Origin of the sequence: Mesoflavibacter zeaxanthinifaciens subsp. sabulilitoris (assembly GCF_014191595.1) — a bacterium.
In the GTDB taxonomy this organism is placed as follows: Bacteria; Bacteroidota; Bacteroidia; order Flavobacteriales; family Flavobacteriaceae; genus Mesoflavibacter; species Mesoflavibacter zeaxanthinifaciens.
In genome coordinates, this window is the sequence record NZ_JACHWV010000011.1 from 1 (window position 1) to 44,818 (window position 44,818).

The window sequence follows — 44,818 nt, forward strand, 5'->3', positions numbered from 1 at the left end:
GAATTTCCTACGGAAATTCATTGCAATTTTCTATCTTTCAGCTTCAACGGAAAATCGTGCCGATTTTCCGCAACTGAAATTTATACGCTAACGTTAGGCAACATTTGAAAATGACCGAAAACCAAAAGAAATCTGACAGACAATACGCTGCTTATATGGCTCGAAAATTTTTCAGTGGAGCAATTTCAAAGCATCAGGTTTTGGACAGTTTTCCCGACTTTGGAAATGATTATAAGATAAAGCGACTTTATAATCGGATTACGAATAAGCCGAAAAAAAGTTGGTTGTTTGGAATCTCTGAAAAGAAATACCAAACTTTTATGAATGAAACTTATGAACTAATTGACGAGCTCGAAACTGGACGATTGAGATTGGAAATTATGAAAAGATTATTTAAGGAATTATGGTTGCATTCGGATAATTGTGCAGAACCTATTGAACATATTTGGTTTTCAATAAGTGAAGTTGCTAAATCAACAAATGAATCGAGAGAAGAAATTAGAACGCGATATCTGAATTTTCTAGTGGAAAAGGGAATTGTGGAATTAGTATCGTGGGAACCATTGAAGCATAGATTTACGGAACTTGGAAAAGAGATAAAAACCGAATCTGATATAGAAATTTTAATAAAAAACGTTGCCTAACAACGGCTATAGTTCATTACGGCTGAAATTCCTAATCGGGATTTCAAGCCTTTTTGCTAAATTTATGGTTACGGCGGAATGATACTCGCGTACCATTCCGTAACGAAACCATAGCCAAAACCGTTGTGCATAATTTAACCAAACCGAAAAATGTCATTTACATTAGACGAAAAGTATATAAAAGAAACTGAATCAGAATTGAACGTAAAATTCCCTACTGAATTTAAAAACCGTATGATTAAATCAAATGGTGGCGTATTGGTTACGGACGAATTTGAATTTGAGCTTTTTCCTTTTTTTGATAAATTTGACCGAAAAAGAATAAGTCGCACTTGTAATCACATCGGACTTGAAACAAAAAATGCTCGTGAATGGATTGGATTTCCAGAAAACGGAATTGCAATTGGTTCTGACGGATTTGGAAATTTAATAATCTTGACTCACAATGGAGACCGAATTTTAACTGACGAAATTTACTTTTGGAATCACGAAATTGGAGAAATGGAAAAAATAGCGAAATCTATAATCGAATTGGATGAATAAATAGGAATTATGGCAAACAAATGGGGAATTCCGATTGAAGTTGAAAATTTAGTATTATCAAGAGATAAATCCTGTGTTTATTGCGGAGTGATTTTTAATCAAAATGACAATTCAAGAAAAACAAAACAATCTTGGGAGCATATAGTAAATGACATTAGAATAAATGGAGCTGACAATATTGCTCTTTGTTGTATGTCTTGCAATGCGAGCAAAGGTGCTAAATTATTAGAAATATGGCTCGAAAGTAAGTATTGCAAAGACAAAGGAATTACAAAAGATACAGTTGCTTTAGTTGTTAAAGAAGCGATTGAAAATAAACCTAAACTCAAATAAAAAAACTATGCACAACAATGTATAACCGCAATTACGGCGGATTCGACTACGTCCGAATCCACTCGGAATTGCTAAAGTCAGTGCTAAACCGAAAATTAAAGCATATTAACCCGTAACTGACGGTTATACGAGACCGTTGGCAATAATTTGAACGAAAAATGGAAAGAACATTAAATTTTCACATATTTAGATATCATTTAAATCCTCTATCTAATGATTCTCAACAAATCGAACTCTTTCCTAACGAAAAGAAAACACCTGAAGAATTAAAAGAAAGGAAAAATGAATTCTTTAGCGAAACATTACACGATTTAGACTTTTATAAAGACGAAAGAAATCCATTAAAATTAGAACATTCAGAAAATGAATATTTTCTAATAAAATTAGCACAAAGAAAGACTACACGAATAGTGCAAGATTTCGAGGACTTTGAAATTACTAACGAACCATTTGTTTACATAATAATAAATAACAATCCAGAAGTTCAAAAAATAGCAATTAGTGAAAACACAGAAGCGTTTACCGAACCAAAAGTAGTTAAGAATATTCTTGAAAAACTTTTTAACAAAGGGTTGAAAAAATACGGTCTTGGTGTGTCAGTTGAAGAATTATTTAAGAAAGAATCTTTTTGGAAATTTGTACAAGCTCATAGACAAGAAATAAAACTGATTGATTTTAAATACATTAGACCAAATATGGCTAATATTTCAAAATCACTTCCAGAAGATTTTAGAAATTTTACAGATAATGTAAATAGCAAAGAAAGTCATATTGTTTTAAAAGCACCGGAAAATGGTATTTTAGAAAACATTGACAAAAAAAATGAGGCTATAAACGGATTGGTTGAATACACATCCGAAGGAGCTGGTGATATAAAACTTAAAATTAAAGGTGTTAAAAAAAGATATTCTACTAAAGAAAATCCTGTAACAATAAAAATTAGCGAAGCGCAAATTGAAGGACCTGCTGAACAAGTAATAAAAGTTTATCAATCAATCGTATCTGAATGAGATTAGCAAAAAACATATCGTTTTATATAATCATTGCTTTTTTAATTTGTTTAGTTTCAAGTTATTTAAAATCTGATTTTCTTTTCAAATACTTGACTGAAAATATAATAGGATTGCTTTTAACTTTACTTGCAATTAATACTGCCACGTTAGGTCTTATAGCTTCGAAAATTCAAGATATGCTTGAAAAGCACCCTAAAATGTCGTTTAAGAACACAACTCGGGAAATGAAATTTTCCTTAACAGAACAAGTCATATTAATTATTGTAAGTGTTATAGCTTTAATTGTTTTAAATAGTTCTGTCGTACAATTTCAATATAAAGAATTAGCTTTAAACACAATTCTTGTTGGAGTTTTAATATATTCAGTCAATATTCTTTGGGACACTGGAAAAGCTGTTTTTGTGATTATTGACTTAATTGAAAATATGAATAATAAAAAAGAATAAAAACTATTGCCAACAATGGCTATAAGTAATTGCTTGTTCTCGCCTACTTCTGAAAATCCTCGCGGATTTTCAGTTTGGTGTGTACTTGCAAAGTTAATTGCTAAACCACGCAACTACTCATAGCCTAAACCGTTGTGCGTCAGCTTGAAAAAATACTCTAATGAAAAAATATATCATAGTAGAAAACAACTCATTCAAAGTAATCGAATCTGAAAATCAACCATTGAGTTTTGTATTGGTTGAACCGAATAAAACTTACAACAATAATTCATATGTTTTAGTCAATAATGGTGTTCATATTTCCTGGCTAGATGAATATAAATGGAACGGAAAATACAGATGTCTGACAGTTACATTCAAAAAAACCAAATTATTTGAATTAAATGCTATTAAAAATATTCAGATTGTTGTCGACGTTTTAAATGAATACAAAAACATGAGCGATATTGAACTAAATGAAAAATATCAAAAAGCTCTTGTTACAGAAAAATCAGAACTAGAAGCCGAAGTAGAACAGTTAAGAATTGAAAGAAATAATTCTAAAAAAGCGACAGAAAAATACACCGAATTAATTGAGCTAATGAAAAGAATTGTTCAAAATATAAAAGAACTTGAAGAAGATAAAAATTGAAAGCCGAACGCACAACAATGTATAACCGCAATTACGGCGGATTCGACTACGTCCGAATCCACTCGGAATTGCTAACGCCAGTTCTTAACCGAAAATCATTAACTTTAAATCCGTAACTGACGGTTATACGAGACCGTTACCACACATTTGAAAAAACGATGACCGATAAAGAAATTGGAGAATTAATTAATGAATTACGCAGTAAGAAAAATTACAATGAAGCGTATATAGGATTTTTTCAATATGGTGGCGGACCAGATGAGAGTTATATAAAAGCGAATCGACAAGGACTTGAACTACACGCTGCCGAATTATTAGCTGCCGCACTCGAAACTGAAACTGAATTTGAAACTGGAAAGGAAAAAACTTTCGGACTTGACGAAGGAATATCTGATGAAGAAAGTGATTTTCAATTAAATTATGTTGAGCTGATAAAGGAAAAACGGAATGACATAAAACCATATACCGAATATAAAGAAACGTGGAAAGACAAAGCGTTCAAAGTTGGTTGCGTTTCAATCGGAATTTTATTGATTGTTTTAATAATTATCGGATTTATAACAACATTAACTTGGCTAGGATAAAAAAACGTGTGGTAACAATGTATAACCGCAATTACGGCGGATTCGACTGCGTCCGAATCCACTCGGAATTGCTAACGCCAGTTCTTAACCGAAAATCATTAACTTTAATCCCGTAACTGACGGTTATACGAGACCGTTGTAAGTAATTCCCGAATGAAAAAATTTATATTCCTTATAATTATATTAACAATCACTATTTCTTGTAAAAAAAATATTGAGATTGACAAAGATGGAATATTTATAAAAGAAGGTATTAAAAGTGAACTAGTAATAGCCAAATTGGAAGACAACCGAATAGAAAAAAACAACAAAACATTTCCTCATTTATATTCTATAATTGAAAAAGTTCGTTTAAAAATCAATGGAGAAGGTATATCATCAACTTTTAACTATGGTGAGGAAAAACATTTCTTAAATGACAAACCATTTGAATATAAAAATGAGATAAATTTTAACTCAAAAAATGACTATTATAAATGGACTTTAGAAAAGCCTAGGGATAATAAAACTTACGATAAATTACCTATTGAATTCGAAAAAAATCATTGGTACACTATACGTGATATTCGATTTAGAGGTTCTGACTGTTATTTTGAATTTTATATCAATGAAAATGGAGAATTTGAATATGAAGATTTAAAATACATTATGGTGAGTCCGATTTAAAATAAAAACTACTTACAACAATGTATAACCGCAATTACGGCGGATTCGACTGCGTCCGAATCCACTCGGAATTGCTAAAGCCTGTGTCAAACCGAAAATAATCGCTAATTTAGCCCGTAACTGACGGTTATACGAATCCGTTAGCACCAATTAGAGAAAAATGAAGAACAGTTTCATAATCTTATTAATTATTCTGATTTCAGGCTGCAACAATCCGAAAAAAAAGGAAGTTGAAATTATACCTGAAAAAGAAAAAACCGAATCTAATAAAACTAAAATTCCATCAACATCTTCAAATGAATCAAACTCTGAATTTCCTAATTGGATAAATAAAATCAACTCAGAAATTAATGACGAGTTAGGACAATATCTGAATAATGATATTGAGGAATTTAATAAACTCAATGATTCTCTTTCTACTTGTATATTTGTGCTTAATGATGGAGTTTGCTCAAAGTATTCTTTAGCAACTTATTTGAACCAAAAGGAAATTGAGAATGTTGAAATTGGAGTTGGATGTGACCACGATATGTCAATCCCAAAATACGAATGGCAGGAATTTGAATTCTTATCAGCGACGACTTTCCGAACAATAGCGTACTCGGAATACGTGCAAGATTCTTTAGTTGATGCTAATGGTAATATGAAAAAAGAATACGATTTTATGGAATCTAAAACAAAAATTGACTCAATAATTAAGATTTTCGAAATAAAGAAAACCGGAAAAATAATTGAGCGGAATAAATAACTGGTGCTAACAATGTATAACCGCAATTACGGCGGATTCGACTGCGTCCGAATCCACTCGGAATTGCTAACGTCAGTGCTAAACCGAAAAACATTAACTTTAATCCCGTAACTGACGGTTATACGAGACCGTTGTGTGTAATTTGAGAAATGAGACAAACGATAACCAAAAGTGATAAAAACTTAAGAATTCTGAACAAATTAATTGTGAACGGATTCTATAATGGATATATCGGAACTGAAAAGTTTGAATTAATGCGGAATCGTTTCCCGAACAATCACAGACTAATCGGAATTGTGAATGAAACAGATAATTACGATTTGAAATTTGACTTTAAGTCACCGATGAATATTTTAGCGAAAATTTTACTCGGACTCGGAATTCTGATTTCAATAATTTCGCTGATTAAGGGAATTTGGATTTTGCCGATTGTGTTTGTTGTTTTCGGACTGATTATGTTTGCGGATTTTAAACTAAAAGAGAAAAAAGAAATAAATATTTTAACGGATAAACTATTGGAATTCCACAAAACGGAATATGACTGAAATAAAAAAACTACACACAACAACGTGTATAGTTCATTGCTTCTGAATTTCCTATCGGAAATTCCTCGCAAATTTATTATCTTGGTTTCTTAATCGGAAAATCCTCGCGGATTTTCACGCAACGAAACCATACACAAACACGTTGCCAACAAGCTGACCAAAACACTCTGAATTGAAAACCAAACAACCATATCTGAAAGGAAAATCTGTTTTTATAGTTTCATTACTTGTAATCGGAATTACAATTCTGACCGTCTATCTAACTGGAATAAACTACAATCGGAGTTTGACTTCAAATCTCTATTTGTCACTCGGAATTATTGCAACAGCATTATTTCTATTTATGGCTTATGGACTTTACACTGGAATTGGACTGATTGACAATTTTCCAAAATTTCGAAACTTTAAACGTGGAGATATAATGGGAAATGCTTCACCGACTTTCGACACGCCTTCAATTGAAGTTGGGGACGGAATTGGTGGACTGATTTTATCCATACTCTTGTGGATTGGAATGACAATCTTGATTATTGTTTTGCTGATTGTATTGGAAGCTGTTTTTTGGTTTTCGCTATTTATAATTTTAGCAATGCTTTACTGGATTTTCTTTAGAGCATTGAAATTTGTTTTTAATAAATCAAAAGATACAAAAGGAGATATTGGAATTTCAGCTGTTTACTCGCTGACATACACTCTACTCTATGTTGGTTGGATATTCGGAATAGTATATCTGACTGAAATAATAAAATAAAGCCAGTTGGCAACAATGTATAAAATTAATTGCTTGGTACTAGCCTACTTACGAAAATCCTCGCGGATTTTCTATTCGGCTTTTATTTGCTAAATTAGTTGCTTAAACCACGCAACTAATCTTATACGAGACCGTTGTACCCAATTTGAGAAAAAATCGTGACTGAAACCAAAAGATTAAACAATACAAAATCTAAAGAATGGTTATATTTAATAACTGAATTCTTATCAAACGGTAATTCTAAATCGACAAGAGCTATTTCTGATTTTTTAGGTTCTGAAAACAAAAAATACAAGAAAAATGAGCGCGGCTCGAAATTCTTAATTCCAAAAAATACCAATCTGAATTACATTGCTGTTAATCCAGACTTAGAGGAAACTGAAACCGACAAGCCTGTTACATATTTAGCATTTAGCGGAGAAAAACTGAATCTGAAACTGAATTACCTGACTGAGTTATTTCCTAATGTTGAATTAATTGAAAACACTTACGATGGCGGAATTCAATTGTTTTTTAATCCTGTGGATAATCGATTTGATTTTACAGCAGTAGCTTGTCAAATTTTCACTGATTATAAAAGCTTAGACGAGCTTACCGATTTGAGTATTAATGGAATTTCTTTTATGTTTAAACCTAATAAAATAAAAACAAGAGCTGGATATATAATGACTGAATAAAAACTGGGTACAACAATGTATAACCGCAATTACGGCGGATTCGACTACGTCCGAATCCACTCGGAATTGCTAACGTCTGTGCTTAACCGAAAAACATTAACTTTAAATCCGTAACTGACGTTTATACGAGACCGTTACCCAACATTTGAACTAGTAAAATCCTAAAAAATAGAATTTATGAAATACTTAATTGTTATATTATTAATTTCAAACCTTTCTTTTAGTCAAGAATGGTCTAAAACTCGATTAAATAATTTAGCATCAATTGAATTTCCTAATACACCTGATAAAACCAATAAAAATGGAGGTGTGTACTATTCAACCTCAGATGATATAGGAGTGTATGTAGTAGTAATAAAAAATATAGGAAAACCCGAAATGACAGAATCTGGTTTACCTGAATTTTATGAAGGTGTTACATCTGGAACTTTGGCTGCAACAGAAGGCGACTTATTAGAAAAAAGTGAATTTCAATTGGATGGAATTAAAGGTGTGGAAATATCCTATTTAGCAAACTACAATCCCCAACTTCCAAATTTAAGATACAGACGAATGCTTGTTGTAAATAATAATTTGATAAGTTTTGAATTTTGGACTTTCGAGGAAAATGAAGAATTAGCTTCAAAAAATAAAGATAAGTTTTTTAATTCAATAGATGTTTCTAATGCAAAAATTGCTGAACTAAAGAATCCTGAAAATGAGGAAGAGAATTCTGCATATGAAAGTGGGTTTTTGATTGGAAAAGTGGTGTTTTATTTATTTATTATTGGCTTAATAATTGGCGGAATTTTATTAATCCGAAAACTAACAAACAAAGCAAAAACGTCGGGTAACAATGTATAAATTCAATTGCGGCTGAATTTCCTACGGAAATTTATTCCAATTATTTATCTTTCAGCTCAATCGGAAAATCGTACCGATTTTCCGCAACTAAAATTTATACGCTAACGTTACCAGTAATTTGAGGAATGAAAAGACAAATCACATACTTATTTCTACTATTATTAATTTTCATTCATTCTTGTAAAAAGACCAATCAACCGAATTATGATGAAAGTTCAAGAAATCTAGCAGAGGAAATTTTAGTTGATTATATGAAATTACCCAAAATGAATTCTAATATATCAGTCAACGGACTTGGTTCTCCTGAATTTAAAAGCTTAATGCATAAAATTGACTCTTTAAAAAAAACAAACTATGGAAAAAATAGAGCGGAAATTATTAAAATAGCGGAATTTAAAATATTGTATTTATTTAATGAAAAAGATAAAGCTTTTAATAAAATAACGGAATTTAAAAACCCTAAATCTGATATTCTAAAAAATCTATACACTGGAATTTATTTAGAGTTAGAGAACAAAGAACAACAAGCGAATCTAAATTTCAAAAAAGTGTTTAATGAATTGAAAAGTCAACGCATTGACGAATCTAATTGTTTGAATTATAATATTAGTATCATTTTAGCTGAAATGAGTGATTTTGATTTCAAGGATTGTCATATTGAGTTTCTACCTAAAAACTATTTTCGGGAATTAAGAAATAAAGATAAGAAGGAATTTATCAAAGACCATTTTTTTAGCTCATTTGAGATATAAAACTACTGGTAACAATGTATAAATTCAATTGCGGCGGAATTTCCTACGGAAATTCATTGCAATTTTCTATCTTTCTGTCTCAAACGGAAAATCGTTGCCGATTTTCCGCAACTGAAACTTATACAAACACGTTGGCAATAATTAAAAAAAACGAAATGAAAAGACTATTATTTATAGCAATTTTAACTCTAATAATTAGCTGTTCAAAAAGTGACGATAATAATGAAGAAATGTCTCTATGTCAGGAAAAAGAATTCCTTGAAACTTTTATTGTTGAACCTAATGATTGTTTCATTTTTGATGACCCGCTAATGACTTTTACATTTGTTAGCTTTGATAACTACACTAAAACTGATTTAGATGAGACACCATATACCAGAATTATAGCAAGCATATTAATAGACGATTTGACTTGGGAATTTCCTCATAGAATTTATGAGGATACTGAATCAGATGACACTTCATTTTCGGGATTTGTTAACGCTGGAATAAATGACAACATTTACACAATTCACTTTGATGAAATTGAATTTACTGAAACAGAAACACAATTTATTTTTCATCGTGCAACAATACGATTGGAAAAATATGAGGATTAAGTTTAATAATAACTATTGCCAACAATGTATAACCGCAATTACGGCGGATTCGACTACGTCCGAATCCACTCGGAATTGCTAACGTCAGTGCTTAACCGAAAAACATTAACTTTAATCCCGTAACTGACGGTTATACGAGACCGTTACCCAACATTTGAGCAAAACCGAGAAACATATTGAATTGAATAGAAAAACAAGTGACTTATTTGCAGGAATACTATGTTCTGGATTTTCCATAGTCGGAATCACTATTATGGATAAATCGGAATTGATAACTTGGGTTACGATTGTGTTTTTCGGAATTGGAGCAATTCTCTTACTATTAAGATATTTCAATCCAAATAGTGGATTTCTTCCAAAACAGAAAGAATATTACAAAAAATTGACTGACGAAGAGTTTATGGAATTGTACAACTCAAACGGAATTTTCACCTATCACAAAAATGGGTTTGAATTGCAGATTGAGGATAAACCGACTAAAATTGAATGGAACGAAATTAAAAAACTGACTGCTTACAAAGTTGACCTATTCGCAACCGACGAAATTCGTCTATTTTTAGAAGCGGAAAACGGAAAACAATTTGAGATTTCAGAAAGTACAGAAGGTTGGTTTCAATTTAACGAAAGGCTAAAAGAACAGTTTTCTGAAATAAATAAAAATTGGGAAATTGATATTGCAGTTCCAGCATTTGAACGAAAAGAAACTGAAATATATAACCGAATTAAAAACGTTGGGTAACAACGTGTATAGCTCATTGCGGCTGAATTCCTAATCGGAATTCATTGCAATTTGCTATCTTTCGGTTACGGCGGAAAATCATAGCTGATTTTCCGCAACGAGCCATACACAAATACGTTGTGCTTAATTTGAAAAACGAAAAACTAAATGCAAATAAACGAACTACTAAGATTAACTGAATGGTTTGATGAAAATATCATTGAAAACCAAATACCACAGAAATACTCTGCTCTTCATTCTAAAATGAATCAAAATATTAGAAGAAACGGTCAAGCATTAGTTCCGTTTGAACAAGAGAAAATTAATTTATTCGAAGTTATAAAAGATATAAATTTTCAGAATCTAAGCTTAGAACAAATGAAATTTCTTGAAAGTTTAGAAATAATCGACCTTTTAGGAAAAAACGGAGTTGAACAAATTGAAAAAATATTAATTGAAAACAACTTAGATATTGCCACAGCTACCAGTAAAATTAAAGAGTTTTCTAATACAATTTCGAGAGCTCAAGCAACTATTACAAAACTACAAACAACTTTATTAGAATCTTTTGAAATAGAAGAATCTGACGAAATTCAGAATAACCAAGTTTTGATGAGAGTTTATTTTCAAAATGACGTAGCAATTGAAAACTTAACTGACTTTAAAAAACTAAGTGCTACTTGGTACGATATTGGACGTGGAATTGCTATGGCACAAGATAAAAGTCCTGAAGATTTCAACATTATTGGTGCGAAAAAAGGTTCTATAATAATTGAAATGGCTGTGGTTGTTGGATTAGCAACAAGTGTAAGCAAAATTTTACTTGAATCTTTAAAAGTTGCAGACAGATTTATTAATGTTTTAAAACAAGTTGAGGAGTTAAAAGCCTTGAAATTAGGAAATAAAAAACTCGTTTCGGATTTGAAAAAAGAGGCAGAAAAAGAAAGAGACGAGGGAACACAAATTATTTTAAATTCTGCAATTGAAGATTTACAATTGAATGCAGAACAAAACGGAGATAAAATTACCGCTTTAGACAAATCAATAAAAAAACTTATAGGATTTACTCAAAATGGTGGAGTTGTTGATTTTGTTCAGCCAAATGAATCTGAGGAAGAAGATGAAAATAATGAAATAAGAGAAGAGATTCAAAAATTGAAAACTAACATAAGTGAAATCCGACTTATAGAAAATAAAATCAAATTATTAGAGAATAAAATTACGAAAGATAAAAACTAAGCACAACACCGTATATAATTTATTGCTGGCTTCTCGCCTACTTACGAAAGTCCTCGCGGACTTTCTTGGTCGGTAATTATTTACTAAATTAGTTGCTTAATCACGCAACAAACCATATACAAACACGTTGTGTGCAATTAGAAAACTCATATGAATAAACTTTTTTTAATTTTAGTTTTTGGCTTTACTTTAGTTTGTAAGAGTGATTTTAATAAAGTCTCAGAATTTAATATTGTTGGAAAATGGGAATGGGAATCTTATTCTTCTTCTGGTAACTTTGTTTTTTACAGTAACGGAATAGCTGAAATGGAATCTGAGAATGAAAAAATCGGTGGAAATGACTTTATGAGAAACGGAAAAAAATTCAGTCTTGAATATAAAATTGACTATAACAAAACACCAAAAACTTTGGACTTAATATTCACAGAATTGGAGAGTAAAAAACAATTAAAAATTCCAGGGATAATTGATATTGTGGAAAAAGATATTCTATTGTATGCGCGAGGCAAAAATGGAATAAAACCGAAAAGTATTGCCGAATCTGATGACAAAATTACACTTTATAGAATTAAATAAAAACTGCACACAACAACGGCTATAATCCATTGCTACTGAAATTCCTATCGGAATTTCATTGCAATTTACTATCTTTCGGCTATGACGGAAAGAATCCTGCGGATTTTTTCCGCAACATATCATAGCCAAACACGTTGCCAGCAATTTGAAAAACACCCGATTCAACAATGATTAATACCGTACTTCGTTTAGAATTTGAGCACGTTTTTCCTGACGAAGAAGAACAAGATATTTTATTCTATTTAAAGAAAATATCATCTTTTACACTTTTAAATATTATAGGATTTTCCAATACTAACCCACAACCAAATTTTGACAATTTTGCTTCAAATCTAGAAGTCAGAGAAGACATTATACAACGTGTGATTAGATTTTCAAGGGAAAATGACATTAGGGAAAAACCTAGATTAGTTTCAAGAGAAGCTAGCTTAAGGTTAGCAGAAATAATTCTATCTAATCGAGATGAGCTTATTGAAAAAAATAGTAATGACGATAGAGATTCCGATGAAATAAATCTATTTAAAGCATTCTTAATAATCAACAAACAAGTTAACTCTAAACAGAACCTTACTGCTTCCGAGGATAATTTGGAAAAACTTGTTGATATGTCAATAGCAATGATGTTTTCTACCTCTGATATCGGAATTTATGAAAATAATGATTTAGAGTTCGGAAAACTAATCTATGCAACAATTACTCGATTTGAATATCTAATTGAGTTTCTTCAATCTAATGAGGAATACGAATATTTAGTGACAGATTTGTACTCATATTTCGCACAAGAAAATCTTGAAGAGGTTTCAAAGCAAATGAAATATCTTTTTGGAAAATTACTAGAACTTAAAGTAAAAAATGGTTTCAAGTTCCAAGTTGACGATGAAGATTCATTATCATTTCTAAATTCTTTGGCTTCAAATGAAATAATAGAAGATGAGGATTTTACCAATTTAAGAAACTATCCGATTTATAAACTTGATGATAAAACTTATTCGATTATCGATTTTTTCTTTGTTATAGATAAATTTTATAAAAGTGTAAAGTTCATTCTAAAAGAATCATTTCATAAGCATCATAATTTACCTGCAAAAGACAGAACCTTTTTTGAGTTTTTCAACACTCAATTTTCTGAAGAATTTTTAATGAAAAGAGTTCTTGACGAAATATTTAATAAACCTTATTTTATTAAAAAGGCTGTTATCGATAATCAAGATAATGAACCTGATTATTATGTGCGCCATAATAATAGAATATTCTTAATTGAAAATAAGGATATATTAATAGCAAAAAACATAAAAAGCTCTGGCGATATTGAAAAAATTAATGCCGTTTTAAAATCAAAATTTTTAGAAGTCAATAATAAACCTATTGGTGCTGGTCAATTAATAACTTCAATAAATCAAATTGTAGAAAATGACTTTAAATTTGATGAATATGTAAATACCAAAAAGAATTTGACTGTCTATCCAATTTTGTTGATAAGCGATAGAATCTTTGAAATCTTGGGAATAAATTATAGACTTAATCAATGGTACCTAGAAAAAGTAATCGAAAAATTGGGAGATAAATACAACCCAAACTTTATAAAATCTTTGACTATAATTGATATTGATACTCTAATTTATTGGACACCTCATTTGAAAAAGAAGGACACTAATTTGAGAGAAATAATTGACGACCACTTAAAGCAAATGAATACTCGCAAAAAGATTAATCACCCTGATTTAGAGGAAGGCAAAATAATTGCAAACAAAAATTTGACAAAACAGATTGCACCAATAAGTAGTAGATTTTCGGAATATAAATTTCCAATGGAATTGTTGGTTGAGAAGTTTAAAGATGTGATAACTGAATAAAAACTGCTGGCAACAATGGCTATAAACAATTGGGGTAAAAGTGATAAAACGAAATTATAAACATAAAACAAAGGTCAATTCTAAACTGAACAGTTAGGGCGTAAAATCCCCAACTGTTCATAGCCGAGACCGTTGCCATTAATACGATGAACATAAACTACCAACTTACAAATTCGGATTTTTTAGAGTATCAGCTTTATACTTCTTCAAAATCTGAATTGCATAAAAAAAGACGATTTCGTTCTCGGATAATTGTCCCAATAATTTATCTACTTATCGGACTTTATTTTGCGAATAAAAACGAAAACGGCGGAATTGGAATTATAATGGGTGGAATCGGAATTGGATGGTTTGCATTTTATCCAATGTATTCTAAATGGAGATACAAAAGACATTTTAAAAAGCACGTTGAGGAAAATTATAAAAATCGGATTAACAAACCAGTGGAAATTGACTTCGACGAAAATTCCGTGAATGCCAAAGATTTTACGTCTGAAAGTAAAATAAACGGAACTGAACTAAAAGAACTGATTGAAACGAAAGACCATTTCTTTATTAAGCTGACAACTGATTTATCTCTGATTGTACCAAAACATTCGATTGAGAATCAAACGGAATTTAAAAAGCGTGTGACTGAATTTGGAGCCGAATATGTTGACGAACTGAATTGGAAATGGAAATAAGTACTAATGGCAACATTGTATAAAAATAATGCGTAAGTTTATTCCTAAATCAAAAGTTAGTGCTTGTTTGCTTGCATCCGATTTTCCTTCGGAAAATCCTCGCACTCAAACTACGCACTATTCTTATACGTAACCGTTACCAGTAATTTGAGTAATGAAAAGACAAATCACATACTTATTTCTAATATTATTAATTTTCATTCATTCTTGCAAACAGACCAATCAACCGAATTATGCTGAAAGTTCAAGAAATCTAGCAGAGGAAATTTTAGTTGATTATATGAAATTACCCAAAATGAGTTCCAATCTATCAGTCAACGGACTTGGTTCGCCTGAATTTAAAAGCTTAATGGCTAAAATTGACTCTTTAAAAAAAACAAATTATGGAAAAGATAGAGCGGAAATTATTAATATAGCGGAATTTAAAATATTGTATTTATTTAATGAAAAAGATAAAGCTTTTAATAAAATAACGGAATTTAAAAACCCTGAATCTGATATTCTAAAAAATCTATACACTGGAATTTATTTAGAGTTAGAGAACAAAGAACAACAAGCAATTCTAAATTTCAAAAAAGTGTTTAATGAATTGAAAAATGAACGCATTGACGAATCTAATTGTTTGAATTATAATATAAGTATCATTTTAGCGGAAATGAGTGAATTTGATTTCAAGGATTGTCATATTGAGTTTCTACCTAAAAACTATTTTCAGGAATTAAGAAATAAAGATAAAAAGGAATTTATCAAAGACCATTTTTTCAGCTCATTTGAGATATAAAACTACTGGTAACAATGTATAAATTCAATTGCGGCTGAATTTCCTGCGGAAATTCATTGCAATTTTCTATCTTTCAGTTTCAATCGGAAAATCGTACCGATTTTCCGCAACTGAAATTTATACGCTAACGTTAGGTGCAATTTGAAAAAAATGAGTAAATCAATATTTAAAGCAACTGAAATTGACAATCTTATTTCGAATTTAAGAGGAGAAGTTGGAGAAATTATTCAAACCTGGACTTTAATGAGAGATTTCTACATTTTAAGTAGCGAATTACAAACAGACGACTTTCAAAAAGATATTAAAAATCAAGAGTTGAATAGAATAAACCTGATAAAGAAAAAATTTCAGGACGAAATAATATCAAGATTATCTGAATTAGGACATAAAAGTTACGGAAAGGTAAATTTCTATTTTGCTACGAATAAATTAAAATCCTTAGAAAACGAATTTAAAGATTTTGAAAAATTTATAAAGGATAATAATTTAAAAGCAAAACGTGACGAATTTATTAGCCACAAGAAATTACCACCAACTTGGAACGAGCATAAAGCTGAACACAGAATAAGTTATTTGACAACACTAAAAGGAATTGCCAAAGCACTTATTCTAATGAAAAAAATTGATAGTATTCATCTTGGTGAAAATTCAAATCAACAATGGAATAAAATGAGAAAGAAAAGATATGACTTTTCTGTTCCTGCCAAAGCAGGTTATCTTTTACTTCCATATTTAAGAGAATAATAGACTGAATTATGGCAACCCAAATCTGTCCGAACTGTAAAGTAGATGATTTCACTTGGAAAGTGGACGAAGAAGAATCACCTCTGACAATTTGGGATTGTGGAAACTGCCAATATCGAGCATTCGAGAATGAATCTGACGAGCGGAATTGCTCAAATTGTGGAAAGAGAACGGAATCGAAATTAAAAGACAGTAAAAAAGAATATTGGTGGTGTTCGAATTGTAACACGACTGAAATAATAAAAACTGCACCTAACAATGTATAACCGCAATTACGGCGGATTCGACTGCGTCCGAATCCACTCGGAATTGCTAACGTCTGTGCTTAACCGAAAAACAGTAACTTTAATCCCGTAACTGACGGTTATACGAGACCGTTGTAACGCATTTGAAAAACAAACTAAATGGCAATACCGAAACACGATGAAATTAGAGTTCCAGTAATGGAATTATTAACAAAAAACGGAACGATGAAACTTCGTGATTTCATTGAACCATTATCTGAACATTTTGGACTAACTGATGAAGAGGTTAACGAAATGTATCCTTCTGGAAATGGACATATATTTTATGATAGAATTTCTTGGGCATTAAGCTATTTAAATATGGCTGGACTTTTGGATAAACCAAAACGTGGAATGTACAAAATCAACGAATCTGGAATTGAATTATTAAAAACTCCAAAAAAGGTTGACAAATACATTGAGCAACAGCTTGAAAAAAGAGAACCAACAAGACAAAAGAAAAAAACAACAGAAGAACAACTAACTATTGACGATTCATCATCTGAATTAACTCCTCAAGAAAAATTGTATTCTTCGTTTTCAAATATCAGAAAATCTGTTTACACAGAAATTTTAAATACCATTTTAACGAAAACACCAACTGCATTTGAGAAATTAGTTGTTTTATTACTTCAAAAAATGGGTTATGGCGGAGAAATTGAAAACTCTGGTCTTGTAACAAAAGTATCGAATGATGGCGGAATTGATGGCATTATCAAAGAAGACGTTCTTGGACTTGGACGTATTCATATTCAGGCTAAAAGATATAAAATAGACAGTTCAATTGGACGTGAAGAAATACAAAAATTTGTCGGAGCTTTAGCAGTTGCACAATCGAATAAAGGAGTATTTATCACAACATCTTATTATTCAAAAGGAGCTATCGAATATGCAAATAACTTAAATGGCTCGACAACTTTAGTTCTAATAGACGGAAAACAACTTGCAGAATATATCTATGATTATGGACTCGGAATGCAAGTTGAGCAAACAATAGAAATCAAAAAATTAGATGCCGATTTTTGGGATTCAATGAAAGATGATGAATAAAAAACGCGTTACAACAATGTATAACCGCAATTACGGCGGATTCGACTGCGTCCGAATCCACTCGGAATTGCTAACGTCTGTGCTTAACCGAAAAACATTAACTTTAAATCCGTAACTGACGTTTATACGAGACCGTTACCCAACATTTGAACTAGTAAAATCCTAAAAAATAGAATTTATGAAATACTTAATTGTTATATTATTAATTTCAAACCTTTCTTTTAGTCAAGAATGGTCTAAAACTCGATTAAATAATTTAGCATCAATTGAATTTCCTAATACACCTGATAAAACCAATAAAAATGGAGGTGTGTACTATTCAACCTCAGATGATATAGGAGTGTATGTAGTAGTAATAAAAAATATAGGAAAACCCGAAATGACAGAATCTGGTTTACCTGAATTTTATGAAGGTGTTACATCTGGAACTTTGGCTGCAACAGAAGGCGACTTATTAGAAAAAAGTGAATTTCAATTGGATGGAATTAAAGGTGTGGAAATATCCTATTTAGCAAACTACAATCCCCAACTTCCAAATTTAAGATACAGACGAATGCTTGTTGTAAATAATAATTTGATAAGTTTTGAATTTTGGACTTTCGAGGAAAATGAAGAATTAGCTTCAAAAAATAAAGATAAGTTTTTTAATTCAATAGATGTTTCTAATGCAAAAATTGCTGAACTAAAGAATCCTGAAAATGAGGAAGAGAATTCTGCATATGAAAGTGGGTTTTTGATTGGAAAAGTGGTGTTTTATTTATTTATTATTGGCTTAATAATTGGCGGAATTTTATTAATCCGAAAACTAACAAACAAAGCAAAAACGTCGGGTAACAATGTATAAATTCAATTGCGGCTGAATTTCCTACGGAAATTTATTCCAATTATTTATCTTTCAGCTCAATCGGAAAATCGTACCGATTTTCCGCAACTAAAATTTATACGCTAACGTTGTGCATAATTTAACCAAACTAACGAATGGCAGAATTAAAATTTCAAGAAAGACAATATTTGGAAAAACTTATGGGAATGGGAAGCGGATATGTTCTTGACTTTTCGAATCGAACATTTAGAGAGTTTGTTCACGATACTGCCAAAATTGACATTGATGAAGAAAGATTTTATGCAAATGGAGATTCGAAAGCAAAACGATTTAGGACTTTTATTGAAATAGAGTCTGATTACAATGTTGGTGTTGTGATTAAAGGACTTTGCGATTATTGGTTGATGAAAGTAAATATGGGAGAATTTAACCATACACAAGCAGATGAGAATTTGCACAAAGAATGTTTAAAAACTGCCGACAGATTGAAATCTGGAGCTATCATAGAAAATCTTGACGCTATTGACCCGAACACTGATGATTCTGATTTTCAAAAACTTTCGGAATCAATAAAAGAATGTATTGAAAAAAACCAACCAGAAACAGGATTAGACCGCTTACACACTTTTTTGACAAGATATATTCGAGAATTGTGCAAAAAACACGGAATTGAAATCAAAAAGGATTTACCACTTCACAGCATATTTGGAATGTATATTAAGTTTTTAGTTTCTAATAAACTGATTGAATCGGAAATGACTGTAAGAATCTTAAAATCTTCGATTTCGGTTATGGAGGCATTTAATACAGTTAGAAACGAAAAGAGTTTTGCTCACGACAATCCAATTTTGAATTATAATGAAAGTGTTCTGATTTTTAATGCAGTAAGTAACACATTAAAATTTATCCAATCTATTGAACACGAAATTGATAAAAATGACGAGCCTGATATTGTTGATTGGGAAAATTGGGCAGTATAAAAAACTATGCACAACAATGTATAACCGCAATTACGGCGGATTCGACTACGTCCGAATCCACTCGGAATTGCTAACATCTGTGCTTAACCGAAAATCATTAACTTTAATCCCGTAACTGACGGTTATACGAGACCGTTGTGCATAATATGAAAAAATCATTTTCGTCAATATTGATATTTTTGTTTTTACTGATTTTGAGTTCTTGTAAAACGAATTACTCAACGTCTGAATTGAAATCAAATTTTACGAATGACCAAATTTCTGACTTAAATAAAATTGTTGAGTTCTTTAAAGAAAATGTTTGTACTGATAAAAACGCTGATTTAAAAACTTGTTATAAACAAGCGAATCACGATTCCCTGCAAGCAAACGGAACTGGAATTTGGACGAAAATAGATTTTAAAGACCAAAGAAAGTTCTACGAACAAATATCGCAATCGACTTTTAATGAAATTTGGATGTATTGTGAATCGACTTATTATCCGAGTGAGATAAAATCAAAAAATATTTGTGCTGTTGCTACGGGTAAATACCAAAAATATTTATCGGATTTGGGAAAAACAAATCCAAGAATTGCCAAATATGCGGATAGAATTGAAGCTTCTGGAGATTTTAATGGGTTTGATATTCAATATCACGAAATCTTAAAAACGAATAGTGATTTTGACTTAAATGACCCTAATATACAATTGATTTTAGCTGTACATTGCTTATCTATGAATGACCTAGAAAAAAGGAATTCTCATTTAATTGAGCGAAAAGAACCAAAATTTGAATAAAATACTATGCACAACATTGTATAAATTCAATTGCGGCTGAATTTCCTACGGAAATTCATTGCAATTTTCTATCTTTCAGTTTCAATCGAAAAATCGTACCGATTTTCCGCAACTGAAATTTATACGCTAACGTTAGCATACATTTATGAAAAACGCAATTACAATTCTACTTTTGACATTACATTTAGTAAGTTGTGGACAATCAAAAACTGAAAAAGAAACTGAATCTAAAAAAGATTCTACTAATATCGGCTTTGGAAGTATCTTGAAAAATATGGATAATGAAAAAGCGGAAAAAGAATATAAAGAATTTCTAAAAAGACGTGAACTGAAAATTAAGTTTGACCAAAAAGAATGGTTAAAACATAGCGATGATGGAAATCATAAAAATCCGAGATGGAATATGCTTTCGGATTTAAGAGAAAATTATCTGAATAAAGAACTGAATAAAACCCAAGTTATAAATCTACTCGGAAAACCATTTGAATTGGAAAAGCGGTACGTGGAATCAGAAAATAACACTCTGAATTTAATGCTTTATCCTGTTGGAGCGTATAGTGGATTTGGAATTGACTTTGACTTTTTAGTAATTTCTCTTGACAAAAATGACAAGAAAATTAAAGTTTGGGTCGAACAACATTAAAAAAAAACGTATGCTAACACCGTATATAAAAAATTGCTATTTTTAGCTAAATCAAAAGGTCGTTGCACGTTTTTTACGTCTGATTTTCCTTCGGAAAATCCTCGCACACAAACACGCAACTTTCCATATACAAACACGTTGTGTGCAATTAAAACCGAGATTGAATGATAACCCCAAATGACATAGACTATAAGGAAACTAAAGCGGTCATTAATGGACAGAAAAAGACGTCTCGAACAATTGAAGAACTTAAAGAATGGATACAAAATCAGTACGGAATTAAAGTCTTACATATTGTTCAGGACCATTTAGATACTTTGAACAAACCAAGACTAAATATTGTCTTGGAAAACTATGAGGATGTGGACGAATTCAGAGATAGAAACACAAACTACGATAGTTTAAAACAGAGTTCGATTTCAGAGAAATTTGAGGAACTAAATGGTGAGGTATCAAAAAACAATTCATTCTTAAAAAACTTATTCAAAAAACCTAAAGACAAATACTTTGTATGTTTTTCTGCTTTCAATCCGATTGCCAAATCCGAAATAATTGATAAAATTCCAGACGACATACTTTCTGATTTTAAAAAACGGAATACAACAAATAAAATTTGGGAAATTCACGATAGTTCTTTTGGAGTAATTGTATTTCTCTATAAAGAAAGTGACATTGCGGAATATAAAAATAGTCGTGAAATGGAAAACCTAAAAGACGATTTTTATAAAACGATAAAACCTTTTGATAAAAAAGGATATTTTAAACTTGATAAGTTGCATATCGGAATTGATTCAAAAGAAAATTTTGACAATAATTATGAAAGCAATTGGTATTATTATTATAAATAACTGCACACAACAATGTATAACCGCAATTACGGCGGATTCGACTGCGTCCGAATCCACTCGGAATTGCTAACGCCAGTTCTTAACCGAAAATCATTATCTTTAATCCCGTAACTGACGGTTATACGAGACCGTTGGTTGCAATAGCCGAATTAAAAACTAAGCGTGAAAATTGTGCAAATTCTGAACTTTGAAAACAGCGGAACTTTGCGCAAAAAAACATAACGGAAACCGAATTTAATACTCGAAACCGAAACGTGACGCTGAATTGAAAAATGTAAAACGGAACTGTGCGCAGAAATCAACTTGAGCGGAATTTAAAAAACGTGAATTGATCACTGCTACTCTATCGAATTCCAAAATTGCGGAATCAAAACGTGGAATTGAATAGCAAAACGCAAAACAAAACGCTGAGTAAATCTCTAAAAACTGAAATATAACTGCAACCAACAATGTATAAATTCAATTGCGACTGAATTTCCTGCGGAAATTCATTGCAATTTTCTATCTTTCAGCTCAATCGGAAAATCGTACCGATTTTCCGCAACTGAAATTTATACGCTAACGTTAGGTGTCATTTGAATGAAACATTTTACAAACATCATATTACTACTTCTGATTTTAACTTCTTGCCAAAACAAAAAGGAGAATAACGGAATTGCTAAAACTGAAATAAAAGAACAAATCAGCGAACCATATTCGAATTTAATTCTGTATGATAATTTTGATAATGAATTAATTTTAGACACTATTTCGAAAAGAAGAGAATCTCAATTTTCGCCAGTTTATATCGGACAATTAACTGATTCAATTGAATTATGCTATAAAACTTCAAAAATCGGACATAGAATTGAGGATATAGATTGGGGGAAATATAGAAATCCAAAGGCAACTGACTTAAACATATTTATTGATACAACAAAAACAATCGGATTTCCAATGTGGATTTGGGAATATTATAAAGCACCTGAACATCGTGTAAATAAAAAGTCATATCCTATTTTTATTAAAAATCAAAGTTCTGACACTTTGAGTATCGGATTTGGAGATATATTGCCTATGCTAACGGAAGCACAAGACTCGATTGGTAATTGGAAACAAATTGAGAGACAATTCATCTATGATTGCGGAACAGGATTAACTGAATTCTATCTTCCACCAAATGAAATTGCAATTACTGCTTTAAGACAAAATTATGGAATAAATAAAACAAAATTTAGAGTGAGATTTCGACTTGGAGACAATGAAATTTACTCGAACGAAATAAACGGAAAGATTAATAACTGAATATAAAAAACGCCACCTAACAATGGCTATAAACAATTGCTATTACTGGCTTATCCTGAAAATTCCTACTGAATTTTCAGCTTGTCGTGTACTTGCAAAAGTCCGTACTAAACCACGCAACTGTTCATAGCCGAGACCGTTAACTACAATTGCTCCAAAACTCACTCAAACTGGTGATGATTATGAAAATAATCGGTTCCAAATGAAACTCAAAATCGATAAAATAAATCCAAATTTTATAGAAAACTAATTCGAAATTAAAAAAGAAAAATGGACACTCAAAAAGCGAAAATCGATTAATTATAAATCAATTTTTTAAAGCTTCATTTTTATCCAAACACAAAATTTCTGACAAAAACTAAATAAGAAAATTTAGAACTCAAAAAGAACGTTTTAATTTCAAAAGAAAGAACTTACTCAACCGAAAAAAGAGTAAAAACAATCGAAAATCTACAGATTGAAAGCTTTTTTTAGCGGGAAATTAAATTTTAAAATGACAAAAACAGAACGGATTAGATTCAATGAAAAATTGAATAAAAAAAACAAAAATTTAAACAAAAATAATTCGGAGAAACTCAATAATTTTAAAAACTTGACTTCTACTCTACTCTACTCTGACAAATGAAAATTAAAGTTTCCAATAAAGTAATAATTCAAACGAGAATCAACTAAAATTATCGAAATATAAAAAGCTGATCGCGTCGCAAAAGTAGTTAACAATGGTTATAATTCATTGCGGCGGAATTTCCTATCGGAAATTAAGAAACCCTTATTTATAAGGGATTTCAATTAAAAAGGCAACAATAAGGCAACAAATATTTGATTATAAGAACTAATCAAAGGAAAGAAATAATAGATAAAATTAGGAACTTATTAAACGATAAAAATAAAACCGTTCGTGTAGAACGGTTTTATTATTTAAACATCAACCGTTAATTAGCTGTTCCAGAGCCTAAATAAACGCTGTTTGAGACGATACTACCATCAGCAGTAATAAATGCCATAAAAAGCTCAACAGTATCACCTGCATAGGTACTTGGAATTGTAATGATTTGTGATCCTACAGTTCTATCAGCACCATCAAGAATATACATTGATTCTTTTTTACTTGGATTGTAAACTAAAACCATTGCTTTATCGGTTGCATTTGCATTACCTTCAGCAGAGTTGTCATCCCAAGTAAATTCTACTTGTCCCGCAGTTGCTAAATCTGTTGCAGGGTTCAATGCTCCAGATAGATTACCTCTACTTAATAAAGCTAAAGCATAATCTACTGTAAAGTTTGGTGCAGCTCCTGTAATAGCATTATTCAATACATATGACATTGCTGCATTAAACTCTGTTTTTTGTACCGCATAAGATTTATACCCTTTCTTGATAAAACCTAAATTCGGTTGAAGATACTCCAAAGTAACAGTAAACTTGTTTCTTTGGTTAACTTGTCCTTCTGTTCGTGGATTTGCCACATTTGAAGGCTTAATTCTCAAATAGTCAATACCTTTCCAAGAAGCACCAACTACGTTTCCTACTTTACCTGATACACCGCCCAGGATTCCTTGTGAAATAACACCCATTGTATATAAAATTTAAAATTAATACTTGTTCGAAGTTGGTACGGACTTGGTACGGTCTTTAACCAACACAAGTAATATATGGCAAATACTATGCTAATAGATTGATTTGGTTTTTGTTGCCCTTTGTTGCCCGATTTTGCTTTTTAGAAAATAGATTTTGTATGTATGACACTTTTAAATCTGCCATTTTTGAAATTACTTTTTGAAGTTCAGCTTCTTTTTTACAAATTGCTGACACTATATTAATATGCTTTTGTAACTCAAATTCATCACTTAACAACGAGGTGTAACTATTTTTTAAGGTGTTTCTGCAATCATCTATTGAGATAAATGGAATAACACTCCCTTTTAAATAATAAGCATAAAAACCGCCTATTTGCAACATCATTGATAAATGGTAAAGGGTTTGTTTTTCTTCTTCGGTTGACGTAGATACAACAAAACAATTAGGACAAGGATTTATTAAAGGCTTTCCGCAGTTTTGCCCTTTGTTCAGAATAAAAAAATGAGGTTGCGAGTAGGTTCTTCCGATTTGGTGTGTTTTCAGTTCAAAAGTTGACATAGCTATCCAATTTAAAATTGCTTCGCTACGCTTCGCACCATTAATTTTTTAAAAGAAAAACAATAAAAAAAGAAAGCCGTATGTTCTTGTGGCGTGGATAAGGCTGTCAAGGTTTTTGGAAAAAATACTACCCTCTTTTTTTAATAATATTGGGGTGGAGATTTTTTTCAAAACCCGTAGGGCGTGACCTTTATAGCCTTGCGCGTTGGCTGTGGTAGCCACATATATTTGCTACCTTTTTTTATTTATTTTTTGTTGTTCTAAAACATCTAATATGTCTTGTTTTTTGTAAAAAATTCTGTTGCCTATACGAATTGGATTTAAAATGCCGTGTTTATTCCAGGAATGTATTGTTACTAAACTTATCCTTAAATAATCAGCTACTTCTTGTCTTGTTAGGATTTCATCATTTTGTTTTTTAGATAATTCTTTAAGGTAGTTTTCAATTTTAAACATTAGTTTATCTGGCTACCGCATCTGCTAATTCATCTATTGTAACCTCTGTGATTTGGATTGTTTTTGTAATCATCTTGTTTTCTTTTTAGTTAATTGATTTCCACTTTTTGGGGCATAAACTCTTAAAAAAATAGGTTATCACCAATTTGAGCATTGGATGAAGCGGTTGTATGGGTAGCGTTTTAAATAGTTGTTTGATAAAACAGCATTTAAACGAGCTACTTATACAGGACTTTTAGGCAATAGCTTTTTGTTTTTTTGAGGTACGATAAAAAGCAATATGCTATGTCGTATTACTGCATTTTCTTAACCTATTTTTTTATAACCGCTGACTTGGGTGGTGGGGAAAAGTGGACTTTTATATTTGTTAACGAAATGAAACAAACAAAGACTTGAGGTAAGGAATACTTGGACTTAACGATGGTTTTGTGCAGTTTGAATGAGATAACCAATATAATACTAAACTTAATCAATCTTTTAAATTTGCTATTGTTTAATGCTTGTTCAAAATATGGTTATATGTTCGGATGTGAGCGTTGGAATAGCGGATATTTTACATAATACCAGTTATAGCGACAAAAATATAATAAAACGCCGTAGGCTACCTTTGAAAGGATTTTTGCTCCTATAACTTGTATTATGTAAACATAGCTTGGGGTAGTTTTTGGTGTGAGGGATGGCAACAGCTCTTTGCTTTTTTATTGTACTACTTTTAAAATATAATAGCAAATAAAATAAGCAATGTGCTGTGTGAGGGTTGGCAACCAAAAACTACAAGTGCGGTGGATAGCGGAACAAAACAAAAGACAGAGGATTTTGAGGTACGAAAAAACTGGGTTTTGGGTTGTGGGGAAAACTACCAACTCATTCGTTGTAATCTAACAGCATTTAATATTGCTAATAATGCTACGCCTACATCTGCAAATACTGCTTCCCACATCGTCGCTAAACCACCTGCTCCTAAAATCAGTACAATTACTTTGACACCAAATGCCAAAATAATATTTTGCCAAACGATTTTTCGTGTGGAACGACTTATTTTAATGGCTCTAACTACTTTTGAAGGTTGGTCGGTTTGAATGATAACGTCTGCTGTTTCAATAGCTACATCACTACCCAAACCACCCATTGCAATTCCAACGTTACTTGCTGCTAAAACAGGCGCATCGTTTATACCATCCCCTATAAATGCTACTTTATTTTCAGGATTCTTTTTTAAAATTTCAACTTCGTTTAACTTATCTTCTGGTAATAAACCACCTTTAGCATTTTCAATATTTAGTTCTTTAGCGACTTGTTGAGTAATGGAATCTTTATCACCAGAAAGCATCATAATATTTTTAATGCCTACTTTGTGTAATGCTGTAATTGTTTCTTTTGCATCTTCCTTTAATTCATCTGCTATGACTACATAACCTGCAAATTGATTATCGATTGCAACTAATACTATCGATTCTACAATAGATTCCGTTTCCGTTGGAACATTTATATTATTCGCAGTCATTAAGGCTTTATTTCCTACTAAAACTGTTTTACCATTTACAATTCCTTTTAATCCTTTACCTGCAATTTCAGAAACGTCTTGAGCTTCAAAATCTTCTCCTTCTGATTTATACTCTAAAATTGCTTTAGCAATTGGATGCGTGGATTGTTCTTCCATCGCCATTAAATATTGCATAAATTCGGTTTCTTTCCAATCAATTGCTTTTACTTCTTTGATTTTAAAAACACCTTTAGTTACGGTTCCTGTTTTGTCCATTACCAAAGTATTTATCTTGGTCATTGCATCTAAAAATGAAGCACCTTTAAATAAGATTCCATTTTTTGAAGCTGCTCCCAATCCACCGAAATATCCTAATGGAATTGAAATCACTAACGCACAAGGACAAGATATTACCAAGAAAATTAATGCTCTGTATAACCAATCTCTAAACACATAATCATCTACAAAAAAGTAAGGTATAAAAGTAACACCAATAGCTAAAAACACTACAATTGGTGTGTAGATACGAGCAAACTGTCTGATGAATAATTCTGTTTTAGACTTACGAGCTGTAGCATTTTGAACCAAGTCTAATATTCTCGCAATAGAACTATCTTCAAACTTGTTGGTTACCTCAACTTCAATAACACTTTCTAAATTGATACTACCTGCGTAAACCTTTGCTTCTTTCTGAATGGAATCTGGTTTGCTTTCGCCTGTTAATGCTGCGGTGTTTAGAGATGCTTTTTCGGATAATAAAACACCATCCAATGGAATTTTTTCACCTACTCGAATTTGAATTTTTTCTCCAATGTTTACATCTTTTGGCGAAACACTTTTATAATCTCCCTCACGAAATACATTGGCTTCTTTAGGTCTAACATCTAATAATGCTTTTATATTTCCTTTTGCACGATTTACAGCAGCACTTTGAAATAATTCGCCTACTGCATAAAATAGCATTACTGCAACACCTTCGGGATATTCACCAATAACAAATGCACCAATGGTTGCTATAGACATTAAAAAGAACTCTGTAAAAACATCACCTTTTTTAATACTATTCCAACCCTCTTTCACAACAGGAAGGCCTACAGGTAAATATGCAATACCATACCAAGCAATACGAATCCAATCCTTAAAGAAGGAAACATCAAAATAATCTAAACCTATACCAATGATAAGCATTGTAAAACTTATGATTGCAGGTACATAGGTTTTGAATGCACTACCATTACCGTGATTATGACCATCATCGTGAGAATGTTGTTCTTCTGAATTTGGTTTTAAATCTCTTAAATTGACTTTCTTTTTTTTCATTTAGTTTTGTTTTAGCAACAACTTTTGTTTTGTTGAATTGGTGGACAAGGAACTGTACCATAAGAACAATACACACAACAATCACCTTCGTTTGGTTTTAGAACCGTTTTACAATGCTCACACTCGTAAAAGAATTGACAAGCGTTAGTTGGCATATCTTCCACTTTTTTATGACCGCAGTTAGGGCAAGTGATTTCCGATTTTAATATGGTTTGCATCAATTTTCTTTTTTATCAGTTACTTTATAACCTGTAGCATTAATTGCTTTCTCAATCTCCAATTCATTGGTTTTAGTTTCGTCAAACTCAATGATTGAGTTACCATTTTCGTATGATGTTTTTGAGTTTACAATTCCGTTAAGTTTATTTACTTCGTGGTTTACGTGAGCTTCACAACTGGCACAGGTCATACCACTTATTTTATACTCTGTTGTTTTGATATTTGAGTTATTAACTATTATGATTTGTTTTTCGGTTTTTGGATATAACATACTTGAGTAGTATGGGAAAGCCAACATCACAATTGCAAATGCTGTTACCACTCCTAAAAAGGTTTTTGAATGCATAAATTTTGGTTTTTCATCCGTTTCACATTCGCCGCAGTCTATTTCTTTTTCTGGCTTGAATTTTTGATACCAAGCAAAGAGAAGAACTACTATTGTTAGCCCAATTAAGTAAGGTCTAAATGGTTCTATCCAAGAAAAAGTTGAAGCTACACCGCTTGTTCCTGCTATTAAAGCCAAAACAGGTGTTATACAACATAATGAAGCTGTAATTGCTGTAAGCAAACTTGTTATCGCTAATTTACTTTTCATAATTACTTAATTCTTTGATTACAAAAATGCAATTAAAAAGCGTGCAATGGAAGTGCATTTATTATCCACTACACTTATCACATATACCTTTTACAACCAAGTTTACATTTTCTGAAACAAATCCATCAGGCACTTTAATTTGTGGAATTTTATGTTCTGTTAAGCAAATGGTTTCATTGCAATTATTACAATGAAAATGTAAATGCAAATCGTTTTTAATATCACAATTACATCCCTCTTCGCATAACGCATATTTTGTTATCCCTGTGCCATCGTCTATTTGATGGACTATTCCTTTATCTTCAAATGTTTTAATAGTTCTGTATAAGGTAGTTCTATCTGCTTTTTCAAAAGCATTTTCAATGTCACTTAATGTTACTGCTATTTCTTTTTCTGCAAGAAACTTATATATAAGCAAACGCATTGCTGTAATACGAATTTGTTTTGACTCTAATACTTGTTCTATTGTCTGCATAATTAATGTTCGTGTTCTGCTTCTCCTTTTTTCATTTCTGCGTTAAGGTAATAAGCATTGTTATAGGCAAATTGTGTGTTACTTTCTATATCTTCAATAAATTGAACCGATACCCAATCACCATCTTTAGTACCTAACACAACTTCGATAGGTTTAAAGCTCCAATCGTCATTTTCTTTTTCTACTGAAAACACATAATATCTTTCGCCTTCTTTTATAATTGCACTTTCTGGTAAAGCTTTTGTTTGGGTATTATCTACTTGAATTTTACCTTGAATATACATACCAGGAATTAAATTACCTTTTTTGTTTTCTATTTCTGCGTGAACGTGAACTGCTTTTGGGTTGTCCTCAAAGGTTATGCTTACGGAATAGATTTCTGCGGTAAGTTCTGTATCTGGTATAGATTGTACCGTAAAGTTTACTCTTTGACCCTTCTGTACTTTATGGACATCTTTTTCAAAGACCATAAAATCGGCGTGAACGTGATGCGTATTTACAATTTCAAATAATTCGGTTTGTGGCTCTACATATTGACCTGTTTTTACTTCAACTTTTTGCACAAAGCCTTCTATTGGACTACGCAATGCTATGCGCTGTGCAATTGTTCCATTGCGAACTGATGTAGTGTTAACGTTGAGTATTCTTAATTGCGCTTCTAAACCATTAACCATTGCTTTTGATGCTTGATATTCTGCTTCTGCTTTCTGGAAATTAGCACCAGAACCAACACCAGCATCGTATAATTTTTGTTGACGTTCATAATTTTTCTTTGCAAGCTCGCTATTGCTATAAGCGTTTAAATAATCCGTTTGCGCTTGTATGATATTTGGGTGCGATAGATAAGCCACAACTTGACCTTTATTAACCTTATCACCTTCAATCACTTCAATTGAAACGACATTTGCACCAACAACAGTAGTAATAGCTGCTTCGTTTTGTGGTGGTACTTCTAACGTTCCGTTTGCTTCTACATAGCCGCTCATATTACGTAATGCCAACGTATCTATTTTCATTTTTAAAGCATCGAATTGCTGTTGTGATAGCATTACTTCTTCGCTTTCATTATGTTCTTCATTAACTTCTGTTTTTTCTTCCTCATCGTGGGAATGACCATCATTCTCGTTATGATTTTCTTTATTTCCGCAAGCTGAAACAAAAATGGTTAACACCATTACGGTAAGGAATTTATATATTTTATTTTTCATTGTCTTATTGATTAAAATATTGTAATTGAAATGTGCTTTCTAAATAGTTTACTAATGCAGTCTGTGCTTCAAGTTCCGATTGAATTGCTTCTTTTATCAACTGCGTAAATGCAGTATAATCTATTTCGCCTTCTCTATATGCCAGTAATGCACCTGTTTTTTGCTCTTTTGTTAATGGTAAAACTTGGTCTTTGTAAAACTCCCAAGATGTTTTCCATTTTATATAGTTTTCTTTAGCCTGAACAAACCTTGATTGTACTTCCTGTTTTTTGAACGCTACATTGGTTTCTGCTATTTCTTTATCAATTTTGGAACTTCTAATTTGTGCTTTGTTAGTACCTGATAAAAACGGAATGGAAATACCTGCTTGATACGTGTAAAACCCTGAATTGCCATTTACTTTCTGTATACCACCTTGAAGATTGAACTTTGGCAAATTATCTGCTTTTGCAGCTTTATATTTAGCTTCCGCTTCATCTACAATGTTCTGCGACATACTGTACAACGGATGGTTTTCAATACTAATCGTTTCCATATCACTATCTATCGCTACCTCAAATTCATCTGAAACTGTAAAAATTTCTTCTGATACCAACCACAAATTGAATTGCTGTAAGGCAATAAGGTAATCACTATAAGCTTGCGCTTTTTTATTCTGAATTTGAAACGCTTGATTTTTTGCTGCTGAATATTCTAATTTAGAAATGGCTTCTACTTCATAATTTAAAGTAACAGCTTGTGCAAATTTGGAATATATGGAATCCAGTTCTCTATACAAGTTATAGTTTCGTTTCATTTGATAACATTTTGACCACGCTTTTTTGACTTCCAATTCCAGTTCTAATTCGGAAAGTTGAAAGGCTTTTTGTGCCAATTGAATGCGTTGTTCTTGCAGCTTCTTTTTTGTACCAATTCCAAATAAATCAATGTTGGATTGACCAACACCTATGGTTGTATAGATGCCATTACCACTATTAATTTCTTCACCACCTGTAAAAATTTGAGTCGTTCCGAAATCATAGGCAGTCGCTTTTAATTGCTCTTGTTTTGTAATTTCCAACTGCTTTTGTTTGAGCAATGGATAATTACTTTTTGCGAGTTTAACAGCTTCCTGTAATGAAATTTCGGGAATTGTATCATTCAACTCTTGAGCGTTACTTTGTGGTGAAAAGCCAAACAGTAATAATACAACTGCTGTTGCTGTTACTAACTTTTTATTTGGCTTAAACGTAAAAGATTTATTTTCTACCCAATGGTATAAAATAGGTAACACAAATAGTGTTAGCAAAGTTGAAGTTAATAATCCACCAATAACTACAGTTGCCAATGGACGTTGTACTTCTGCACCTGCTGATGATGAAATCGCCATTGGTAGAAAGCCTAACACATCTGTAAAAGCAGTTAGCATAATAGGTCTGATTCTTCGTTTAGTGCCTTCAACTATTCTATCCTTTAGATTGGTTACACCTTCTTCTTTTAATTCGTTGAGTCCACTTATCATTACCAATCCATTTAAAACTGCAACGCCAAACAACACAATAAAACCAACACCTGCTGAAATACTAAATGGCATATCACGCAACCATAAGGCTACAACACCACCAATGGTTGCCATTGGAATGGCTATGTAAATCATTAAGGTTTGAGGTAGTGATTTTAATGCAAAGTATATTAGTATAAATATGAGTAATAAGGCGATAGGCACAACGGTTTGTAATCGGTTGCTGGCACGTTCCAGATTTTCAAATGCACCACCATAGCGAATAAAATAACCCGATGGTAGTTCCAATTGTGCATCTAATTTTGATTTTATTTCAGTTACTAAAGATTTTACATCTCGACCTCTGACATTGATACCTACATAGGTTCTTCTGTTGGTATTGTCTCTACTTATTTGCATTGGTCCTGCTTTGTAGCTTACATCTGCAATTTCACGTAAAGGAATTTGAGCACCTGAAGGTAAATTGATGTACAGGTTTTGAACATCTGTTATATCCTTTCGGTTTTGAGAACTTAAACGCACCACTAAATCGAAGCGTTTTTCACCTTCAAAAATCACACCTGCTGTACCACCTGCAAATGCAGATTGTACGGTTTGATTGAGCGTATTTATTTGAAGTCCGTATTGTGCTAATTTATTCCGGTTGTAATTGATGGTCATTTGTGGTAAACCCGTTGTGGCTTCCGCTTTCATATCTCCAATACCTTCAGTACCTGCAATAATTTTAGATATTTCTTCAGCTTTTTGGGATAGTATGTCAATGTCTTCACCATAGAGTTTAATGGCAATATCTTCACGCACACCTTCAAGCAACTCATTAAAACGCATTTCGATAGGTTGAGTAAATTCATAATTAACACCAGGAACGATTTCAACCGCTTCTTTCATTTTCTCAATCAATTCATCTTTTGTCTCTGCTGTTGTCCATTCGCTTTTAGGTTTCAGAATAACAAAAACATCAGCTAAATCCATTGGCATTGGGTCGGTTGGTATTTCAGCAACACCAATACGACTCACAATTTTTTCTACTTCTGGAAATTTTGCTTTTACTATTTGCTCTATTTTAGTGGTAGTTTCAATGGTTTCAGTAAGGGAACTACCTGGTTTTAAAATAGCGTGAAATGCAATATCACCTTCATCGAGTTGCGGGATAAATTCACCACCCATTCTTGAAAACATAAAAACGGTTATCCCAAACAACACAACTGCAATACCAATTACCCATTTACCTTTTCGCAAGGCTCTAACCAATAAAGGTTGATATTTGTCTTCAACCCAATGTACAAATCTATCTCCATAAGATTTTTTATCATTTTTTGGTGCTCTTAACACTAAAGCAGACATCATTGGCACATAGGTTAAACACAGTACCATTGCACCAATCATAGCAAAAATAAAGGTCAATGCCATTGGTTTAAACATCTTTCCTTCAATACCTTGTAAGGCTAAAATGGGTAGAAAAACGATAAGGATAATCAACTGACCGAAAAACGCAGCGTTCATCATCTTTTTTGAAGCATTAGACGCCACTTTATCTCGCTCTTTGGATGTAAGCTGTTTCTTTTTTAGTACTTGTGATGCAATGAGAAATACTGTACTTTCTACAATAATTACAGCACCATCAACTATAATACCGAAATCTATTGCTCCCAAACTCATTAAGTTTACCCAAACATCGAACACGTTCATTAAAATAAAAGCGAATAATAAGGATAATGGTATTGTTGAAGCAACGATTAAACCACCTCGCCAATTACCCAATAAGAAGATAAGCACAAAAATAACTATCAATGCACCTTCAATAAGATTTGTGGTTACAGTAGAAGTTGTTTCGCCAATTAATTTACTTCGGTCTAATAATGGTTCAATAATTACGCCTTCTGGTAATGACTTTTCAATTTGAGCCATTCGCTCTTTTACATTGGCAATAACATCATTGGAATTTGCACCTTTTAGCATCATCACCAATCCACCTACAACTTCACCTTCACCATCTTGGGTTAATGCACCGTAACGTATGGCAGAACCGAATTGCACAGTTGCAATATCATTAATAGTTACAGGAATATTATTAACGGTTTTTACCGTAATTTTTTTAATGTCTTCTAAACTCCGTACCAAGCCTTCTCCACGAATAAAATTAGCCTGATGGTTCTTTTCAATATATGCACCACCTGTATTTTGATTATTGGCTTCAAGTGCATTAAAGACATCTGTAATGGTCAATCCAATTGCGTTTAAATCGTTTGGGTCAACCGCGACTTCGTATTGTTTAATTTTACCGCCTATAGCGTTAACCTCAACCACACCTTCTACCATTGCCATTTGACGTTGTACAATCCAATCCTGCATTGAGCGTAAATCTGCAATGTCGTATTTGTCTTTATACTCTGGTGCTACTTTTAAGGTGTATTGATAAATTTCCCCTAATCCTGTGGAAATAGGTCCCATAGTAGGTTCTCCAAAACCAGCTGGAATTTGTTCTTTGACTTCGTTTAGTTTTTCGGCTACTAATTGACGAGGTAGATAGGTTCCCATATCATCGTCGAATACGATGGTAACAACCGATAAGCCAAAACGAGAGATTGACCTAATTTCCTTTACATCAGGCAGGTTGCTCATTGCAACTTCCACAGGGTAGGTTACAAATTGTTCAATATCTTCTGTACCTAAATTAGGTGCTTGTGTAATAACCTGTACTTGGTTATTGGTAATGTCTGGAACAGCATCGATTGGCACTTTGGTCATACTCCAAATACCTGCTCCAATTATGGTAAGCGTAAGCAAACCAATAATGAATTTGTTATTGATTGAAAAATCAATGATTTTATTAATCATAGTAAAATTTTAATTCAGTTAAACATATCATTTTGCGCTTCGCGCAAAATAAAAGCGAAGCAATGCTTTTGTTAAAAAGCATTGCGTAAGGATATAGCTATCCTTTAAAAAACTGAATTATGCCTGTGGTGGCTGTAAAATGGAAGTGGTAAAATCTTTTTTTATACCGTTTAAGTAGAGAAAATCTTGAGAAGAAATGTATTTAAACTCAAATTTTATTTCTGCGAATTTGAAATAAGTTACGTTTAAATGGCAACATTGGCAAATACAAAATGGGGAACATAAATCTGCATCTTGATGTTGGTGGTTATCACCTAAATCTTGAGAAATTTCTGTTTTAACTTCATTGTCAAAAGTACCTGTATCTTCACAAGGCACTAAATTTAGTGTGAAGATATAGATTGACAATATGAATGCTAAAAATTTCATTAAGGCAAATATAAGAATTTTTTAATGCAATGGTTGTGCAAAGAAAAAAGGCTTCGGATTATAAAAACCATAAGGTTTCTTGACCAAAAGGTGGTATTTCCTTGCTTTCAAAACGAGGTGCTATTTCTGCAACCATTTCAGGATATTTAATTGTTATTGGTACGTTTTGTTGACGTAAGGATTTCCAATATAGCCTACTAAATTGATACACTTGCTCTATTAGCTTTCTAATCATTTTACTATCATTTAAAGCCTCTGGTGTAGGACTTGATATTTTAAGTTTTATTGGAAATGAGTAACTTGAATGACTTGGGTATTGAACTGTTGTCTTATACCTTAAATTATTAAATAAAAGATATTTGTGTTCATCTTTCCTGCCTATATTTATAAAAGTACCACTCATAGGTATTAGCTCACCATTCCAATTTTGGTCGAAAGCAATTATATCTTGAGATTTTGTTTTATTGATATTTAAAACAAATAAAGGACAAGGCAATTTAAGTTTATCCATCATTTCTAAAACAGGTTGTATTTCCTCATCCTTCATATCCTTATAAAAGTGAATAACTATTTTTTCAGGTATTTGGTTTGTTGGTACGTATTGATAGATAGCATCACTTAATGCACCCCCTAACTGTTTAACATCAGATTTACTGAAATAATGAAATTCATTAAACCTTCCATTATTTTTAAAACTGAATGCACTTGCTACATATCGAATGTTTTCTTCGGTATTTTTAAATGCACCCACACCAATAACTAATTCATTTTTAGGTTTGACATTTAGTTGCCAAGGTGTACCATCTAATTTTGCTAATAAGGCTAATGAAATGTTTGTTAAATCGTATATGAACTTATTTTGATTTCTTCTAAATCTATCAAACTCTATTACTTGAGATATAATTCTTTTATATAAAAGCTGCTCTTTAACCTTGTAATACACTAACTTTTTTTCAAGATTGGGTTCGTGCTTGTTAAAAGGACTTAAATAAATAGCAACATAATTAATATTAGGGTCTGATTTAAAATCTTTTATACCCTTTGCTATTTGAGGTAATGGATTTTCTAAATCATCAAATACTATATTGACATCATTATCGAAATGTGCTAAAACACCAGCATAAATATTTAAACCTTTATACCAACTTGTACCATCTTCCAATAACTTTTGCAATGCTTCTACTTCTTTAGTATAACTTGTATGATGTATAAAGAAGAAATGCACATTATCTAACTGACAAGGATTTAAAGGCTTTAAATTCTTAAAATCAATTTTGGGATTTCTACCAACACCATTTTGGAACACTAAATCATTGCTTTCATCAGCAACTTCACCAATTCGATTTATTTCTACAGGTAAGTAATCGTCATTATTAACAGGGATAACTTTCTTAAATTCCTCACTTAAAATGAAATGCTGAATAAACTTATCGATTTTGTGTTTATAACTTATATATTTATTGGAATCATCTTTTGGTTCTGGTTGAATATTAAAAGCTGTTCGTAAATCGTTATTCAAAATGGCAAAAGCCTTTGTGTTATCATCAATAAATTCCTTTTCCTTATGATATTTTAATAACCTCATTTTATATACAACTTTATTAAGATTTGTTGTTGAGATATGTTTTATAATTTCAGAAATAGGTTTTTTAAACACTTTAGCCATACCATCATAAGAAATAACTAACTCACCATATTCACTAACTTCTTTAATTTGTACTTTGACAGTAAACTTATAATACTGTGCAAAACTTTTATTTTGATATGATCTATTACCTATCCAAATTTGATTATCATTCACAAAGTTTTGACCAACAAGTTTTTTTATGCTTTTAAAGAATTTTTTGATTCGCCAATTATAGTAATGCTTTATTAAGTCGGTTGGTTGTTGTTTTAGATTGAGTTTTAAAGGCAAATAGCCTTCCTTTTCATAAATAAATGATGTGTAGATAAAATCAGGATTTTCTTCTTTTATACCAGGAAACAAATCTTCTATATTGGTTGGAAACTTTGTTTTATAGAGCTTTTGAGCATTACCAATTTTCTCTTTACTTAAATAAAAAGTTATTGGTTTGTCTGGTAAATCAAACGTTATGATATTGAAATAAAGTTCCTGACTCATAATACTTGGGTTTATTAATTCTACTTCTTGCTCAATCTATTAATTTTTTGTTCTACAATTTTGAGGATTTCCGTAATGTTCTTTTCATCTTTTAACATAAAGACAATTTTATCTGCTAACCAATATTGAAGTAATTCGCTTTTGTTTTGTTTTAATACTTTGGCTAATGCTTCAGCTTGTTCTTTACGAGCCATACGAGTACCACGTTCAATTTTACTTAAAAGTGCCGTATCAATATTCATTTGAGAAGCAACTTCTCTTAATAATAATTGCTTTTCTTCTCGTATTTCTCTGATGTATTCTCCAAACGTCATTTTGGGGATATTTTGACTTGTCAATATTTGTCTAATGTAAGAAAAAGAAAATAAGAACTAACAAAAAGATATTAACAATTATAAACAGGAAATGAGGAAGTTAAGGATTTGAGGATATAAAGTATTTTTATAAATCCTCGTTTCCTTAAAATCCTCAAAATCCTTATTGTGCTTTTGTGGGATTTGTATAATTGTTATGTGCTTCCCTATGTATTAGACCAGCATCAACAAATTTAGTAATATAGCCTTCTGCTGTTTTATGAGGAATCTTGTTTTTGTCGGCTATATTTAGGTAATCTTGTCTTGAAAATTGATAAGGTAGTGCTTCTAAAAAACGTTCTTTACGATTGGCTCTTTTTACTTCTTTTTGTTCGATAGGTAAATCGTTAAACACCTTACTACTGTGCTTTACTAATACGCTTATCATTTCCAATGTATTTTCAAAATCTATATCCTCACAATATCTTACTTGGTTTACATCACCATCTTCCATAATGCGAAATACAGAAAACAACATTATAATTCTAAATGCTATTAACCCCAAACGTCTAACAGTTGCTATATAGTCATCGGGTTGAAGATTGAGGTATTTGGTTTGAAGCTTCTCAAAAAACACATTAAACTTTTGTTGTTGCTCGGTTGTTAGCCTTACTTCAATATCAGGATTGTTTTTTAGGGTTTTGTATAACCCAAAAAATTCTTTTCCTAATTGGTCGTAATATTCATCTAAACCATTGGTTGTATCCGTTTGAAAAACGTTCTTCCAAGTAGGTTTGATATTCATATAATAAAACATAAATCGACTAAACAGCCCATTTTCAGCACTTGGAACCAATGCCTGAATCTGCTTTGGTGTACCAGACAACACCGTTGACAAACAAGGTCTTTCAATATCTACATACTCTCTGTCCGTTCTACGATAGTAACTAATGGTTTCGTGGTGGAATGCTTTACGAAAACCATCGGAATAATTACCGTAATCACTTTTAAAAGCTTGTGCTAAAGTATCTCCTTCGGTTTCAAAAATTAACCCTCTACCTTCATTATCCGATATTAATTGATAAACACCTGTTACACTATTGTTAGCCGGAATAAACAGCATTCTTTCAGGTGGTTTACTCGGTTTTTCCATAGTTTCACTTTTGCCCTTATTCATATTATAAGTAGCCATTTCAACTTGATGCTGTTGTTTTAGGGTTTTGGATTGTTCGCGCTTTTCTTTGTGAACAGGATTTACCAAATTTTTAATTTGGTTTAATCTCCCTTTTCCTGCTGAAGCAGGTGCAGTAACAAATAAATACAAGTTGCTAAACACTTTCCGTTGGTCGTACACACCAAATAATTTTGGAAAACAGGCACTAAATGCAGTTAATGCACCCAACAACAAAATATCACGTTCTTCATTACTGCTTGATGGTTTTACTACTTGTTGCAAAAATGTTGGGATGTTGTTGTAAACTGTTGTTGGTATTGTTGGCAATGGTTGTTTTTCTTCCTCTGGATGTTGCGATACTTCAACAACTTGTTGTTGCTGTTTTGGTTTAATACCAACTTGATGCAAATGGTGGTATAAGGTTGCTATGCTTATACCGTGTCCTTTTGCTTGTAAGCATTTATTATACTGTTCGTCGCATTCTTTATGGTCGTAACCTGAATAATTTCTGCTAATTCTATGGTAGTAATCACGTCCAGCTTCACCGTATTCCTCTGAAATAGCAAAACCAATATCACGCCACTTTTCATAAGTATCAGTAATATCGATACCTGATTGTTCTAAAGCGTTGATATATGTTTCAATATCATTTGCAACAACCGTTGTCGGTTTGTTGTTGATTGGTTTTTTAGGTACTTCTTTTTGCTCTGGAACAGCTAACCAATCTTTCGGGTTGAATATTTTTGTCATAGCTTTTGATGTCTTTTATGTAGGTATGCCAATGGATCGTGGGATAAAAAACACGCTCTGGAAATGTCTTTACCCGATTGGTCAACCTCTATGTTATATGTATGTTTTATGTAATTGGCCACCGCAATAAAATATTCGTTGTGTGACACTTTAGATACATCGATTCTAATTATCCATTTTAAGCCTTCACCAGAAGGTGATGTAAACAACAATTCGGTATCAAAATATTCATCGTTTAATAATTGTTGCTTTAGTTCTTCAAGATTCTGTAAATGGTCAAAATCGATTGTTAATAATGATGAATGCTCAATTAAGCTATCATCGTTTCGTTTAGAAAACACACCTGAAAATGTTACATAGTCAAAATGATTTGCTTTAAATTTCCGTGCTTCTTTAGGGTTTTTAATCGCTCTAAATTGCTCTGTGATACTTTTATACTTATCGCTTGTAATACGCTCAAATATTTGGTGTAATCTTACTTTTTCAGTTGGAAAAACATTTCTAATTGGTGCTTTGTAAAAACTGCTGTAAGCATACCAAGTATCATCAGGTGCATCTAACCAGGATAATTCATCTTCTTTTTTAACTTCAAAATTTAGATGCAGTACCTCATTGATTTTTAGTAACAATTCTTCTTCATTAATGATTTTAAAATGATAGGATGCAAAATCGAATACATCACCTTTAAAATCGGTTAATTCTATGTCGTAATGCATTGCCTTATTTTCAACAACATTAATTTGTAATGTTGATTTACCACCATTAAAAGGATTTCGGGTTATCCCGCAGTCCCTTCCTTTTAAGGAAAGGACTGTTGATTTAGGATAATACTGCCTTAATACATAAGCATAAATATTTAACCCGTAATGCGTTTTCTTTAAGATGCTTTCTTTACTTATTTCCATCGCATTTAAAATTTGGGTTATAATAATTGCTTTGTAATAGTTCCTCTATATCAGATACTTTGTAATAAAATTTACCTTGTATCTTGCTATATGGAATCGTACCATTTGAACGGAATGTTTGCAATGTCCGTTGGCTAATATGTAGCGTTTGCATTACGTCCTGATTGTCAATCCACGTATCTTTTAAGCGTTCTGCTCTCGTAGCTCTTATTAATTCGATACGTGCCTTTAAGTCCTTAATCTCTTGTGAGAGTGCCAAGAGTAAATCGATGATTTCAGTCATAACTAAATCCTTCCTTTTTTGATTAAGTAATTAGCTGCCTGTTGCTCGATTTCGTCTTGGGAATCCATACGGTTACGCAATAACCATTGGTCTAATTCCTGACGTTGGAAATAGATTTTTTTACCATTCGGTTTATAGTGTGGAATGGCTCCCGTACTTGTAAGTTTATACAAGTGCGATTGTGATAGTTCTAAATACTGACAAGTTTCATTGAAATTCAATACTTGCTTTTGCAACGTTTGTTGTTCTACTAACAACTTTTCGATGCGTTCTAAACGTTCAATTATTTTAACGTCCATCTTATTATAAATTTTAATTAAAAAATGGACTTCTGCGCAAAAGTCATCCTTGATTGTCAAGGACATAACAAATATTGAAAAAGGTGTTTGGTATAACAGAAAAGAGAAAAAATGGTATTATTAAACCATTGTAAAACAATGATTTACACCGTTTTTGGTATTATCTATTTGGTATTAAGTAGAGAAAATACCACTTTTAAAAAGTGAAGTTTTATTTGATTTGGTCAAGCCAAAAATTGGCTTCAACTAATTTTTGATAGGCTCTTTTTTCAGTACCTAAAAATCTACGGTATTCTTTACCTGCATTACTACTTGGTCCATACCGATAAGCAAAGAATTTATAAATGTGTTTAGGCTCTATTTTTTTAGATGGTTTTCTGTCAAAAAATATTCTTTCATTAAAATATTTAGTTTCTGTTAACTTAACCATAAAAGCTGCAAGTAATATTTTATTACCTCTATTCTTTATGAAGTTATATTCATCATCTATAATGCCTTTTTCATTTAATAGCTCCTCTAATTTTGCAAATTCTCTTTGTTTAATCTTATTAATAAGTTCGTTATAGGATAAGACATCATTGTTTTCCTCTCTAAAATCACCTTGTATAGCGTTGAAAATTGAACTTTGTTTTACTTGTTTCCTGACCGTTTTTATTTCTGCACCGGAATAGGATTTTACAATTAACTCTTGAGGTGGTTCTTCATTAAAAAATACTTCGTGCAGTTCTTCTATTGTATAAATTTCAGCATCACTTAATTCTGAAAATCGTTCTTGAAGTTCCATAAAAAGCATCATCGCATTAGCCTTTAAAAATGAAATAATATAAGCTTCATCTGATTTATCGTTTTGAATTGGCTTTAAGTATAAGGTTTCGTCAAGATCGTTATCAGAAACATAGTTACTAATTTGGTTTAGGTAATTTTTGATACGGTTATATTCTTTATCATACAAGAAAGATAAATGACCTGGTGTAGTATTGATTTCAAGTGCATCATTGATTTGATTAAAATTTTTGATGTACTCGGTTTCAATTAACTTTAAATAGTATTTACGCCTGTTAGAATACGCCTTTTTGAAGTCAATTTCATATTTAGGCGTTGTATTGAGGTATTGCTTTTTAAAGCCTTTTAAAAGCTCTTTAAATTGGTTTTCGGTTCTTTTATCATCAGTAACCTTTTCCACATACAGTAAGTCGATAAATAGGTCTTTAGCCATTTGGGTTAAGGTTTATTCTGTACGCTGCTTGTTTCTTTTTGTCGTCAATTACTTTAGCGTAAATTTGAGTTGTTTTTAAGTTCTTATGACCTAACATTTTTGATACTGTATAAATATCAGTACCTAAAGTTAGCTGCAATGTAGCAAATGAATGTCGCGCACAATGGAACGTGATATTCTTTTTAATTTCTGCATCTCCAACCCAATCTTTTAATAGGTCATAGTTTCTCTGAACATTATTTATATTCTCGAAAACTTTTTGAGTTGGTTCGCCTTTTTCTCCTAACAATTCAAATGCTTGTTCGGAAATTGGTAAGGTTTCAGCTCCTTTAGTTTTCTTTTGCTTAAATCTAATAAAATTCCCGTAACTTTCTGAATATTGGATTTCTGACCATTGTAGCTTTGTAATATCCGACCAACGCAAACCTGTAAGGCAAGAGAAAAGAAACGCATTTTTTAATTGTGGGTGTTTGCTATCTGTACTAAAAAGCTTTCTAACTTCTTCTAAAGTTAAAAATTCCATATGTGTATCTTCTTCTTTGAAGTTTTCAACATAAATTGCAGGATTGTATTGTATTACCTTTTCTTTAACCGCTTGACGTAATACCGCCAATAACTTTTTAAAATATGCAGATTTAGTATTTTGGCTTAATTCTCGTTTACTTCTAGAAAGTGCCTTTTTATCTAAATACTCTTTAAAACCTTCAACCCATTCTTCATCAATTCTTTCAAAAGAAATACCACTAGGATAATAAGCTTTTAAATGCTTTAAAGTACTATTCCATACTGCTAAATTTCCCTTGCTTTCTGAACGTCTTTCAATCCATTGTTCTAAATACACAAAGAAGTTCCCTTGTTTCTTTTCCTTATTCTCAAAGCCATAAATATTATTTTGAATTTCTAGATGCCTTTTAGCTCTGATGCTTTCGGCAAGTTGCAAGATTTTCTTATTCTCTAATTTCTGCGCTTTGGTTAAGGACCCTTTATCGGGTTCTGGTGTTAAATATAATTTCAAGTACTCGTATTTACGATTACCGTTTTCGTAATAATCAAGATATAAACTAATTCGTTTCCCTTTTCTGCGTTGGCGTAAAGTAACTTTCATTTTCCTTATATTTACTGTGTTAAACGATGTGTTGTATTACTGTTAAATGGGCAACAATACGGCAACAAATATAAGCAAAAAAGGGTAGTTTGGCAACAAAAAAGAATACCAAAAACCCTATAAAACAATGATTAATAGGTAGATAACAAATAAAAGAAAGATAATGAATTTCCTATCGGAAATTCCTACATATTTACTAACTTTGGTTTACGGCGGAAAGAATCCTGCGGATTTTTCCGCAACGAAACCATAGCCAAAACCGTTGTACAGCATTTGAAAAACCGCCAATGAAATTATCCGAAAACAATAAAAAATCACTTTTAGTTTCTATTCATCAATTAATTGAGGAGAATGCAAGTCATACTGTAAATGACCTCGAACACAAAAGAACGAACCGACTAATAAATTACCCTTCAAACGGAGGATTAACGGAATCGGAAAAATCGGAATTGGAAAAACTGGAAATCAATCCGACTTTAAAAAGTGCTTTGAGAAAAGTATTCGCAAGCAATACTGCTGACGTTTTTTTCTCGGTGCTCAACATAATAGACGGAACAGCAGACCCAACTGTTGAATTTGGAGAATGGGAAGAAGTTATGTTAGTTGACTTTGATGAGGAAAATGAAATGGATTCAATGCTTCACGACGACTTTTATGGAACATATTGGGATTGGAAAGAAAAAAGACCAAATCCTGGTTGGAAATTGGACTTGTTAGATGAATAAAAAACGCTGTACAACAATGTATAACCGCAATTACGGCGGATTCGACTAAGTCCGAATCCACTCGGAATTGCTAACGTCTGTGCCAAACCGAAAATTAACGCATATTAACCCGTAACTGACGGTTATACGAGACCGTTGGTTGCAATAGCGGAATTAAAAACTAAACGTAAAAATCGTGCGAATTCCGAACTTTGAAAACAGCAGAACTTTGCGTAAAAAAGTTTTA

At 31.9% G+C, this 44,818-nt stretch carries 48 protein-coding genes; 30 read left to right on the plus strand and 18 right to left on the minus strand.

Annotated elements, in window-relative coordinates; genetic code table 11:
* Positions 1 to 110 precede the first annotated feature (110 nt).
* The 29 genes from FHS04_RS14000 (at position 111) to FHS04_RS14140 (ending at position 23,060) form a co-directional block, all read left to right on the plus strand.
* Positions 111 to 644, plus strand: coding sequence for a hypothetical protein (locus FHS04_RS14000; protein ID WP_106676364.1), 534 nt, complete (start codon positions 111 to 113; stop codon positions 642 to 644).
* Between the two features lie 150 nt (positions 645 to 794).
* On the plus strand, positions 795 to 1,187 hold the full coding sequence (locus FHS04_RS14005; protein WP_106676361.1) for an SMI1/KNR4 family protein: 393 nt from the start codon (positions 795 to 797) through the stop codon (positions 1,185 to 1,187).
* A gap of 9 nt (positions 1,188 to 1,196) precedes the next feature.
* Complete coding sequence (locus FHS04_RS14010) at positions 1,197 to 1,520, plus strand: HNH endonuclease (RefSeq protein ID WP_106676358.1); 324 nt, start codon at positions 1,197 to 1,199, stop codon at positions 1,518 to 1,520.
* A 158-nt stretch (positions 1,521 to 1,678) separates the two neighbouring features.
* Complete coding sequence (locus FHS04_RS14015; protein ID WP_106676355.1) at positions 1,679 to 2,530, plus strand: hypothetical protein; 852 nt, start codon at positions 1,679 to 1,681, stop codon at positions 2,528 to 2,530.
* Positions 2,527 to 2,979 (plus strand): hypothetical protein, encoded by a 453-nt coding sequence (locus FHS04_RS14020; RefSeq protein ID WP_181256097.1) that lies wholly within the window; start codon positions 2,527 to 2,529, stop codon positions 2,977 to 2,979. Before FHS04_RS14015 ends, FHS04_RS14020 begins: the two co-directional genes overlap by 4 nt.
* A gap of 160 nt (positions 2,980 to 3,139) precedes the next feature.
* The gene (locus FHS04_RS14025) at positions 3,140 to 3,610 is read left to right on the plus strand and encodes a hypothetical protein (protein WP_106676351.1); all 471 of its coding nucleotides are present in this window, start codon (positions 3,140 to 3,142) and stop codon (positions 3,608 to 3,610) included.
* A gap of 158 nt (positions 3,611 to 3,768) precedes the next feature.
* Positions 3,769 to 4,194, plus strand: coding sequence for a hypothetical protein (locus FHS04_RS14030; RefSeq protein ID WP_106676348.1), 426 nt, complete (start codon positions 3,769 to 3,771; stop codon positions 4,192 to 4,194).
* Positions 4,195 to 4,347: 153 nt separating this feature from the next.
* Complete coding sequence (locus FHS04_RS14035) at positions 4,348 to 4,860, plus strand: hypothetical protein (protein ID WP_106676346.1); 513 nt, start codon at positions 4,348 to 4,350, stop codon at positions 4,858 to 4,860.
* 160 nt (positions 4,861 to 5,020) lie between these two features.
* Positions 5,021 to 5,608, plus strand: coding sequence for a hypothetical protein (locus FHS04_RS14040; RefSeq protein WP_106676343.1), 588 nt, complete (start codon positions 5,021 to 5,023; stop codon positions 5,606 to 5,608).
* Positions 5,609 to 5,757: 149 nt separating this feature from the next.
* Complete coding sequence (locus FHS04_RS14045) at positions 5,758 to 6,153, plus strand: hypothetical protein (protein ID WP_027880793.1); 396 nt, start codon at positions 5,758 to 5,760, stop codon at positions 6,151 to 6,153.
* A gap of 172 nt (positions 6,154 to 6,325) precedes the next feature.
* The gene (locus FHS04_RS14050; RefSeq protein WP_106676341.1) at positions 6,326 to 6,904 is read left to right on the plus strand and encodes a hypothetical protein; all 579 of its coding nucleotides are present in this window, start codon (positions 6,326 to 6,328) and stop codon (positions 6,902 to 6,904) included.
* 158 nt (positions 6,905 to 7,062) lie between these two features.
* A complete protein-coding gene (locus tag FHS04_RS14055) occupies positions 7,063 to 7,581 on the plus strand; it encodes a hypothetical protein (RefSeq protein WP_106676339.1) in 519 nt (172 codons plus the stop codon).
* Between the two features lie 177 nt (positions 7,582 to 7,758).
* Positions 7,759 to 8,424, plus strand: a complete 666-nt coding sequence (locus tag FHS04_RS14060; RefSeq protein WP_106676337.1) for a hypothetical protein — start codon at positions 7,759 to 7,761, stop codon at positions 8,422 to 8,424.
* A gap of 125 nt (positions 8,425 to 8,549) precedes the next feature.
* Positions 8,550 to 9,176, plus strand: a complete 627-nt coding sequence (locus FHS04_RS14065) for a hypothetical protein (RefSeq protein ID WP_183408383.1) — start codon at positions 8,550 to 8,552, stop codon at positions 9,174 to 9,176.
* A gap of 155 nt (positions 9,177 to 9,331) precedes the next feature.
* Positions 9,332 to 9,775, plus strand: coding sequence for a hypothetical protein (locus tag FHS04_RS14070; protein ID WP_146131284.1), 444 nt, complete (start codon positions 9,332 to 9,334; stop codon positions 9,773 to 9,775).
* Between the two features lie 154 nt (positions 9,776 to 9,929).
* A complete protein-coding gene (locus tag FHS04_RS14075) occupies positions 9,930 to 10,514 on the plus strand; it encodes a hypothetical protein (protein WP_146131285.1) in 585 nt (194 codons plus the stop codon).
* 147 nt (positions 10,515 to 10,661) lie between these two features.
* Positions 10,662 to 11,732: a hypothetical protein gene (locus FHS04_RS14080; protein WP_106676412.1), complete on the plus strand. Its 1,071-nt coding sequence runs from the start codon at positions 10,662 to 10,664 to the stop codon at positions 11,730 to 11,732.
* 150 nt (positions 11,733 to 11,882) lie between these two features.
* Positions 11,883 to 12,308, plus strand: coding sequence for a hypothetical protein (locus FHS04_RS14085; RefSeq protein WP_106676414.1), 426 nt, complete (start codon positions 11,883 to 11,885; stop codon positions 12,306 to 12,308).
* A gap of 167 nt (positions 12,309 to 12,475) precedes the next feature.
* Positions 12,476 to 14,161, plus strand: coding sequence for a hypothetical protein (locus FHS04_RS14090; RefSeq protein WP_106676416.1), 1,686 nt, complete (start codon positions 12,476 to 12,478; stop codon positions 14,159 to 14,161).
* 146 nt (positions 14,162 to 14,307) lie between these two features.
* Complete coding sequence (locus FHS04_RS14095) at positions 14,308 to 14,844, plus strand: YcxB family protein (RefSeq protein WP_106676418.1); 537 nt, start codon at positions 14,308 to 14,310, stop codon at positions 14,842 to 14,844.
* 154 nt (positions 14,845 to 14,998) lie between these two features.
* Positions 14,999 to 15,625 (plus strand): hypothetical protein, encoded by a 627-nt coding sequence (locus FHS04_RS14100; RefSeq protein WP_106676420.1) that lies wholly within the window; start codon positions 14,999 to 15,001, stop codon positions 15,623 to 15,625.
* A gap of 150 nt (positions 15,626 to 15,775) precedes the next feature.
* The gene (locus FHS04_RS14105) at positions 15,776 to 16,369 is read left to right on the plus strand and encodes a hypothetical protein (RefSeq protein ID WP_106676422.1); all 594 of its coding nucleotides are present in this window, start codon (positions 15,776 to 15,778) and stop codon (positions 16,367 to 16,369) included.
* 404 nt (positions 16,370 to 16,773) lie between these two features.
* Positions 16,774 to 17,703 (plus strand): restriction endonuclease, encoded by a 930-nt coding sequence (locus FHS04_RS14110; protein WP_034647320.1) that lies wholly within the window; start codon positions 16,774 to 16,776, stop codon positions 17,701 to 17,703.
* Positions 17,704 to 17,881: 178 nt separating this feature from the next.
* Positions 17,882 to 18,547, plus strand: coding sequence for a hypothetical protein (locus FHS04_RS14115; protein ID WP_106676337.1), 666 nt, complete (start codon positions 17,882 to 17,884; stop codon positions 18,545 to 18,547).
* Between the two features lie 134 nt (positions 18,548 to 18,681).
* A complete protein-coding gene (locus FHS04_RS14120) occupies positions 18,682 to 19,506 on the plus strand; it encodes an abortive infection family protein (protein WP_106676366.1) in 825 nt (274 codons plus the stop codon).
* 230 nt (positions 19,507 to 19,736) lie between these two features.
* The gene (locus tag FHS04_RS14125; RefSeq protein ID WP_106676368.1) at positions 19,737 to 20,285 is read left to right on the plus strand and encodes a hypothetical protein; all 549 of its coding nucleotides are present in this window, start codon (positions 19,737 to 19,739) and stop codon (positions 20,283 to 20,285) included.
* Positions 20,286 to 20,430: 145 nt separating this feature from the next.
* Positions 20,431 to 20,928, plus strand: a complete 498-nt coding sequence (locus FHS04_RS14130) for a hypothetical protein (RefSeq protein ID WP_106676370.1) — start codon at positions 20,431 to 20,433, stop codon at positions 20,926 to 20,928.
* A 164-nt stretch (positions 20,929 to 21,092) separates the two neighbouring features.
* Complete coding sequence (locus FHS04_RS14135; RefSeq protein ID WP_181256098.1) at positions 21,093 to 21,776, plus strand: hypothetical protein; 684 nt, start codon at positions 21,093 to 21,095, stop codon at positions 21,774 to 21,776.
* A gap of 579 nt (positions 21,777 to 22,355) precedes the next feature.
* Positions 22,356 to 23,060, plus strand: a complete 705-nt coding sequence (locus tag FHS04_RS14140) for a hypothetical protein (protein WP_106676377.1) — start codon at positions 22,356 to 22,358, stop codon at positions 23,058 to 23,060.
* 932 nt (positions 23,061 to 23,992) lie between these two features.
* Here the strand turns inward: FHS04_RS14140 and FHS04_RS14145 are convergent.
* The 18 genes from FHS04_RS14145 to FHS04_RS14230 form a co-directional block, all read right to left on the minus strand.
* Positions 23,993 to 24,634: a DUF6266 family protein gene (locus tag FHS04_RS14145; protein WP_106676379.1), complete on the minus strand. Its 642-nt coding sequence runs from the start codon at positions 24,632 to 24,634 to the stop codon at positions 23,993 to 23,995.
* Between the two features lie 88 nt (positions 24,635 to 24,722).
* Positions 24,723 to 25,196, minus strand: coding sequence for a DUF6943 family protein (locus FHS04_RS14150; protein ID WP_106676381.1), 474 nt, complete (start codon positions 25,194 to 25,196; stop codon positions 24,723 to 24,725).
* A 231-nt stretch (positions 25,197 to 25,427) separates the two neighbouring features.
* Positions 25,428 to 25,652, minus strand: a complete 225-nt coding sequence (locus FHS04_RS14155; protein ID WP_106676383.1) for a helix-turn-helix domain-containing protein — start codon at positions 25,650 to 25,652, stop codon at positions 25,428 to 25,430.
* A gap of 856 nt (positions 25,653 to 26,508) precedes the next feature.
* Positions 26,509 to 28,455: a heavy metal translocating P-type ATPase gene (locus FHS04_RS14160; RefSeq protein WP_106676385.1), complete on the minus strand. Its 1,947-nt coding sequence runs from the start codon at positions 28,453 to 28,455 to the stop codon at positions 26,509 to 26,511.
* 11 nt (positions 28,456 to 28,466) lie between these two features.
* On the minus strand, positions 28,467 to 28,673 hold the full coding sequence (locus FHS04_RS14165) for a GDCCVxC domain-containing (seleno)protein (protein ID WP_081653185.1): 207 nt from the start codon (positions 28,671 to 28,673) through the stop codon (positions 28,467 to 28,469).
* Entirely contained in the window at positions 28,673 to 29,269 is a 597-nt protein-coding gene (gene merTP, locus FHS04_RS14170) for a mercuric transport protein MerTP (RefSeq protein ID WP_027879793.1), read from the minus strand. Before merTP ends, FHS04_RS14165 begins: the two co-directional genes overlap by 1 nt.
* 61 nt (positions 29,270 to 29,330) lie before the next feature.
* Positions 29,331 to 29,744 carry a Fur family transcriptional regulator gene (locus FHS04_RS14175; protein WP_106676387.1) on the minus strand — a complete coding sequence of 138 codons (414 nt, stop codon included), beginning with the start codon at positions 29,742 to 29,744 and terminating at the stop codon, positions 29,331 to 29,333.
* A 2-nt stretch (positions 29,745 to 29,746) separates the two neighbouring features.
* Entirely contained in the window at positions 29,747 to 30,952 is a 1,206-nt protein-coding gene (locus tag FHS04_RS14180; RefSeq protein WP_106676389.1) for an efflux RND transporter periplasmic adaptor subunit, read from the minus strand.
* Positions 30,953 to 30,956: 4 nt separating this feature from the next.
* Positions 30,957 to 35,291 (minus strand): CusA/CzcA family heavy metal efflux RND transporter, encoded by a 4,335-nt coding sequence (locus tag FHS04_RS14185; RefSeq protein ID WP_106676390.1) that lies wholly within the window; start codon positions 35,289 to 35,291, stop codon positions 30,957 to 30,959.
* 117 nt (positions 35,292 to 35,408) lie between these two features.
* A complete protein-coding gene (locus FHS04_RS14190; protein WP_105045957.1) occupies positions 35,409 to 35,720 on the minus strand; it encodes a DUF6660 family protein in 312 nt (103 codons plus the stop codon).
* A 58-nt stretch (positions 35,721 to 35,778) separates the two neighbouring features.
* On the minus strand, positions 35,779 to 37,842 hold the full coding sequence (locus FHS04_RS14195) for a Piwi domain-containing protein (protein WP_106676393.1): 2,064 nt from the start codon (positions 37,840 to 37,842) through the stop codon (positions 35,779 to 35,781).
* Positions 37,843 to 37,862: 20 nt separating this feature from the next.
* Complete coding sequence (locus tag FHS04_RS14200; RefSeq protein WP_106676395.1) at positions 37,863 to 38,156, minus strand: helix-turn-helix domain-containing protein; 294 nt, start codon at positions 38,154 to 38,156, stop codon at positions 37,863 to 37,865.
* Between the two features lie 163 nt (positions 38,157 to 38,319).
* The gene (locus FHS04_RS14205; protein ID WP_106676397.1) at positions 38,320 to 40,059 is read right to left on the minus strand and encodes a DUF3987 domain-containing protein; all 1,740 of its coding nucleotides are present in this window, start codon (positions 40,057 to 40,059) and stop codon (positions 38,320 to 38,322) included.
* Positions 40,056 to 40,964, minus strand: coding sequence for a BT4734/BF3469 family protein (locus FHS04_RS14210; protein ID WP_106676400.1), 909 nt, complete (start codon positions 40,962 to 40,964; stop codon positions 40,056 to 40,058). Before FHS04_RS14210 ends, FHS04_RS14205 begins: the two co-directional genes overlap by 4 nt.
* Positions 40,951 to 41,247 carry a helix-turn-helix domain-containing protein gene (locus FHS04_RS14215; RefSeq protein ID WP_072349425.1) on the minus strand — a complete coding sequence of 99 codons (297 nt, stop codon included), beginning with the start codon at positions 41,245 to 41,247 and terminating at the stop codon, positions 40,951 to 40,953. Before FHS04_RS14215 ends, FHS04_RS14210 begins: the two co-directional genes overlap by 14 nt.
* 2 nt (positions 41,248 to 41,249) lie before the next feature.
* Entirely contained in the window at positions 41,250 to 41,546 is a 297-nt protein-coding gene (locus FHS04_RS14220) for a helix-turn-helix domain-containing protein (RefSeq protein WP_093026613.1), read from the minus strand.
* A 211-nt stretch (positions 41,547 to 41,757) separates the two neighbouring features.
* On the minus strand, positions 41,758 to 42,762 hold the full coding sequence (locus FHS04_RS14225) for a DUF6617 family protein (protein ID WP_106676402.1): 1,005 nt from the start codon (positions 42,760 to 42,762) through the stop codon (positions 41,758 to 41,760).
* The gene (locus FHS04_RS14230; RefSeq protein ID WP_093026615.1) at positions 42,755 to 43,867 is read right to left on the minus strand and encodes a site-specific integrase; all 1,113 of its coding nucleotides are present in this window, start codon (positions 43,865 to 43,867) and stop codon (positions 42,755 to 42,757) included. Before FHS04_RS14230 ends, FHS04_RS14225 begins: the two co-directional genes overlap by 8 nt.
* 488 nt (positions 43,868 to 44,355) lie before the next feature.
* Here FHS04_RS14230 and FHS04_RS14235 point away from each other — a divergent pair, with 488 nt between their 5' ends.
* Positions 44,356 to 44,592, plus strand: coding sequence for a hypothetical protein (locus tag FHS04_RS14235; protein WP_146131283.1), 237 nt, complete (start codon positions 44,356 to 44,358; stop codon positions 44,590 to 44,592).
* The last annotated feature ends 226 nt before the right edge of the window (positions 44,593 to 44,818 follow it).

Excerpts from the sequence above, each read along its gene's own strand:
- FHS04_RS14220 (WP_093026613.1), bottom strand. The coding sequence starts at position 41,546 with ATGGACGTTAAAATAATTGAACGTTTAGAACGCATCGAAAAGTTGTTA.
- FHS04_RS14135 (WP_181256098.1), top strand. The coding sequence starts at position 21,093 with ATGATAACCCCAAATGACATAGACTATAAGGAAACTAAAGCGGTCATT.
- FHS04_RS14210 (WP_106676400.1), bottom strand. The coding sequence starts at position 40,964 with ATGGAAATAAGTAAAGAAAGCATCTTAAAGAAAACGCATTACGGGTTA.
- FHS04_RS14045 (WP_027880793.1), top strand. The coding sequence starts at position 5,758 with ATGAGACAAACGATAACCAAAAGTGATAAAAACTTAAGAATTCTGAAC.
- FHS04_RS14190 (WP_105045957.1), bottom strand. The coding sequence starts at position 35,720 with ATGAAATTTTTAGCATTCATATTGTCAATCTATATCTTCACACTAAAT.
- FHS04_RS14030 (WP_106676348.1), top strand. The coding sequence starts at position 3,769 with ATGACCGATAAAGAAATTGGAGAATTAATTAATGAATTACGCAGTAAG.
- FHS04_RS14155 (WP_106676383.1), bottom strand. The coding sequence starts at position 25,652 with ATGTTTAAAATTGAAAACTACCTTAAAGAATTATCTAAAAAACAAAAT.
- FHS04_RS14040 (WP_106676343.1), top strand. The coding sequence starts at position 5,021 with ATGAAGAACAGTTTCATAATCTTATTAATTATTCTGATTTCAGGCTGC.
- FHS04_RS14120 (WP_106676366.1), top strand. The coding sequence starts at position 18,682 with ATGGCAGAATTAAAATTTCAAGAAAGACAATATTTGGAAAAACTTATG.
- FHS04_RS14110 (WP_034647320.1), top strand. The coding sequence starts at position 16,774 with ATGGCAATACCGAAACACGATGAAATTAGAGTTCCAGTAATGGAATTA.
- FHS04_RS14175 (WP_106676387.1), bottom strand. The coding sequence starts at position 29,744 with ATGCAGACAATAGAACAAGTATTAGAGTCAAAACAAATTCGTATTACA.
- FHS04_RS14230 (WP_093026615.1), bottom strand. The coding sequence starts at position 43,867 with ATGAAAGTTACTTTACGCCAACGCAGAAAAGGGAAACGAATTAGTTTA.
- FHS04_RS14015 (WP_106676355.1), top strand. The coding sequence starts at position 1,679 with ATGGAAAGAACATTAAATTTTCACATATTTAGATATCATTTAAATCCT.
- FHS04_RS14105 (WP_106676422.1), top strand. The coding sequence starts at position 15,776 with ATGAGTAAATCAATATTTAAAGCAACTGAAATTGACAATCTTATTTCG.
- FHS04_RS14025 (WP_106676351.1), top strand. The coding sequence starts at position 3,140 with ATGAAAAAATATATCATAGTAGAAAACAACTCATTCAAAGTAATCGAA.
- FHS04_RS14000 (WP_106676364.1), top strand. The coding sequence starts at position 111 with ATGACCGAAAACCAAAAGAAATCTGACAGACAATACGCTGCTTATATG.
- FHS04_RS14225 (WP_106676402.1), bottom strand. The coding sequence starts at position 42,762 with ATGGCTAAAGACCTATTTATCGACTTACTGTATGTGGAAAAGGTTACT.
- FHS04_RS14140 (WP_106676377.1), top strand. The coding sequence starts at position 22,356 with ATGAAACATTTTACAAACATCATATTACTACTTCTGATTTTAACTTCT.
- FHS04_RS14100 (WP_106676420.1), top strand. The coding sequence starts at position 14,999 with ATGAAAAGACAAATCACATACTTATTTCTAATATTATTAATTTTCATT.
- FHS04_RS14200 (WP_106676395.1), bottom strand. The coding sequence starts at position 38,156 with ATGACGTTTGGAGAATACATCAGAGAAATACGAGAAGAAAAGCAATTA.
- FHS04_RS14035 (WP_106676346.1), top strand. The coding sequence starts at position 4,348 with ATGAAAAAATTTATATTCCTTATAATTATATTAACAATCACTATTTCT.
- FHS04_RS14160 (WP_106676385.1), bottom strand. The coding sequence starts at position 28,455 with ATGAAAAAAAAGAAAGTCAATTTAAGAGATTTAAAACCAAATTCAGAA.
- FHS04_RS14060 (WP_106676337.1), top strand. The coding sequence starts at position 7,759 with ATGAAATACTTAATTGTTATATTATTAATTTCAAACCTTTCTTTTAGT.
- FHS04_RS14145 (WP_106676379.1), bottom strand. The coding sequence starts at position 24,634 with ATGGGTGTTATTTCACAAGGAATCCTGGGCGGTGTATCAGGTAAAGTA.
- FHS04_RS14090 (WP_106676416.1), top strand. The coding sequence starts at position 12,476 with ATGATTAATACCGTACTTCGTTTAGAATTTGAGCACGTTTTTCCTGAC.
- FHS04_RS14185 (WP_106676390.1), bottom strand. The coding sequence starts at position 35,291 with ATGATTAATAAAATCATTGATTTTTCAATCAATAACAAATTCATTATT.
- FHS04_RS14070 (WP_146131284.1), top strand. The coding sequence starts at position 9,332 with ATGAAAAGACTATTATTTATAGCAATTTTAACTCTAATAATTAGCTGT.
- FHS04_RS14095 (WP_106676418.1), top strand. The coding sequence starts at position 14,308 with ATGAACATAAACTACCAACTTACAAATTCGGATTTTTTAGAGTATCAG.
- merTP (WP_027879793.1), bottom strand. The coding sequence starts at position 29,269 with ATGAAAAGTAAATTAGCGATAACAAGTTTGCTTACAGCAATTACAGCT.
- FHS04_RS14180 (WP_106676389.1), bottom strand. The coding sequence starts at position 30,952 with ATGAAAAATAAAATATATAAATTCCTTACCGTAATGGTGTTAACCATT.
- FHS04_RS14010 (WP_106676358.1), top strand. The coding sequence starts at position 1,197 with ATGGCAAACAAATGGGGAATTCCGATTGAAGTTGAAAATTTAGTATTA.
- FHS04_RS14020 (WP_181256097.1), top strand. The coding sequence starts at position 2,527 with ATGAGATTAGCAAAAAACATATCGTTTTATATAATCATTGCTTTTTTA.
- FHS04_RS14085 (WP_106676414.1), top strand. The coding sequence starts at position 11,883 with ATGAATAAACTTTTTTTAATTTTAGTTTTTGGCTTTACTTTAGTTTGT.
- FHS04_RS14065 (WP_183408383.1), top strand. The coding sequence starts at position 8,550 with ATGAAAAGACAAATCACATACTTATTTCTACTATTATTAATTTTCATT.
- FHS04_RS14150 (WP_106676381.1), bottom strand. The coding sequence starts at position 25,196 with ATGTCAACTTTTGAACTGAAAACACACCAAATCGGAAGAACCTACTCG.
- FHS04_RS14195 (WP_106676393.1), bottom strand. The coding sequence starts at position 37,842 with ATGAGTCAGGAACTTTATTTCAATATCATAACGTTTGATTTACCAGAC.
- FHS04_RS14115 (WP_106676337.1), top strand. The coding sequence starts at position 17,882 with ATGAAATACTTAATTGTTATATTATTAATTTCAAACCTTTCTTTTAGT.
- FHS04_RS14005 (WP_106676361.1), top strand. The coding sequence starts at position 795 with ATGTCATTTACATTAGACGAAAAGTATATAAAAGAAACTGAATCAGAA.
- FHS04_RS14165 (WP_081653185.1), bottom strand. The coding sequence starts at position 28,673 with ATGCAAACCATATTAAAATCGGAAATCACTTGCCCTAACTGCGGTCAT.
- FHS04_RS14130 (WP_106676370.1), top strand. The coding sequence starts at position 20,431 with ATGAAAAACGCAATTACAATTCTACTTTTGACATTACATTTAGTAAGT.
- FHS04_RS14205 (WP_106676397.1), bottom strand. The coding sequence starts at position 40,059 with ATGACAAAAATATTCAACCCGAAAGATTGGTTAGCTGTTCCAGAGCAA.
- FHS04_RS14080 (WP_106676412.1), top strand. The coding sequence starts at position 10,662 with ATGCAAATAAACGAACTACTAAGATTAACTGAATGGTTTGATGAAAAT.
- FHS04_RS14215 (WP_072349425.1), bottom strand. The coding sequence starts at position 41,247 with ATGACTGAAATCATCGATTTACTCTTGGCACTCTCACAAGAGATTAAG.